General features: G+C 39.5%; 45 protein-coding genes and 3 tRNA genes (2 of these 48 running past the window's edge). 33 read left to right on the forward strand and 15 right to left on the reverse strand.

Annotation, left to right across the window (positions count from 1 at the left end; translation table 11 throughout):
• A protein-coding gene (locus FHK89_RS09320; protein WP_230659328.1) for an electron transfer flavoprotein subunit beta/FixA family protein crosses the window boundary here: on the forward strand, positions 1-114 show its 3' portion. It extends 636 nt beyond the left edge of the window; 114 of the gene's 750 nt are visible here — the last part of the coding sequence; its start codon lies off the left edge, out of view; the stop codon is at positions 112-114.
• A 239-nt stretch (positions 115-353) separates the two neighbouring features.
• On the forward strand, positions 354-1286 hold the full coding sequence (locus FHK89_RS09325) for an electron transfer flavoprotein subunit alpha/FixB family protein (protein ID WP_230659330.1): 933 nt from the start codon (positions 354-356) through the stop codon (positions 1284-1286).
• Positions 1287-1680: 394 nt separating this feature from the next.
• Here the strand turns inward: FHK89_RS09325 and FHK89_RS09330 are convergent, their stop codons facing one another.
• Positions 1681-2475, reverse strand: a complete 795-nt coding sequence (locus FHK89_RS09330; protein ID WP_230659332.1) for a TrmH family RNA methyltransferase — start codon at positions 2473-2475, stop codon at positions 1681-1683.
• A gap of 718 nt (positions 2476-3193) precedes the next feature.
• Between FHK89_RS09330 and tkt the strand changes: the two genes are divergently transcribed.
• Complete coding sequence (gene tkt / locus FHK89_RS09335) at positions 3194-5194, forward strand: transketolase (protein ID WP_230659334.1); 2001 nt, start codon at positions 3194-3196, stop codon at positions 5192-5194.
• A 303-nt stretch (positions 5195-5497) separates the two neighbouring features.
• Positions 5498-6658 carry a PIN domain-containing protein gene (locus tag FHK89_RS09340; RefSeq protein WP_230659336.1) on the forward strand — a complete coding sequence of 387 codons (1161 nt, stop codon included), beginning with the start codon at positions 5498-5500 and terminating at the stop codon, positions 6656-6658.
• Between the two features lie 113 nt (positions 6659-6771).
• Here the strand turns inward: FHK89_RS09340 and FHK89_RS09345 are convergent, their stop codons facing one another.
• From FHK89_RS09345 to carA, 6 genes are all read right to left on the reverse strand, one after another.
• A complete protein-coding gene (locus FHK89_RS09345; RefSeq protein WP_230659338.1) occupies positions 6772-7707 on the reverse strand; it encodes a DUF4424 family protein in 936 nt (311 codons plus the stop codon).
• A 176-nt stretch (positions 7708-7883) separates the two neighbouring features.
• Positions 7884-9137 (reverse strand): glycosyltransferase, encoded by a 1254-nt coding sequence (locus FHK89_RS09350; RefSeq protein WP_230659340.1) that lies wholly within the window; start codon positions 9135-9137, stop codon positions 7884-7886.
• 274 nt (positions 9138-9411) lie between these two features.
• Positions 9412-9888: a transcription elongation factor GreA gene (gene greA, locus FHK89_RS09355; RefSeq protein WP_230659342.1), complete on the reverse strand. Its 477-nt coding sequence runs from the start codon at positions 9886-9888 to the stop codon at positions 9412-9414.
• Positions 9889-10067: 179 nt separating this feature from the next.
• Positions 10068-13343, reverse strand: coding sequence for a carbamoyl-phosphate synthase large subunit (carB, locus tag FHK89_RS09360; RefSeq protein WP_230659350.1), 3276 nt, complete (start codon positions 13341-13343; stop codon positions 10068-10070).
• A gap of 102 nt (positions 13344-13445) precedes the next feature.
• On the reverse strand, positions 13446-14408 hold the full coding sequence (locus tag FHK89_RS09365) for a hypothetical protein (protein WP_230659353.1): 963 nt from the start codon (positions 14406-14408) through the stop codon (positions 13446-13448).
• Between the two features lie 3 nt (positions 14409-14411).
• Positions 14412-15635: a glutamine-hydrolyzing carbamoyl-phosphate synthase small subunit gene (carA, locus tag FHK89_RS09370; protein WP_230659516.1), complete on the reverse strand. Its 1224-nt coding sequence runs from the start codon at positions 15633-15635 to the stop codon at positions 14412-14414.
• A gap of 347 nt (positions 15636-15982) precedes the next feature.
• Between carA and FHK89_RS09375 the strand changes: the two genes are divergently transcribed.
• The 6 genes from FHK89_RS09375 (at position 15983) to FHK89_RS09400 (ending at position 22529) form a co-directional block, all read left to right on the forward strand.
• Positions 15983-16516 carry a gamma carbonic anhydrase family protein gene (locus FHK89_RS09375; RefSeq protein ID WP_230659354.1) on the forward strand — a complete coding sequence of 178 codons (534 nt, stop codon included), beginning with the start codon at positions 15983-15985 and terminating at the stop codon, positions 16514-16516.
• 61 nt (positions 16517-16577) lie between these two features.
• Complete coding sequence (locus FHK89_RS09380) at positions 16578-16958, forward strand: Spx/MgsR family RNA polymerase-binding regulatory protein (RefSeq protein ID WP_230659356.1); 381 nt, start codon at positions 16578-16580, stop codon at positions 16956-16958.
• On the forward strand, positions 16958-17890 hold the full coding sequence (locus tag FHK89_RS09385; protein WP_268992953.1) for a TatD family hydrolase: 933 nt from the start codon (positions 16958-16960) through the stop codon (positions 17888-17890). The genes FHK89_RS09380 and FHK89_RS09385 overlap by 1 nt, the downstream gene beginning before the upstream one ends.
• A 582-nt stretch (positions 17891-18472) precedes the next feature.
• The gene (locus FHK89_RS09390; RefSeq protein WP_230659357.1) at positions 18473-19369 is read left to right on the forward strand and encodes a tRNA threonylcarbamoyladenosine dehydratase; all 897 of its coding nucleotides are present in this window, start codon (positions 18473-18475) and stop codon (positions 19367-19369) included.
• 446 nt (positions 19370-19815) lie between these two features.
• Complete coding sequence (locus FHK89_RS09395) at positions 19816-21708, forward strand: GAF domain-containing hybrid sensor histidine kinase/response regulator (protein WP_230659359.1); 1893 nt, start codon at positions 19816-19818, stop codon at positions 21706-21708.
• A 146-nt stretch (positions 21709-21854) separates the two neighbouring features.
• A complete protein-coding gene (locus FHK89_RS09400) occupies positions 21855-22529 on the forward strand; it encodes a TIGR00730 family Rossman fold protein (protein WP_230659361.1) in 675 nt (224 codons plus the stop codon).
• Positions 22530-22534: 5 nt separating this feature from the next.
• Here FHK89_RS09400 and FHK89_RS09405 read toward each other — a convergent pair whose 3' ends face one another.
• Positions 22535-24079, reverse strand: a complete 1545-nt coding sequence (locus FHK89_RS09405; protein ID WP_230659363.1) for an FAD-dependent oxidoreductase — start codon at positions 24077-24079, stop codon at positions 22535-22537.
• Between the two features lie 531 nt (positions 24080-24610).
• Between FHK89_RS09405 and FHK89_RS09410 the strand changes: the two genes are divergently transcribed.
• The gene (locus FHK89_RS09410; protein ID WP_230659365.1) at positions 24611-24886 is read left to right on the forward strand and encodes a type B 50S ribosomal protein L31; all 276 of its coding nucleotides are present in this window, start codon (positions 24611-24613) and stop codon (positions 24884-24886) included.
• 177 nt (positions 24887-25063) lie between these two features.
• On the opposite strand, the gene FHK89_RS09415 is transcribed toward FHK89_RS09410, so the two are convergent.
• Positions 25064-26452 carry a WS/DGAT/MGAT family O-acyltransferase gene (locus tag FHK89_RS09415; protein WP_230659367.1) on the reverse strand — a complete coding sequence of 463 codons (1389 nt, stop codon included), beginning with the start codon at positions 26450-26452 and terminating at the stop codon, positions 25064-25066.
• Between the two features lie 192 nt (positions 26453-26644).
• The gene (locus FHK89_RS09420) at positions 26645-27466 is read right to left on the reverse strand and encodes a thiazole synthase (RefSeq protein WP_230659368.1); all 822 of its coding nucleotides are present in this window, start codon (positions 27464-27466) and stop codon (positions 26645-26647) included.
• 282 nt (positions 27467-27748) lie between these two features.
• On the opposite strand from FHK89_RS09420, the gene gspE reads away from it, so the two are divergent.
• Both gspE and FHK89_RS09430 read left to right on the forward strand, forming a co-directional pair.
• Positions 27749-29269 (forward strand): type II secretion system ATPase GspE, encoded by a 1521-nt coding sequence (gene gspE / locus FHK89_RS09425; RefSeq protein ID WP_230659370.1) that lies wholly within the window; start codon positions 27749-27751, stop codon positions 29267-29269.
• Positions 29270-29524: 255 nt separating this feature from the next.
• Positions 29525-30163 (forward strand): carbonic anhydrase, encoded by a 639-nt coding sequence (locus FHK89_RS09430; RefSeq protein ID WP_230659520.1) that lies wholly within the window; start codon positions 29525-29527, stop codon positions 30161-30163.
• A gap of 112 nt (positions 30164-30275) precedes the next feature.
• Here the strand turns inward: FHK89_RS09430 and FHK89_RS09435 are convergent, their stop codons facing one another.
• The gene (locus tag FHK89_RS09435) at positions 30276-30773 is read right to left on the reverse strand and encodes a hypothetical protein (RefSeq protein WP_230659372.1); all 498 of its coding nucleotides are present in this window, start codon (positions 30771-30773) and stop codon (positions 30276-30278) included.
• A gap of 487 nt (positions 30774-31260) precedes the next feature.
• Here FHK89_RS09435 and gloA point away from each other — a divergent pair, with 487 nt between their 5' ends.
• Entirely contained in the window at positions 31261-31818 is a 558-nt protein-coding gene (gloA, locus tag FHK89_RS09440; RefSeq protein ID WP_230659374.1) for a lactoylglutathione lyase, read from the forward strand.
• Positions 31819-31936: 118 nt separating this feature from the next.
• Complete coding sequence (locus FHK89_RS09445) at positions 31937-32941, forward strand: mechanosensitive ion channel family protein (RefSeq protein ID WP_230659376.1); 1005 nt, start codon at positions 31937-31939, stop codon at positions 32939-32941.
• Positions 32942-33372: 431 nt separating this feature from the next.
• Here the strand turns inward: FHK89_RS09445 and FHK89_RS09450 are convergent, their stop codons facing one another.
• The 3 genes from FHK89_RS09450 to ribA form a co-directional block, all read right to left on the reverse strand.
• Complete coding sequence (locus FHK89_RS09450; protein WP_230659378.1) at positions 33373-33825, reverse strand: c-type cytochrome; 453 nt, start codon at positions 33823-33825, stop codon at positions 33373-33375.
• A 591-nt stretch (positions 33826-34416) separates the two neighbouring features.
• Positions 34417-35409: an oxygen-dependent coproporphyrinogen oxidase gene (gene hemF / locus FHK89_RS09455; RefSeq protein WP_230659380.1), complete on the reverse strand. Its 993-nt coding sequence runs from the start codon at positions 35407-35409 to the stop codon at positions 34417-34419.
• 57 nt (positions 35410-35466) lie between these two features.
• Positions 35467-36111, reverse strand: coding sequence for a GTP cyclohydrolase II (ribA, locus tag FHK89_RS09460; protein ID WP_230659381.1), 645 nt, complete (start codon positions 36109-36111; stop codon positions 35467-35469).
• Positions 36112-36903: 792 nt separating this feature from the next.
• Between ribA and dxs the strand changes: the two genes are divergently transcribed.
• Together dxs and FHK89_RS09470 are read left to right on the forward strand one after the other, a co-directional pair.
• Positions 36904-39015, forward strand: a complete 2112-nt coding sequence (dxs, locus tag FHK89_RS09465) for a 1-deoxy-D-xylulose-5-phosphate synthase (protein WP_230659383.1) — start codon at positions 36904-36906, stop codon at positions 39013-39015.
• 144 nt (positions 39016-39159) lie between these two features.
• A complete protein-coding gene (locus FHK89_RS09470) occupies positions 39160-39993 on the forward strand; it encodes an inositol monophosphatase family protein (protein ID WP_230659385.1) in 834 nt (277 codons plus the stop codon).
• Between the two features lie 207 nt (positions 39994-40200).
• On the opposite strand, the gene FHK89_RS09475 is transcribed toward FHK89_RS09470, so the two are convergent.
• The gene (locus FHK89_RS09475; protein WP_230659387.1) at positions 40201-41022 is read right to left on the reverse strand and encodes a DUF4442 domain-containing protein; all 822 of its coding nucleotides are present in this window, start codon (positions 41020-41022) and stop codon (positions 40201-40203) included.
• Positions 41023-41209: 187 nt separating this feature from the next.
• Between FHK89_RS09475 and FHK89_RS09480 the strand changes: the two genes are divergently transcribed.
• The 16 genes from FHK89_RS09480 to FHK89_RS09555 all read left to right on the forward strand — a co-directional run.
• Entirely contained in the window at positions 41210-42730 is a 1521-nt protein-coding gene (locus FHK89_RS09480; RefSeq protein WP_230659389.1) for an McrB family protein, read from the forward strand.
• Positions 42731-42766: 36 nt separating this feature from the next.
• Positions 42767-44278: an McrC family protein gene (locus FHK89_RS09485; RefSeq protein ID WP_230659391.1), complete on the forward strand. Its 1512-nt coding sequence runs from the start codon at positions 42767-42769 to the stop codon at positions 44276-44278.
• Positions 44279-44462: 184 nt separating this feature from the next.
• Positions 44463-44539, forward strand: a tRNA-Pro gene (locus FHK89_RS09490).
• Positions 44540-44628: 89 nt separating this feature from the next.
• A tRNA-Arg gene (locus FHK89_RS09495) sits at positions 44629-44705 on the forward strand.
• Positions 44706-44766: 61 nt separating this feature from the next.
• Positions 44767-44842: transfer RNA gene (locus FHK89_RS09500), tRNA-His, on the forward strand.
• 736 nt (positions 44843-45578) lie between these two features.
• Positions 45579-46556 (forward strand): AraC family transcriptional regulator, encoded by a 978-nt coding sequence (locus tag FHK89_RS09505; RefSeq protein WP_230659393.1) that lies wholly within the window; start codon positions 45579-45581, stop codon positions 46554-46556.
• A gap of 255 nt (positions 46557-46811) precedes the next feature.
• Complete coding sequence (locus tag FHK89_RS09510; protein WP_230659395.1) at positions 46812-47732, forward strand: hypothetical protein; 921 nt, start codon at positions 46812-46814, stop codon at positions 47730-47732.
• A gap of 81 nt (positions 47733-47813) precedes the next feature.
• Positions 47814-49025, forward strand: coding sequence for a type II secretion system inner membrane protein GspF (gspF, locus tag FHK89_RS09515; RefSeq protein WP_230659397.1), 1212 nt, complete (start codon positions 47814-47816; stop codon positions 49023-49025).
• A gap of 530 nt (positions 49026-49555) precedes the next feature.
• Positions 49556-50002, forward strand: coding sequence for a type II secretion system major pseudopilin GspG (gene gspG / locus FHK89_RS09520; protein ID WP_329958706.1), 447 nt, complete (start codon positions 49556-49558; stop codon positions 50000-50002).
• A gap of 305 nt (positions 50003-50307) precedes the next feature.
• Positions 50308-52662: a cytochrome c biogenesis protein CcdA gene (locus FHK89_RS09525; RefSeq protein ID WP_230659399.1), complete on the forward strand. Its 2355-nt coding sequence runs from the start codon at positions 50308-50310 to the stop codon at positions 52660-52662.
• Between the two features lie 306 nt (positions 52663-52968).
• Positions 52969-53466, forward strand: a complete 498-nt coding sequence (locus FHK89_RS09530; protein WP_230659401.1) for a DUF3465 domain-containing protein — start codon at positions 52969-52971, stop codon at positions 53464-53466.
• 225 nt (positions 53467-53691) lie between these two features.
• Complete coding sequence (locus FHK89_RS09535) at positions 53692-55056, forward strand: phospholipase A (protein ID WP_230659403.1); 1365 nt, start codon at positions 53692-53694, stop codon at positions 55054-55056.
• Between the two features lie 33 nt (positions 55057-55089).
• Positions 55090-55806: a ComF family protein gene (locus FHK89_RS09540; protein ID WP_230659404.1), complete on the forward strand. Its 717-nt coding sequence runs from the start codon at positions 55090-55092 to the stop codon at positions 55804-55806.
• Between the two features lie 259 nt (positions 55807-56065).
• Positions 56066-56542 (forward strand): pilus assembly FimT family protein, encoded by a 477-nt coding sequence (locus tag FHK89_RS09545; RefSeq protein WP_230659406.1) that lies wholly within the window; start codon positions 56066-56068, stop codon positions 56540-56542.
• A complete protein-coding gene (gene pilV / locus FHK89_RS09550) occupies positions 56542-57048 on the forward strand; it encodes a type IV pilus modification protein PilV (RefSeq protein WP_268992954.1) in 507 nt (168 codons plus the stop codon). The genes FHK89_RS09545 and pilV overlap by 1 nt, the downstream gene beginning before the upstream one ends.
• Positions 57048-57671, forward strand: the 5' portion of a protein-coding gene (locus FHK89_RS09555; RefSeq protein ID WP_230659410.1) for a prepilin-type N-terminal cleavage/methylation domain-containing protein. Its footprint extends 276 nt past the window's final position; only the first 624 of its 900 coding nucleotides appear in the window; its start codon is at positions 57048-57050; its stop codon lies beyond the right edge, outside the window. The genes pilV and FHK89_RS09555 overlap by 1 nt, the downstream gene beginning before the upstream one ends.

A 57671-nucleotide genomic window follows, 5' to 3' on the forward strand; every position in this document is an offset into this window, starting at 1 on the left:
TCAAAACAAGAAATCTTGAAAGTTGAGCCACCTGCACAGCGTTCTGCTGGTGTGAAGGTTGCCTCAGTTGATGAACTGATTGACAAACTAAAAAATGAAGCCAAAGTTATTTAATTTTTTAGTTATTTAATTTTAGCTATTTAGTTTTAGCGATTTGAGTTTCTGTGATTTAGTTGAGAGTAATTTTGTAGCTTAAAGATTTTATAGTTTAAGGTCAGCAAACTTATGACTCATATTAAATCATTAAATCGGTTTATATATTAATTTGGATAGGTTGGGTGTGTTGATATCCATGTTAAGGGCGTTGATGACATCAATTTATCCAGTGATAACAAAATATTAAGGATATAAAAATGGCAATTTTAGTATATGCAGAACATGATAATAACAGCTTGAAAAGTGCTACTTTAAATACGGTTGCTGCTGCTGCACAAATGGGTGGTGACATACATGTATTGGTAGCTGGTTTTAGCTGCCAAGCTGCCGCAGATGCTGCCGCTAAAGTAGAAGGTGTTAGCAAAGTATTACTCGCTGATAATGCTGCTTATGAAAACCAGTTGGCAGAAAATATCGCTTTGTTGGTCAAAGATTTGGCAGCAAATTATGATCATATCGTTGCACCTGCAACCACCAATGGTAAAAACTTTATGCCTCGTGTGGCAGCATTGCTTGATGTCAGCATGGTGTCGGATATTACCAAAGTCATTGATGCCAATACGTTTGAGCGTCCCATTTATGCAGGTAATGCCACTGCGACAGTAAAAACTTCTGAAGATAAAGTACTGGTTACTGTGCGTACTACAGCTTTTGATGCGGTGGCAGCAGAAGGTGGCAGTGCTACAGTTGAAGCCATAGATAATGTACAAGATGCTGGTAAGTCTAGTTTTGTAAGTGAAGAGTTGGCTGCTTCAGACCGTCCAGAGTTGACTTCTGCAAATATCGTTGTCTCTGGTGGTCGTGCCTTGGCAAATGGTGAAAATTTTACCAAATATATTGAGCCATTGGCGGACAAACTAGGTGCTGCTGTTGGTGCATCACGTGCTGCTGTTGATGCAGGTTATGTCGCCAATGATTTACAGGTTGGTCAGACAGGTAAAATCGTTGCGCCTCAGTTATATATCGCGGCAGGTATCTCAGGTGCTATTCAGCATTTGGCAGGTATGAAAGACTCTAAAGTCATCGTTGCCATTAACAACGACCCTGATGCACCGATTGCAAGTGTTGCAGATTATTTCTTAGAAGCTGATTTGTTTGATGCATTGCCAGAGCTTACCAGCAAACTGTAATTGCTAGTTAATTGGCTAACTCATCGTTAATTGACCAATAGTTTGTAGCGCAGACAGCATAGAAAAAGCCCTCAATAAAGATATTGGGGGCTTTTTTATGGGTGAGCTTATATAGGGGTTTTAAGAACCTGTATTCATAATCCAAAATCAGGGGAGTTTTAAACTAAAATTGCGTAATACAAGGCAAATTTTGGGGCGAATAGTCACTCTATTTAACCCAAAATTTAACGCCGTAGTACGTCTATTTTAGGCAAAAAGCCACCATTATGGGTTGTGAATACAGGTTCTAAGATATAGTCAGCGAAATTATAAAATGGTACAAGGCAGGCGAGTGCAGATAGTATGGTTGTACAGCAAAAGAGCTTAACACCGTAACAGTTATCAAGTTCGTTGACTATAAATGTGCATATTGGCGTTGACGCAGTGTTTCATAAAGGCATAATGCTCCTGCAATGGCAACATTTAGGCTTTCTTGTCCATTGGGTTGTGGTAGGGCAATGGGGGTGGCAGTTTGCATTAACTCATCACATACGCCTTGTCCTTCATGCCCTAATACCCAAGCCACAGGTGTGGTCAAATCTTGTTGATAAATCAAAGTATCCGTATGTGAGCTGGTGGCTAATAGCGGTACACGCACGTTAGCAAGGATATCGTCTACACTAAGTCCCTCAAAAATCTGTAAGCTAAACTGTGCGCCCATACCTGCACGTAGCGTTTTGGGTGACCATACTTGCGCTGTTGCTGTGGTACACAAGACGGTAGAGATACCAACGGCAGCCGCGGTGCGTAGTAATGTGCCTACATTGCCACTATCTTGTATATCATTGAGAATTAAGCAGTCACTATCTATGCCTTTTATATCATCTAGCACGGGGCAAGGGATATCCATGATTGCCATGATATCAATGCCATTACCTAAGTTGCTAATGCTACGATACAGCTTATCACTCAGCATGGTTATCGGCATTGCTGCTGGCATCAGTGATAAAAGCTGTGCTACCTCAGGGTGGCTGTAAGCAGACTGGGCTACCAGAACTTGTGCTAAGGGGGTATTGCTACGCAGAGCAGCATCAATTAAATGTGTCCCTTCTAGCACTGTTTGTGCCTGTTTTTTACGTTGACGAGATTGGGTTAATAAAGCGTTGGCAAGTTTAACGGTTGGGTTTTTGTCAGAAGTGATTCGTTCCATAAACATTGGTTCTCAGGATGTTGCTTATAAAGTTAAGAAGCGAAGATAAAAGAAGAAGTTAGACAACAAATTAAATTAAAATAAGATAGAAAGCTAAATTAACCTAGCCATAAAAATATAAATAAAATGACTGGGCAAATATACAGCTAGACACTTAAACGACGCTGTCAGGGTTTGGCAATTATGATACTATTAGCGATAAATTTTTAGCGTCTAATTTTAGAACCTGTATTCACAACCCATAATGGTGGCTTTTTGCCTAAAATAGATGTACTACGGCGTTAAATTTTGGGTTAAATAGAGTGACTATTCGCCCCAAAATTTGCCTTGTATTACGCAATTTTAGTTTAAAACTCCCCTGATTTTGGATTATGAATACAGGTTCTTATAAGGATAGAGTTTAGCATATTTGCCGTATTTGAGGGTTGTGACTAAAATTTGTGTCTATAACTTGAGGATAGGCTTGCTTAAGTTTTAGCTAACCCTAATATAATTCATGTTTTTTAACTATTTAAATTTAACTATTAATTACGCCACTCTCAACTTATAAGACCCCCTCCTAACCTCCCCCTTAGAAAGGGAGAGGAACTGGTTTTTAAGTCCTCCCCTTACTTCAAGGGGAGGGTATGGGAGGGGTCATATATGATTTTATAAAATAAAGTTGAGAGTGGGGTATTAATTATTTTTATACTTTTAACCAGCCATTATAGGATATGTCATGTCAACGCCAATCCATGAACGTAAGCTAGCCAACGCCATCCGTGTTTTATCGTTTGATGCGGTTCAAAAAGCCAACTCAGGTCACCCTGGTGCACCTATGGGTATGGCAGATATTGCCGAAGTTTTATGGCGTAAATTTTTAAAACACAACCCTGCTGACCCCAACTGGCATAACCGAGACCGCTTTGTATTATCTAATGGTCATGGCTCAATGCTTATTTATGCGTTGCTACATTTGTCAGGTTATGATGTCAGTGTTGATGACCTTAAAAACTTCCGTCAACTGCATTCAAAAACTCCTGGTCACCCAGAGTATGGCTATACATCAGGTATTGAAACCACCACAGGGCCTCTAGGGCAGGGTATTGCCAATGCGGTGGGTTTTGCCATTGCTGAGAAGACTTTAGCGGCACAATTTAACCGTGAAGGTCATAATATCATTGATCATCATACCTATGCATTTTTGGGTGATGGCTGCTTGATGGAAGGCATCAGTCATGAAGTTTGTTCATTGGCAGGTACGCTTGGGCTAGGTAAATTGGTTTTCTTTTATGATGACAATGGTATTTCAATTGATGGTGAAGTTGAAGGTTGGTTTACCGATGATACTCAAGCCCGTTTTGAAAGCTACGGCTGGCATGTACAAAAAGTTGATGGACATGATACTGATGCCATCACTGAAGCGACGCAAAATGCCATTGATGAGAAAGCCAAACCAAGCTTAATTATCTGTAAAACCATCATTGGTGTGGGTAGCCCCAACAAACAAGGCAAATCATCAAGCCATGGTGCGCCACTTGGCGATGATGAAATCGCTTTGACCCGTACGGAGCTTGCTTGGAAACATGCCCCCTTTGAATTAGATGAGGAGATATATCAAGCATGGGACGGGAAAACCAAAGGTGAGGTATTACAAAAAAATTGGCAGGCCGATTTTGCTGCGTACAAAAAAGCCTACCCTGAGCTTGCCGAAGAGCTATTACGTCGCCTAAATGGTGAGCTTCCCAGTGACTTTGCTAGTAAAGCCCAAGCCTATATTGAGCAGTGTCAAGCAGAAGGTGCTGATGTGGCTAGTCGTAAAGCCAGTCAAAATGCGATTAATACGTTGCAGCCTTTATTGCCAGAGCTTATCGGGGGCTCAGCAGATTTGGCAGGCTCAAATTTGACCTTGTTTAAAGATGCCAAAGGTATCCAAGATGATGCTTCAGGTAATTATATATTTTATGGAGTGCGTGAGTTTGGTATGACTGCCATTGCCAATGGTATCGCATTGCATGGTGGTTTTATCCCTTATGTCGCCACCTTCCTGATGTTTATGGAATATGCTCGCAATGCGGTACGTATGGGGGCATTGATGAAGCAACGTGTGATTCATGTTTATACTCATGATTCTATTGGATTGGGTGAAGATGGTCCTACGCATCAGCCAGTAGAGCAGTTATCTAGTCTACGTAGCACGCCAAACTTACACACATGGCGTCCATGTGATACAGTCGAATCGGCAACAGCTTGGGTTGAGTCGATTAAATCAGCTCATACGCCATCAGCATTGATATTTAGCCGTCAAGGTTTGCCACATCAAGCTCGTGATAATGAGCAAGTGGCTAATATCGCCAAAGGTGGCTATGTGTTAGCAAAAGAGCAGGGTGAGCTACAAGCGATAATTATTGCCACAGGCTCAGAAGTTGGTCTAGCCATGCAAGCGTATGAGACGTTAAGCGAGCAAGGCGTTGGCGTACGTGTGGTCTCAATGCCATGTTGTGAAGTATTTGCGGCTCAAGACAGCAGTTATCGTGAATCGGTATTACCAAGTAATATAAGAGCTCGTGTCGCTGTAGAAGCGGCTCATGTTGATTACTGGTATAAATTTGTTGGCTTAGATGGCAAAGTCATCGGTATGACCACTTATGGTGAGTCTGCCCCTGCCAGTGAGCTGTTTAAGCATTTTGGTATTACTAGCGATGCTGTGGTTGAGGCGGTAAAGGAGTTGGTTAAATAAAACTAACTGAGTCAACTTTTAGCAAATACGAAAAGAGTTGCTAACTAGTCTAGCAGCTCTTTTTTTGTTGAGAGTAGTATTATTTTGATACCCTCTATAATTAATGATCTACAAAACAGCTACAGTATTGCCATCGTTTGCTGCCTAACTATATAGTATTTGCTCTCAGTCACCTTGTGTCTGTTTTACTATATATTTGAATATATTGCATAGTTTAATGAGTCGAGAAGAGTAGTTGTTATAATCATGATTTAAGCTAACTTATAAGGCTACTAGCTACTAATAGTTATTAAGGTTGTTCTTATGGAAAGAGAGTCACGGTGCCTGCTGGTTCTGGATGCTAATATTTTAATTAAAGACTTTTGGTGGAAAAGTGAAACTTTAGAATATTTGCAAAACAGAATGTTTTTATTTCACAGTATAGCCATTCCAAAGCTATCCTTGGATGAAGCAACAGCACATTTGATTAGGCGAGCTGAAAACCTGAAAGAAAGGATGGATGAAAATTCATCTTCTGAAAGGCTTATAGGGCAATATCAGCAGCTTTATAATAAAAGTTCTAAGGATGCAGAAACACCACAAGAACTTGGAAAGCGATATAAGCAGTTTATTACTGTAATGGTACAAAAGTTTGATGGTCTTATTGTAGAAAATTCAAAAGTAGATATTGATACTATCTTAGATAGGTCTATTAACAGAATAAAGCCCTTTAATAAAGGTGATAAAGGATTTAGAGATACTATTCTTTGGTTAAGCATTTTAGATATGATAAAGGATTATCAAAGGGTTTCTTTTATCTCTGCAAATGTTAATGACTTTGCTAATGGATCAAATGATACATTACATAAAGATTTACTAGAAGAGGTTAAAGAAGTTTTACCAAGTCATTTGAATTTCTATTTTTTTAGAAATTTAGAAGCATTCATAGCTAGAATGGATCCTGATCGCAAAGTAGGTGCTCAAGCTTTTTTAAAAGCAGTAATGAGCGGTGGGTATACAAAATTTAAAATAGATGACTGGTTAGAGAAAAACTTAATACAAAAGTTATCCGATAGTATTCTAGAGGATTTTGACGGTGTAAAATGGGCAGGACTACCATATTGGGTAGAAGCCCCAAAACTAATTGAAATTGAAGATTTAGTAGGTATAGAAATATACCGTGAAAACTTTATTGAAAAAAATATTATTGAGTTTTATGTTGATATTGCCTTGATAGGAATATTTATTTGTTGTATTCCATCTAATGAATGGGAAGGTGTTGCATTCCATCGACAGATTAGGGATGTGTATTGTTCTAACTTTTGGACAAATATTAAGTTAAGATCAATTGGTACGTTTGTTATACGATTAACTTTTGATATTCAAAGTCAGCAGGTTTTGAGCTTTGATGGTGTGCCTTTAGAGCATGATTTTGATCAAGCATATGAGAAAATTGAAGATATATTGTTATATAAATATGATTAGTTCGTAGGGTGCATTCCATGCACCGTTTATCTGTGCGTAAAACGCATGCTACTACTACACAACACGCCAATTTTATATTATCAGGTGAGCCACTCTAACTATTTGGTGGATGCCTACCTACTAATAAACGCCACATCAAAATCATGCGTCGGTACAAAGTTTGTCTCTTTGATCTCAAATGTTGTTGGCGATACCTTTTTCACATCCCCTTTGCCTTTCCAGCAAAATGACACCAACTCATCAGGGTCTCGTTCGACTGTTAGTTTGAAGTTGGTGATAGGTTTTGCCCAGTTTGCACCTGTGGTGAGGATATAACTTAATGCACTATAAGAACGCCAGCCATTTTTCTTAATACTACGCTGCAAAGCATTATCGACACAAAATTCAGGATATTGACTCTCATCTAAATACACACCACCACCAACTAAAGGTTGGTAGGTGTGAGTAATTTGTGTCATAGAATTGGCTTTAAAGGTTTGTTGCCAACTATAGATAATTTGTGATTCCCAGTAGATGTCATGATAGTCATCATCATCACTAATAAACTTATCTAAGCGAGTATCATGACAGTTTTTTAGCTTTTGGTTAACATCATAGGCTTGCTCACGCTTGACCCATGGTGTCATCATTTCTTTATCACTGATAGCGCAGGCTTTAAATATGGCAGTGGTATCAACTTTGGGTCTATTATCTCTGTTTTGCCAGTTATTTTTTTTTACTAATGGATACATAAAAGTACGGACGTGGACTTGCGGTGTCACTTGTTGATTATTACTCCATACTTTAAAAGTATCTACCAATCCGTATATATCAGCAAAATCACTATCTATTTGCGAAGGAGCAGCAGATAGAGGGAATAAAATGGTTTCAGTAATGTCTTTGTTACTTAAGTTTTTAAACTGATAGTGCACCCGTATTTTATCTTTAGATATGTATAAATCTTCGCTGTGCATACTGATGTTATTATTCTTAATATACTCAACCCCACCAGTGGCGATATAGCCAGCAGAATCATTGGCATCAGCAGTTGTTATGCAAAGCAGTAGCATACAAATGGTTTTGCAACCGAATATTATGGGAGTTGTAAAGATATGATTATTCATTGTATTTAAGCTTGTGTTTGTTGGCTTGAGTGTAAAGTATTAACTTATATTTTACATATAAATCACCTACTATGGAGTGTTGTTCGTGGTTTCATAATGGACTATCCTTGTAGATTGATGTCTTATTGGATTTGTTGTATTTGGTTTGGCTTGGTTTTTGACGTTGATTTTGATGTATCGTCACTGACGGCAAGATTTTTAGAGTTTTTTGACTTTGATTGTGTTGCTATAGGTTGCTCAAATTTTCGTAAAGGTTCAGGCTGACACAACTGTTGGTATAATTTAATGGTTTCATCAATCATATTACGCATGGTGAATTGGTCGGTAATATTAGGACGACTGACATTCTCTAGCTGATTTTTAACGACTTTGCATAAGGCTTTGGCATCATAGGTTTTGACCAGACCTTGAGGATATAAGGGGCGAAGAATTTCACGATAAGCAGCTTTATCCCAACCGACGACAGGTGTACCTAAATGAATGGCTTGTAGGGCGTTAATACCAATGGATTCTGGTTCATTTGCCAGTGCTAAGACAATATTAGCCGCAGCCAGCCACTCACGCATGTCATTACGACGATTGCCAATAAAGGTGACATAATCAGTTAAATCAAGTGCCCATAAGCGTTGGCAAAATTCTTCATATATGATATCACCAGATCGGTGATCTTCATCCATAATAATGACATGGATATTGGGATATTGCTCGTGCAGATTTCCTAAAATATCTATTAACCACTCTTGTCCATATTCTGTGCCGATGATGGATGGAAACAATAACCACTTTTTATGCTCAAGTTCTGGATATTCAGCAAAGGTGCGTCTAAGCCAAAAAACCGAAGGGTTGTGGCGATAAGGAAACGAGCGTGTATCAACACCACGATAGATACGAGTAATGCACTTTGGTGCAATATCGGCACGTTTTAAAGCGGCTTGTAAATATTCAGAGACGCTGTCGGAAACGGTGATGATACAATCAACATCTAATAGGGCTTTTACATAGCTATTGAGTGGATAAAAGCCATACATGGTAGCGACAATCTTTGGAAAGGTCTGTAATCTTGCACCTTTAAGTGCCCAGTGTAGTATCCATGCTGGTGTACGTGAATGAATATGAATGATGTCAGGATTATACTTTTCAATCAGGCGGCGTAGCGGAATAACTTGCATTAATGATAGCCATGATTTTTTCTTCATCTCTAGTTGATGATAGATACTGCCTTCTCGCTCAAGACGCTTGACCAGATCATGATCAGAGTCAGCGCTGGCAACGATGATAGATTCATGCCCCTGTTTTACCAGTGCTCGACCAAGGTGAAAAATGCCCCGTTCGGATTCATCGTGTTTTAGGGAGGATAATAGACGCATGACTTTCATAATGGAATAGGTCTTTTTAAGTCTGCAAAGGCTTTATTGTCAGCTAAAATACCACAAAACTCAACCTTAGTAATGAATATTAGTGACTAACAAATATTTGTATCCAGTAAAAATGAATACTAAATTGTTGCGTATTTTTGAGTGAGCTATAAAAAATGCAGACTACTGTTATTGATAGTCTGCATTGAGCATTATTGGGTTATTAAAAATCAGTTGCTCTCTTTAAAACTATCAAATATGGAACTGATAATTTTAAAGATAGATTGGACAGCCGTTAATCGTAAACCACTTCCATAATCTCATATTCCACCACGCCACTTGGTGTTTCAATACGTGCTTCATCGCCTTCTGATTTACCAATCAAACCTCGAGCGATGGGAGAATTGACTGAGATTTTGCCTGCTTTAAAGTCCGCTTCATCATCACCAACAATTTTATAGCGTTTTTCTTCTTCGGTGTCCATGTTTTCGATGACCACAGTGACGCCAAAGACCACCCGACCTTCTTGTGGTAGCGTTGTTGGATCAATCACTTGCGCACCAGCAAGTTTTGCTTCAATATCACGGATACGCGCTTCACAAAAGCCTTGTTGTTCGCGAGCAGCATGATATTCAGCATTTTCTTTTAGATCGCCATGTTCACGAGCTTCAGCAATTGAAGCGGTGATACGTGGACGATCAACAGTTTTTAGTTCCTTTAACTCAGCTTCTAAAGCAGCGTGTCCTTGAGGTGTCATGGGATAGCGTTGCATGGCAATTTTCCTTAAACGGTAATGAAAAAACAGTAATGAACAAACAATATATAGCACAACACCCCAAGCTATTGTTGGGGTGTGTGATAATGTGGACAGAGCTGTAAGATAAATATTATCTATACTCACAAAGTAGAAGTCAAAATAAACCCACTTTGAGAGAGCTATTTAGTTATGGCTTATAAGCAAGCAGCAGTTTTTGCTTGCTCATGTAAATCTTGTAGTTTATAAACTGCAAATGGCAGCTTAATCTCATAAGACTTACAAACAGCATCTGCTGCACCCAAGGTAGTGACATAAAATACTTTACCTTGTAGTGCGTTACGGCGAATTGAGAATGAGTCTTCTTGGGCTTGTTTGCCTTCAGTAGTATTGATAATAAGGTCAATTTGCCGATTTTTCAAGGCATCTACGATGTGTGGTCGTCCCTCAGTCACTTTATTGATACGTTTACAGTCAATGCCAGACTCGCTAAGCACTTTTTGGGTACCTGTGGTGGCGACTAGTTTGAAACCATAATCGGTAAGTTGCTTAGCAATCGGTACGATATTGGCTTTATCACTGTCACGCACCGAGATAAATACTGTTTTGGTCTCACCCTCAACAGGTAATCCTGGCAGACGCTCACCACTACCGATAATGGCTTTATAGTAGGCTTCGCCAAAAGTTTTACCTACACCCATTACTTCACCTGTTGATTTCATCTCTGGGCTTAAAATGGGGTCAACACCGGGGAATTTAGCAAATGGGAATACCGCTTCTTTGACCGCATAAAATGTCGGCTTAATCTCTTGGGTAAAGTTTTGCTCCACCAAGCTCTTGCCAGCCATACAACGAGCGGCCACCTGTGCCAATGAGGTACCAATACACTTAGACACATAAGGAATGGTGCGTGAGGCTCTCGGATTCACCTCTAAGATATAAACGGTGTTGTCTTTGACCGCAAATTGCACGTTCATTAAGCCAACCACCCCCAGCTCTTTTGCCATGGCGATGGTTTGCTCACGCATTACATCACAAATCTCATCAGATAACGAGTAGGGGGGTAATGAACACGCTGAGTCACCAGAGTGAACCCCTGCTTGCTCAATGTGCTGCATGATACCGCCAATCACCACCTCATTGCCATCACTAACACAATCCACATCGACCTCAATAGCATCATCTAAAAAGCGGTCAAGTAGCACTGGGGCTTCATTTGATGCTTGTACCGCGGTGCGTAGGTAGTGTTTTAGCTCATCTTCGTTATAGACGATTTCCATCGCCCGACCGCCCAATACATAAGAGGGACGTACCACCAATGGATAGCCAACATCTTTGGCTTTGACTAAGCCATCTTCCATACTGGTTGCCAGCTCATTGGGTGGCTGTTTTAGCTTAAGCTGATGAATCATGTGCTGAAAACGTTCACGGTCTTCGGCACGGTCAATCGCATCTGGGCTTGTACCAATAATATTGACCCCTGCGGATTCTAATGCACGTGCCAGTTTCAGTGGCGTTTGTCCGCCATACTGCACAATCACCCCATCAGGCTGTTCGATACGTACAATCTCTAATACATCTTCTAAAGTGATTGGCTCAAAATACAAACGGTCTGAGGTGTCATAATCGGTAGAAACAGTTTCTGGGTTACAGTTAACCATGATGGTTTCATAGCCATCGGCACGCATGGCAAGGGCAGCGTGAACACAGCAATAATCAAACTCAATACCTTGTCCGATACGGTTAGGACCACCACCGATAACCATGATTTTCTTTTTATCGCTTGGGTTTGCCTCACACTCTTCGTCATAGCTTGAATACATATAAGCAGTCGAAGTGGCAAACTCAGCAGCACAGGTATCCACTCGTTTGTAAATTGGATAAACGCCTAAGTCCCAACGCTTTTTGCGTAATTGTTTTTGCGAAATGCCTAATAAGGTTGCCAAACGTAAATCAGATAAACCTTTGCGTTTAAATTTGCGTAGGTTTTCTGCGGTCAAGCCACCAAAGCCTAAAGATTTAACCTGAGCTTCGGTATTGACAATGTCTTGAATCTGTACCAAAAACCATGGGTCAATTTTGGTAAACTCAAACACTTCCTCCATGCTCATACCCAAACGAAACGCATCAGCAAGGTAAAAAATACGCTCAGGCGTAGGGACGGTTAAGCGGTTTTTAATTTCGGCACGGGCTTTATCGCTAGAGAGTTTGCCTTCTTTAATGGCAGCAAAGTCGATTTGCTCATCAAAGCCATTTGCTCCAGTTTCCATACCACGTAAGGCTTTTTGCATTGACTCTTGGAAGTTACGCCCAATTGCCATCACCTCACCGACCGATTTCATCTGTGTGGATAAAATATTTTCGGCTTGTGGGAATTTTTCAAAGTTAAAGCGTGGGATTTTGGTGACCACATAATCAATGGAAGGCTCAAAGCTGGCAGGTGTTTTGCCACCCGTGATGTCATTTTGCAACTCATCTAAGGTATAGCCAACCGCCAATTTGGCAGCGATTTTAGCAATGGGGAAGCCAGTGGCTTTGGAGGCTAAGGCAGATGAACGGCTTACCCGTGGGTTCATCTCAATCACTACCATACGACCTGTTTCAGGATTAACCCCAAACTGCACGTTTGAACCACCTGTTTCAACGCCAATTTCACGCAGTACTGCCAATGAGGCGTTACGCATGATTTGGTATTCTTTATCGGTCAGCGTTTGAGCAGGGGCAACGGTAATAGAATCACCTGTATGCACACCCATTGGGTCAACGTTTTCTATTGAGCAGATGATGATACAGTTATCATTTTTGTCCCGTACCACCTCCATTTCGTACTCTTTCCAGCCAATCAATGACTCATCAATCAATAGCTGATGGGTGGGTGATAAATCAAAACCACGCTCACAAATCTCGATAAATTCGTCACGATTATAAGCGATACCACCGCCAGAGCCACCCATGGTAAATGACGGACGAATGATACAGGGGAAACCTAGCGTTTCTTGAATGGCAAAGGCTTCGTCCATCGTTTCGGCAACTTCAGCACGCGGACATTCTAGTCCGATGCGTTTCATCGCTTGGTCAAATAAATCACGGTCTTCTGCCATCTCGATGGCATCTTTGGTCGCACCGATTAGCTCACAGCCATATTTTTCTAAGATACCATGTTTATCCAAATCTAAGGCACAGTTAAGTGCGGTCTGTCCACCCATGGTTGGCAAAATAGCATCAGGTTTTTCTTTGGCGATGATTTGCTCGACGGTTTGCCAAGTGATTGGCTCAATATAAGTGGCGTCTGCCATCACAGGGTCGGTCATGATGGTGGCAGGGTTTGAGTTGACGAGGATAACTCGGTAGCCTTCTTCTTTTAGGGCTTTACAGGCTTGTGCACCTGAATAGTCAAACTCACAGGCTTGTCCGATAACGATAGGACCTGCACCAATGATTAAAATACTTTGAATGTCGGTACGTTTTGGCATAATTAACTCTTAATTTTGGATTTCAATATTTAGCTAAAGTCTATTAGTTCATTTAGTAATTACAAGCTAGATTACTGTTATATACAAGTATGAATAAGTGCATTATTGAGTTATATTTCTGCACTGCTTGATATTACGTTTGACAAAATCATTAAAGATTCCATCTATAGAATACATCATCAAATAAGGCAGTTGGTTTGTATCATCATCAATAGTGATAGCAGTAAACCCCACCTTTAATTTGGGGTCTTGTAGCATGTGGAGCTTTAATACTAAATCAGTATCTTCTAGTCCTGCTAATAAGTCTGTTGTTAACTGATTAGATTCTTTGCTAAATCCAGAGTCGTTGATAAGTATTAAAGTTTGGTACATATCCTCATCACTATGCTGAGCGATATATTCTTTGGATTGTTGATAAACAAATCTTAAAAAATTTGGGTATAGAAGTTTTTTTTCTAAACAGTTAGTAATTTTAACAGGTGCGTTTTCTCTAAAAGACTCTAATGGAAGCTCAATCATTTTATTAATATTATCTTTACCACCATGAGCAAAAATAACTGCCTCAGTAAGTGCTTTGGCTTGCTCGTCTTTATTGAGCTCTGCAGAGGTTTGTATGATTTCGTCAGTAGAGATTTTACCTTTAGAAAGGAGTTGATAATTGATACCTTTGACAATAGCTGCTGCTTTTTGTTGCTCTAAGCGAAGCTCTGCAGAAGCTGGTACAAACTGTGGTGATGATTGTAGTTTAGGTAAATTTGAAGCACCAAGACTTTCTAGTTGAGTATATATATTTTCTTTATCTGCTAAGCGTTGTTGAACGTTCTCTTTTGCTTGTGTGCTACTTTGTGCTCGTCGTTGTGTTTCAGCTTGGACTCTTTCCCTTTCTGCTTGAGCCTGTGCTGCTTCATCACGTTCTGCAATCATTCTTGCTTGTATAGCAGCAGCCTCAGCCTCTTGCTGTGCAGACAATCTAGCAGAAGTGTTTTCTGTTGCCTGTACAGACGTTGCTAATAGCAACGCACTGATGGTAGATACTTGTAATATGGCTAATGTTAATTTCTTCATTGTTTAACCCTTAGCCTTTGCCATTAACGCCACAAACTTATCAAACAATGGTGCACAATCATGTGGACCGGGGCTTGCTTCTGGGTGTCCTTGAAAGCTAAATACTGGCTTATTGGTTAGCTCAATACCTTGATTTGAGCCATCAAACAATGAGCGATGAGTAACTTTGACATTCTCAGGCAGAGTGTCTTCATCAACAGCAAAGCCATGGTTTTGACTGGTAATCATCACTGTACCTGCGTCCACATCTTGTACAGGGTGGTTAGCTCCATGATGACCAAACTTCATTTTAATGGTGTTTGCACCACTGGCAAGTCCAACCAACTGATGTCCTAAACAGATACCAAAGGTTGGAATGTCGGTTTGCTCAATGATATGACGCACATTTTTAATGGCATAATCACAGGCGGCTGGGTCACCGGGACCATTGGATAAGAAAATTCCGTCAGGATTCATCGCCAATACATCGGCAATCGGCGTTTGTGCAGGAACAACAGTCACTTTACAGCCTCTATCAACGAGCATACGCAAGATATTGGTCTTTGTTCCAAAATCATAAGCGACGACATTGTATTTTTCTTCGATATGCTCACCTAACACTTTAAAATAGCCACCCGTTTCGCTTTCGGTCACACCATGCACACCACGGTCGGCAAGCTCCCAAGTGCCTGCTGTCCACTCAAAGCCTTTAGTGTGGCAACATTCTTTTGCTAAGTCCATGCCCGTAAGCCCTGCAAAACCTTGTGCTAACTCGATGGCTTTTTGCTCGTCTTCTGCTGTCAGGGTTTGCCCTTCTTTTGCAGTGTAGATACAGCCGTGTTGAGCCCCTTTTTCACGCAAGATTCGGGTCAATTTACGCGTATCAATGTCAGCAATGGCAACGGTATTATGATGTTTTAGATAGTCGGTGAGTGATTCGCTATGACGAAAATTTGAAGTGGCTAAGGTGGCATCACGTATAATCAGCCCCTCTGCCCAGACTTGATGTTTTTCGATGATATTGCCTGATTCGCTGTCTTCGGTATTTGTGCCTGTGTTGCCGATGTGTGGATAGGTAAGGGTAACAAGTTGCTTGGCGTAGCTTGGGTCAGTGAGGATTTCTTGATATCCAGTCATGGCAGTGTTAAACACCACTTCACCGACACGATGACCGCTTGCCCCAATACTGATACCTCGAAAAATAGTACCATCTGCCAATGCTAAAATTGCTGCTGTTTCTTCTGCCATTGATGCCACTGTATTCAAGGTTTGCCTCCGCTATTGTGAATGGTAATTTAGTGAGCTTAAATAATTTTTATATTAGCCACTTACCAAAAATTTGCCATAAAAAAGCGAGAAGACATTCAATGATGGATTGCCCATGACTTGTCAATAAATAGTCAAAGAGGTAAATCGCATCATGTCCACTCGCTTAGGTACAGATTTTGCGTATTGTACAAAAAATTGCTCAAGATAGCTAGGTAATTTTAATCAGGGTTTTGGTTGACGACTGGCGTTTGTGGCTGCAATATAATATGTCTGGACAGCCATTAACAAAATAGCCATTGTTTGTAAGAAGTTTATAAGGAACTCCCATGCTCTACCAATATCTAAATAAAATGCCGCAATTTGCCACACCATTTCAAGGTTGGGTCGCCGATTCTGCCCAAGTAATTGGTGATGTCTATTTGGGTCATCAAGCCAGCGTGTGGTTTGGGGCGGTGATTCGTGGTGATAATGACCACATTCATATTGGTGATTATAGCAATGTGCAGGAAAACACCGTCATTCATACCGATGCAGGTATTCAGGTACATATTGGTGATTATGTAACCATTGGGCATTTGGCCATGTTACATGGTTGTGATGTTGGTGATAATAGTTTGATTGGTATCGGCGCGGTGGTATTAAATCGGGCAAAGATTGGTAAAAACTGCTTAATTGGTGCTAAGTCTTTGGTGACAGAAGGCAAAGTAATTCCGGATAACTCATTGGTGATGGGGTCGCCTGCCAAAGTGGTCAAAACCTTAAGCGATGAGCAAATTGCCAAATTAAAGCTTTCTGCCATTCATTATGCCGAGCGTTGCCAGAAGTTTCGTAGTGGGTTGACTGAGATACCGATGCCTTAAAAGATATGTTGTATATTGATAGTAATTATGATTAGTGAAAGTTTTTTTAATAGGAGATTCTATGAGCATAACCATTTATGGTATTAAATCGTGTAGTACGATAAAAAAAGCATTGACGAAACTTGATGAGTTAGACGTTGACTATGAGTTTTATGATTATAAAAAGCAGGCTATCACCATAGAAAAAGTACGCCATTGGTGTGAGCAACTGGGCATTGATAAGGTATTAAACAAACGTGGTACAACATGGCGTAAACTGAGCGATGAACAAAAACAGCAAGCAGATGATGATAAGGATTTTGCTATGCAACTTTTGGTAGAAAATAGCAGTATGATTAAGCGTCCGATTGTTGAGGGTGTTTTTCAGGGTAAAGAGTTATTGTTATGTGGCTATGATGAAGCAGAATGGACACAGATTTTTTCTAACCAGTCGAGCAGATAATGGTTGCTTCTACTAATTCAGCCTCTTCTTCAAGCCCTACTTTTATAGATTCATCTTCACATCTTCCTATAATAGATACGCATACCCATTTTGATATGCCTGTATTTGCCAACGATAGAGTGACTTTGGCAGCACAGGCATGGCAAAGTGGCGTACGACATCTTGTATTAGTAGGTTATGTGCAGCGTCATTTTATGCGTATGCAAAAGACAAAGGCAGCGTTATCCGTCGCTGCGGCAGATAATCTAAACTTGCCTATTCCACATGTCTATGTGGCGGCTGGGTTACATCCTGCCTATATTCATGAACATCAACAGACAGATTTATCATTATTAGCAGAGTTTGTGAAAACGCATCAGCCTATTGCCATCGGTGAGATAGGAATGGATACATATCGAGATGATTTAAAAACCGATGCCGCCGTGAAAAAGCAGCGTCAATTTTTTATTGCACAGCTAGATTTGGCTGTGCAATATGAGTTGCCTGTACTGTTACATATCCGTAAGGCACATGCACAGTGCCTTAAAATACTCAAACAACATCGCTATGATGCACATCAGCTTGGCGGAATTGCACACAGTTTTAGTGGTGGTGAACAAGAAGCAAAAGCATTTGTAGAGCTTGGCTTTAAGCTTGGCGTTACAGGACAAATTACCAATTCCAATGCCAAAAAACTGCATCGAGCCATCACCTGTGCCGTTGAGAAATATGGATTGGATTGTTTGGTGCTAGAAACTGATTGTCCAGATATGTTGCCATATCATTGTTATCAGTCAAATATGGATACACAGCCCCCAAATGTTCCTGCTAATTTGTGTTATGTTTTTGCGCAATTAAGTGAGATGTTTGCTGTGGATAGGCAAACTTTAGCACAGCAGCTATGGAAAAATAGCTGTGCAGCACTACAGGCACATTGGCAATATTCAAATTGAAAACATGTAGTAATCCAAAGCAGCGTTACCTTTATGTCGCTATATCTCTATCTTATACTCCACTCTCAACTTGTTTTTCTAATCTATTGATTTTACTAGCGTCAAATTTTATACCAAAATGCTTGAATAACTTTAACCCTAGAAAAATCGGTATAGTCACAGAAGTTGAGAGTGAGGTATCTTATACAAAGACATGTAGGACTGACGTAAAAGTATGATATTTATCTTAATAAAGCGGCTGGGAATTATATTGAGCCTTTGGACTTTGGAACGACATACAGCCAGACCAATTGATAAAAAACAATGATTACTAGCCGCTAATAATCTATGAAACGGTGTAAGTCTTAACATGATGAGGCTAGATTTATATACTGGTTTGTCTCATTATATTTTTGCCTTCCATAACAATTTTACCAACCATATTACTTACTTAACTCATATATTAGTATAAAAAAAATACGATATCTATATGATATCATTGATAATTAAATTAGGTTTGGCATGTATTGTGCATGTTTATATCCATAAAGTTAATTATTAATGATGTAAGTTACTTCTATATATAAATCTTATGAATAAACCATGACCATTATTAAACAATCCATCGCAAATATTCATCAATCTCAATCAGCCTTACCATCTGAGAGTGCGTCTAACCCACCTGATTCTGCTTCACAGTACCAGCGACGTTTTGCAGGTACACAGCGGTTATATGGACAAGTAGCATTTACTAAGTTTACGCAGGCACATGTTTATGTGATTGGTGTGGGTGGTGTGGGTACATGGGTTGCTGAAGGTCTGGCGCGTACAGGTGTGGGGCAAATTACCTTAATTGATTTGGATGTGTTGGTTGCCTCTAATGTCAATCGCCAACTGCCTGCTTTAGATAGCACATTTGGGCGTAGTAAGATTGAAGTGATGGCAGAGCGTATACAACAAATAAATCCTTGCGTTACTGTGCATTTGATCGATGATTTTCTAACCGAAAATAATGTGGATGTATTGTTGCCCAGTCGTGATCAAGCAAAGCAGGCAAAACAAACAAAGCAATCTATTGTCGTGCTTGATTGTACCGATGATATGGCTGCAAAACTGGCAATAGCAATGCATTGCCGCTTTAATAAGCTTAAACTCATCTGTGCTGGTGGGGCAGGGGGTAAAACAGATCCGCTGCAAGTGACGGTCAGTGATTTAAAGGACAGTTACCAAGACCCTTTATTAGCAAGGTTACGTAGTAAATTACGCCATGAAAAAAATATAAATACCCAAATGAAAGAAAAATTTGGTATTAAGTGTGTGTATTCCACTCAGCCACCGATTACGACTAAATCGGCAGCAATGGGAGCCACTTGTGAGCAGCCAAGTGGACAATCAAGTAAACAGCAAGGTGGACTTCATTGTGGTGGTTATGGGTCAGCCGTTGCTGTTACGGCAACTGTTGCTATGGTTATGGTGAGCGAAGCCTTAGCATTATTATAAATATTTAACTAGGGTCTGTTGAACATTCATCTTCATAGGAAAAATTGAGATAAATTTTCCTTAGTCAAGGCAATGAACGCCGGTAATATCGGGATATTAACCAGTTCATTAACGCAGAGTAAGGCAAATTTAGCCAATTTTTACATGAAAGTAAAAAATAGCTTTATTTCTTAAGGGTATTAGCCTGACGGGGTGAAAGTTCAACAGACCCTATAGTTAGTTATCTATGGTCGATTCAAAACCATACTGTTATCAGCAAGCCGAAGGCAGATATCACTGTTTTTATTATTAAAGTAAAAACAAGGACTGTAAAGGAAGGTTGCTTTGTGCCAGTTTTGTCTTGAATTGACTATGTCTATATGCAGTAAAAATCTTATGTTTGTTAGTAGTAGTCAAAAAAGGCTCAATTACCTGCATATTTATACTTCAGTCAAGGAGTCATCAGCGTGTCACAAGTGTCACAGGTTCTTACCTATCCAGTTGCAAAAGACGATGCCTATCGTATAAAAAAACTGCAAGAGTATCATGTGTTAAATCATGAAAAAGAGCCTGCATTTCGGCGGATTAATGAGTTGGTACAATTCTTTTTTGAAGTACCTATTGTGACGATTAATTTTTTAGATGCGCATAAGCAGTTTTTGAAATCTCCTGTTGGTGTGGGAGATTTATGTTCAGTACCACGTAGTAGTGCCATTTGTAATTATACCATTCTCTCGGATGATATATTGGTGGTCAAAGATTTGACTCAAGATGAGCGTTTTGCTGATTATCCGGTGGTTACTGAGCCACCTTATGTGCGCTTTTATGCCGGTGCACCGATTATTGTCAAAGAAAAAAATGGGCAAAGTTATCGCTTGGGTACTTTATGTTTGCTGGATATCGTGCCACATGACACATTCAATAAAAAGCAGCAGCAACAGTTAGCTCAATTTGCGAGTATGGCAGCAGATGCGCTGACGCTGAGAAAAAATCAGTTTATTGCACAGCGAGAGAATCACAAAAAATCAGAATTTCTTGCCAATATGAGTCATGAGATTCGTACACCGATGAATGGCATCATGGGTATGGTCGACTTGCTGCAAGAGACAAAACTAGATCATGAGCAAAAGCAGTATGTTGATAACATGCAGATAGCAACACAGCATCTTATGGCAATTGTGAATGATATTTTAGATTTGTCTAAGGTAGAGTCTGGACAAATTACCATGGATACCATCCCACTTAATTTGCATCAGTTAATTCAAGAAGTGGGTATATTATTTCGCTCACGTGCGCAGCAAAAAAATATCTCATTAAATATCGCTTATGATGATGGCTTATCTGATTATGCCATTGGTGATCCTGTTAGACTCAAGCAAATACTGTCTAACTTGGTGAGTAATGCAGTGAAATTTACTGCTGAAGGCGGTGAGGTAACATTACGTGTTTTGGCATGTAGCCATAAAAATTATAATTTGTTAGATAGCCATTATTATGGTGCGACTGATAAGTCAGGGATTAAAAATATCACTCATCTGGCAGACACCATCACAACCAAATCTATCCCTCAAGATATGACAGTATGTATTCAGGTGATAGACAATGGTATTGGTATTGAAACAGACAGCTTAGAAGATATTTTTGATGCTTATAATCAAGCCAAAAAATCAACCTATCGTATTTATGGTGGTACAGGGTTGGGTCTATCAGTATGTAAGAAGTTTATTGATTGCATGCATGGCATAATTAGAGCAGATAGTAAGATAGGAGAAGGCACCGTATTTAGTATCTTTTTGCCACTATCGTTTATTCAAGAAGAGGATCATAAAAAGATATATTTTAATGATTATCATGAAGATATGAGAGATGCAGATACACTAGCAAGTATGGCTACTTTAGCTCAGTTTGAGGAGTCATTAAATGCATCCTTAACCCAACCACCTGCTGATAATGATGATAATAAGGGCGTGCAATGTAGTGGTGAAGTATTGTTGGTTGAAGATGATACGGTCAGTGCTTTGGTGGCTAAAAAATCCTTAGAAAAAGGAGGCTACCATGTGACGTATGTTTCTAATGGACAAGATGCAGTCAATTTACTGAGTAATCCTGATTATGATTTTGATGTGGTGCTGATGGATCATCACATGCCGATTATGGATGGTATAGAGGCAACCAAAAAACTACAAGCAATGTCTATCGATTTGCCACCTATTATTGCGCTGACAGCCAATGCGATGCAAGGTGAGCGTGATAAATATCTTGAAGCAGGTATGCAAGATTATTGCACCAAACCTTTTGTGCGTAACCAACTGAATCAATTGGTGAAATATTGGGTTAAAAATAAACGTGCCAATAGTTAAGTTAACAGCTGTATCATAAAATACCTAGTCACATCCTGATACTGGCTGGATACGGGATATCTTATACATTCACTGTGAATTGAGCTTACAGGGTATGCTATGATGGTTCACTATTCATACAATTTAAGTAAACATGGGACATAAAAATGAGTAATGAGACAACAAGCAATCAATTAGATGATAATGTCATTATTAATAAAGACGTGGACAATGTGAGTGCGGCGGTAAAAAAAGATCAACTACATCAACCGTTGGTTGCTGTGTATTGTGGTTCAAGACTTGGTAAAGATGGCGTATATGAGCAAGCAGCAAAAGAGTTGGGAAGTGCGCTGGCAAAAAATGGACTGGGTTTGGTTTATGGAGGTGCTAGTATTGGGTTGATGGGTGCGGTTGCAGACAGTGTGATTGCAGGGGGTGCACAAGCGGTGGGAGTTATCCCAACATTTATGCTCGATCATGAAATTGCGCATAGTAATCTGACATTTTTACATTTGACCGATACCATGCATACACGCAAAGCCATTATGGCAGAATATGCCGATGCATTTATTACTTTGCCCGGTGGACTGGGTACATTAGAAGAGATTATGGAAATTGCCACTTGGCGGCAGTTATATCAACATGAAAAGCCGATGATTATCTTAAATATTAATGGCTATTATGACCGCTTAATTGAACATTTGAAGTTTACTGCTGAGCAAGGATTTATGAGAGCTGAGGATTTGACTCGCTTAATTGTATGTAATGACATTCAAGCAGCCATTGATGTCTTATCTGCGGTGGTCACTATAGAGCAAAGCGTTGATACGGATAAAATATAAATTAATTAAATTGTTTCATCAGTTAAGTGGACAGCATTATTGACTTTTGCCATGGCAGGTGGGAATTGCCGTTGTATACTCAGTGTTGTGGCAAGTTGCTCAATGTCTTGTATGCTGGCTTGCTGTAAATATTGCCATTGATGATGTTGCCGTAAGGTATCATCAAAGGTATCAGCACAAATGAATCCCATTGCCAATAGTTCCTGCACCACTTCATCAGCAGCAAACAGTGCTGATGAAGCTTTGACATTTTCAGCACGTGCATAGTGCTGCTCACGATATAGGCTCACATCGGCAACTCTCAAACTATCATCTTGCCCTGGAATTTGTTGTGCGCCATAGAGCGCATTTCTAGTTGGTATGGCATTGGCAAAAGCAGGGACAAACTGACTGACATAGTCGATGGCTTTTTGACTGCGTTGCTGCAATATTTTTGTATGCCAGCCATCGTTAATATATTTTAGATAGACAGGGTTTAGTTGAGGCTGCGCGCTGCTACTTTCTGTTTTTACCAGTCCATCAGCAAATAAAGTAATGTCTTTGCTCATGGCATGTATTTGATAGTAGCCGTTAGGATAGGGTGTTAACTGCGCCATAGCTTGCGCTGTACCGCGAACGCCATGAATGATAATTTCTGGCAATACGCCATTGTATTCACTAGCATTTTGTTGCCAATGTGCCACATAAGAGGCTTTAAACTCTAGCATACGTTCAGCACTGATACCGACCATATCATCTATCTGTCCCGTACGAAAGCCACACGCATTAATCAGATAATCGACCGTGATTGATTGTGTTTGTGGCTGCACTGCTGCTTGCTTAGTATTGGGCGGAGGAGAATCTATGTGCGTTGTAGTGGTTAGATACTCTAGTGTCCATTGAAGCGTATCGCCATAGCATGGTGTGACCTGCGTTACCTGCGTATTGGTGAGTATCTGGGCATTTGGATACTGTGCCAATGCCAACTGCGTACAAGCCGCGAGTCGAAAAATATTCCAACCATATTCTTGTACAGCAATCACTGGATATTTGAGTTGGTCTAAATCAAGCAATTTGGCGGCTGCAATCATCCATTGTTGCGTACAGCAAGGTTTATCTACTTTTGGTAGGCGGGCAAGTGCTTCAAGTTCCGTGCGCTCAAAGGTCTGAAAATAATTGTCTACCTCGCCCAGTACTTTGTTATTGTTATCTTGCTTGATGAGCTGAGCATAGGTGGCCGTTAATAACTGCAACCTTGGCAGTAAATCAAGTGGGCTGCCATGATCATGTTTGGGTATGGCGATCAGTGTCGGGCGTACATCGATGCTGCTAGGATATAAACGTATCATCTCAATGGCTTGTTTGAGCAGTGACACACAATCGCTATCAGGAATTTCTCGGTATAAGTTACCACCTGCATGTAGATGGCACATAGGAGGGCCATTTACCAGTGACTCTGTACGTTCAAATACGGTAGTTTGAATGCCTAAAGCGGCTAAGCGTATGGCAATGGTAGCTCCAGCAATGCCGCCACCGATAATGCCAACATGAAGTTTTGTTTGCCTAGTCATTAATGCTTACTCAGGTGGATTAAGATGCTATAGACAAAGAGCTATCAAACAGCTACGATGTTGTCCTCGTTTACTGTACAACCATACTAACAGCACTATTTGTTGTTTAGATTGGGTCGCCTTAATATCTGTTTTACTACTCTTTGACTATGGTGGGTATTATTATCGGATAGTTCACCGCTGATAGTCAGTAAAATTTGTAACCATTGCTTACCATTATTATCTATATTCAATTATTAACTACAATGTTAATATTCATGTTGACTGTTAGCTATGCATCGAGCAGGATATTTATGGTGCTGTCTTAAATCTGGTGGTACTGGCAATGACAAACTTGCATCTGGCATAAAAAGTCGTTAAAATCGCTGTTTAATTTTCCCGCTAGGGAAGGCTAAGCTCGCAGATTGTTGGTGTTATATGCTGGAATAAGCCAGTGATATGATGGCTGATGGTTGTCATGCCCTTAGTGCCCTAGTTACGTGCAATGGCTATCTAATAGTGGTTGCATATCGGACATAGAGAGTAGTAATTATGCGTAAAGATATCCACCCTGAGTACCAAGAAGTTTTATTCCATGACACCAATGCTGACGTGTATTTTTTGACTCGCTCGACTGTAGCGACCAAGGCCACTCGTGAGTATGAAGGTAAAGAATATCCTTACTATCCACTTGATATCTCAAGTGCTTCACATCCTTTTTATACTGGCGAGCAGCGTAAAACTTCTAACGAAGGTCGTGTTGCTAGCTTCAACAAACGTTTTGGTGCGTTTGCTGGTCGCAATAAGAAAAAAGGTGCTGACGAGTAAGCTGGTTGATGGTGCTATTGCTACCAGAGGTGATCAGCACAATATCATACAATCAAACACAGTTATGATATGAGTGAGCAACCTGTAAAATTAAAATCGCTGCCATTAAATGACAGCGATTTTTTTATGCAACTTTTTATACTGATACAATTCTGTATACAATATTTTTTATATAACTTATTGTTCTCGTGCCCCCATTTGTATTTCATCGGCAATTTTTTCTAAAATACTCAATTCATTTGCCAGTAGTTTGAGTATGTTTTGTACATCAGGCAACACTTTACTACAAGCTGTAATACCAAACTCGATTTTATTCAGATAGCTGGATAAAGTAATATTCATGGCTTGCCCGTTGAGGACGATAGAGGCTGGGTATAATGCTTTTAATGGTGCACCATTCCAGTACAATCGTTTTTTAGAGCCTGGAACATTAGAGATAATAAGGTTGAATGCTTGTTTTTTTGGTAGGGCTCGTGTGAGTAAATTAAGCCCTTCCCATGCGTAGACAATGCCACTGTAGTTAATTACCTGAGCTTGATTCATGCGACCAAAACGGCGTTTGCCATCATTCATACTACGATGAATGGTTTTTAGACGTGTGACAGGGTCACTCAGATGCGTTCCTAAGTTTGCTAAAATAAAAGAGACTTGGTTGCCATGAATGCTGTCATCTTGACGTAATGAGATGGGGACAAAAGCGATTAGGGGTTTTTTGGGTAGTGCATCTAAGGACAGCAGATATTGACGCAAAGCCCCTGCGCAAACGGCTAAAACAGCATCATTCATACTCACTTTAAGAATTTTGGCAATCCGAAAAAAGCGTTTTAACTCATAAGATTCAGCAGCGATACGTCTTGAGCTGGATATGCGCTGATTTAAAATACAACTGGGTGCTTGGGTGGTGGTAACAAAGTCTGGTTTATGACGCTCCACAAAACTACGCTTTAACTCTCGTGAGACAGGCGCAATTGTTCCTAACTGCTCTTTGATGATTTGAGTAACGGGTTTATTAATGGGCAGTAGGGCATCGACTTGATTACGATGTCGTGTCATCAGTGACCAAACGGGCAAGCTCATGACTTCATTGGGAGATTGTGATAAAGATTTTTGAATTAAGCGCATGGCAGCGATGCCATCTACCAAAGAGTGATGAATTTTAAAGTAGAGGGCAAATCGCTCAGGTTGTCCTTCAGCTTCAGGCTCGATGCCTTCAATAATATGACATTCCCATAAGGGTTTGGCTCGATCTAGCAGGCGGCCATGCTCTTGAGATAGATATACCAGTAACTCACGAATACGGGCAGGTTTGGGTAGGGCTAAATGGCGAAAATGATGATCCACATCAAAGTCACTGTCTGTTTTCCAAAAAGCTAACTTATCTAATACTTGATTAAAAGGAAAAGTGGGGTTGACCTGTGAGTGGCGCATTTGCTTGACCAGTTGATATACAAAGTCTTTGCTTGCATTTTCTGGCAGTTCAAATAAAAATAAGCCACCGACGTGCATTGGTTGGCTGCGAGTCTCTAAAATCAAAAATAACTGATCAACAGCACTAAGTAAGCGCATGGAGTATCCTTAAGATAAAACAGTACCTCCCTGTATCCCCTCAGTATGACATTGAGTCAAAATCTCAATCACAGCGTTTTGACTTGAAGCTTGAAGATAGTAACAAGGGCAGTAAAATAATGTTGATTAATAATAGCCCAGCGCTTTAGACAATACTTAAGTATTGTCTAAAGTGTTTAATGGACGCTAAACTTATTGGAAAAAGTAACCCGTTTGTGGCGAGCTGGCCGTTGCCATTTTACGCATTGGCATGCGTCCTGCCAAATACGCTTCTCGTCCTGCCCAAATGGCATGTTTCATCGCTGTTGCCATCATCACAGGATCACGTGCATAGGCGATGGCAGAGTTCATAAGTACACCGTCACAACCAAGCTCCATCGCAATCGCAGCATCTGAGGCAGTACCCACACCCGCATCGACCAATACAGGTACGTTGGCATTTTCAATAATTAAGCTTAGGGTATGGCGATTTAGTAACCCTAGTCCCGAGCCAATCAAACTACCGAGTGGCATAATGGCAACACAGCCCATGTCTTCTAGTTCTTTGGCAACAATAGGATCATCTGAGGTATATACCATGACCTCAAAACCATCAGCAATGAGCGTTTGTGCCGCTTGTAGGGTGGCAGTGACATTGGGATAAAGATTGTCTTTATTACCAAGCACTTCAAGTTTGACCAAGTTATGCCCATCTAACAGCTCACGTGCCAACTGACACGTACGTACAGCACTGTCAGCATCAAAGCAGCCAGCTGTATTGGGCAAAATGGTATAATGCTTGGGTGAGATGACATCTAATAGGTTAGGCTCATCCGCATTTTGACCGATATTAGTACGGCGAATGGCAACAGTGACAATTTGTGCAGCAGAGGCAACAATGGCTTGCTTGGTTTGTTGCAAATCTTTATATTTACCCGTACCCACAAGCAAACGGGATTCAAACGTGCGACTGCCTATGGTTAAACTGTCATTAAGACATAAATCAGGTGTGATGTTTTTATTTTCTTCTGGCATAGGGTGTGATCCGATTAACTTTATTTAGTATTTAGTTAGGAGGACAAACGTAGATTATAGCAAATCTGTACCTGCCACGGCAGTAAGTATTATGAATTGAGCACAACTATTTCTGTCAGTTTCACTTTGGGCCTTTAGATTAAAAAAAGATGGAACAAATTATGCGAATAAACAGCACAACCAAGCAGGGAGTATAGTATATTAAACCCAGTTCTCACTCAGCAGGATTTTGCTGAATAATTGATATCACTCACACTTAATACTTAATAATGCGTGCTCACCATGTCTTTTTTACCTTATAGCTTTGCAAAACGTCATCAAATTTTATTATTGCCATCTGTTGATAGCAGTATGCCGCCTAGTCTTATTTTGACTGAACAAACCCCACCTAGCGCAATTAATGAGGCCATTCGCTATGCGATGACTCAAGGACAGACACAAACCCCTGAGTATCAGCGTATTGATGCAGAGGAGTTTGAAAAACATCTGTCAGCCGCTTATGCAGGTAATACTGGAGAGTCGCAACACATTGCCGCAGGGCTTGAAGACCATCCTGACTTGGTGAGCTTAGCAGACAGTGTGCCCGAAACCGAAGACTTGATGGATCAACAAGATGATGCTCCGATTATTCGTCTTATCAATGCACTATTATCCGAAGCGATTCGATTAAATGCGTCTGATATTCATATTGAGACCTTTGAAAAACGTTTAGTAGTACGCTTTCGGGTGGATGGTGAGCTCAAAGAGATCGTCAGTCCAAAACGCCAACTCTCTCCCTTACTGGTTTCACGTATTAAAGTTATGGCAAAACTAGACATTGCCGAAAAACGTGTGCCGCAAGATGGTCGTATTAGCTTACGTTTGGCAGGGCGGGAAGTGGATGTGCGTGTTTCTACACTGCCATCAAACTTTGGTGAACGGGTGGTAATGCGTCTACTCGATAAACAGGCAGGCAGACTGAATATGACCTATCTGGGTTTATCGGATAAGGATTACCAACAACTAAAACATCTGATTCATCGCCCCCATGGCATTATCTTAGTAACAGGGCCAACGGGATCGGGTAAAACCACCACCTTGTATGCCGCCCTGACTGACTTAAACGATCAAACTCGTAATATCCTGACCGCAGAAGATCCGATTGAATTTCAGCTTGATGGTATTGGGCAAACTCAAGTCAATAATAAAGTTGATATGACCTTTGCACGTAGTTTACGTGCCATGCTACGTCAAGATCCAGATGTGGTGATGGTGGGGGAGATTCGAGACTTGGAAACAGCAGAAATAGCAGTACAAGCCTCATTAACGGGGCATTTGGTGTTATCCACTTTGCACACCAATACCGCCATTGGTGCTGTCACTCGTCTGCAAGACATGGGGGTTGAGCCATTTTTGTTATCATCTTCATTGATTGGCGTGGTAGCACAGCGTTTGGTACGTACTTTGTGTCCCCATTGCCATACTTGGCAAGGTGCAGATGCGGTGCAGGCGCAATTATTTTCTGAGGTGGGCATTGATGTCAATGCAACTGTTAAGCTGCCAAAACCTGTGGGCTGTGACAAATGTAATCAATCAGGATTTAAGGGCAGAACGGCAATCTATGAAGTCGTGCCTGTCGATGATCACCTGCGTCAGTTAATTCATGGTAATACTGCTGAGCATGAGATGGAAGCCTATGCAAGGCAAAAAACACCGTCAATCCGTGCTGATGGACTCAATAAAGTATTGGCAGGTAAGACCACATTAGAAGAAGTATTACGAGTTACCAAAGAGACAGTGGTTGAAAATACAATAGAGGTATAAATCGGCAAATCATAGTTTTGCCAGCATGCCATTTGTATATTTGATGATTACTAGTTGCTGGTTACTTTACAAAGCAAAGCTCTTTTGTTTTTAGCGACATATATTTATATTGCTATATTAATGTTATGACATATTTTGTTACAATATCTACAATGAAGATATAAAAAGGCAATTGGCATGACATTGGAAAGTAGACACAACTCGACGCTAAAATCTCGCAGTGATAAAAGCAGTGACCATATAAATACTTTGAGGATGACAGAGCGTCCTAAAACAGGGGCGCAAGCACTTGAATTATTAAAAGCAGGCAATGAGCGATACGTTAATAGTCTGGCAAACGCTAATGCCAGCCCAATGATGCAAAAACGTCCTGAGCTGGTGCACGAGCAATATCCATTTGCCATCATACTGGGATGTTCAGATGCTCGAGTACCCGTTGAGATTGTGTTTGATCAAGGTTTGGGTGATTTGTTTGTCATTCGAGTGGCGGGCAATGTGGTTGCGCCTTCTCAGATAGGCTCGGTTGAATTTGCTGCTGAAAAATTTGGTACTCAGTTGGTGGTGGTGCTTGGTCACTCTCATTGTGGTGCAGTGACTGCTTGTGTTGAGACTTTGCTCAGCCCTGAGCAAAATTACTCACCTAACTTACAGTCCATTGTTGATCGTATTAGACCCAGTGTGTATAACTTACATGAATTGGCTTCTGCCACCGGAGCAGAGGTAGATGAGGAGATTTTAATTGACCGTTCTATACGTGCGAATGTGCGCATGTCAGTGAGTCAGTTAAAACATGGCTCACGTACACTAGAAGATATGGTTGATGCAGGTAGGTTATTGATTGTTGGTGCAGAGTATGACTTAAAAACAGGAAAGGTATTATTTCTACCCACTTGATTGTTTTGTGGTAGTCCATCTTTTAAGGGTTTATAAATCAAATCCTGTTTTTATATTTTATAGATGACAACGTTGAAGAATAACAACGTTGAAATCGTTGATATTAATGAGATTAATTGTCTTTATCAAATAGTCCCATGACAACATGCAACATAGGATTATCAATAGTAGACTTAGACTTTTGAGTATCTAAGTCATTTGACTCATCAGCAAAGTTCATCGTTGACCCTGGAGCTGCCATTTCTAAACTGGCAGGAGAAGAGGTTATTTGAGCTGAGTTATTTGTTGTATTGCTGTCTACAGGATGATGACTTGGTATGTTAAATAATTCTAAATCATCTAATAGTGGTAGTGGCTGTGTAGATTGCGATGTTGGTTTATCCACATGATATTTAAGTAGATTCAATGCCACTAACCGTGTGAGATTAACATTTCCAGATAATTCATCGAATATATTTTCAATCTCTGATTTGTATTCAAGATTACTATCCTCATAAAAAGCAATTAAGTCCAGTACTTCTTTTTCTTCACTGGTTAAATTTAACTCTGCTGGCAATAGGTTTTGCTTTGCCAGAGGCGTACAAGTAAAGTGCTCAATGGTTATGATCATAGTTCTATCCTCATTTGATATTGTGAGTTACTGTGACCAAAATTATCTTTTCATCTTCAGTAAGTAAGGATGACTGTAACACACTTTTGATCAAAGTATCATATGATAATAAAAATCATTTAATATCATTTTTAGCTATTTAGTAACGAATATGGCTTATCAATAGAATCATAACTATCAAGTGAATGATTAGTTGTATGTTCTAAAAAATATATTTTCATATTAGTACACTTATATTACATGCAAAGAGTATTAGTTACAAACTAATACATTGTGTTACTTTTGTAAGAAAAGCCTATCTTTTATTCATTTGGGTATTGATGTAAAAGTAACATAACACCAATTATTTAAGGTTTTGAAGGATAAAGATAATTAGGATAGATATGTAGTATGTAAAGTGACCAAATGATTTGTTGTATCTAGATTAATTTCACTATTATTTATTTTATAACTAGGGTTTTATGTTTTATAACTAAGGAGTTTTTTTATGAGTGACAGTCAAAACAATCATTCTATAGTGCAGCCAAGCTCAAGCCTAAATATAGAAGGCGTACAGCCCATTGCTGTGCAGACAACAGGCTTTACCTTTAATCACACCATGCTAAGAGTCAAAGACCCAGTCAAGTCATTGCAGTTTTATACGGGTGTTTTAGGTATGACGTTATTGTGTGTCAAAAAATTCCCTGAGATGGCATTTGATTTGTATTTTCTAGCAAAACTTTCTGAACAAGAGCGTCAAAATCTACCAGATAGCGAAGATTTAGCCATTTATACGTTCCGTCAGCGTGGAATATTAGAGCTGACCCATAACTATGGCAGTGAGGATAAGGAAGGCTTTAGCTATCACGATGGCAATGATGAGCCACAAGGATTTGGTCATATTTGCTTTAATGTGCCCGATTTGCAAGCAGCGGTAGAGTGGTTTGATGCCAATGGTGTTACCTTTAAAAAACGTCCTGATGAAGGCAAAATGAAGGACATTGCCTTTATTAAAGATGTCGATGGATACTGGATTGAAATTGTACAAGCCGAAAAAATGGGCTGATTGCTGTGAATTTATGGCATCTATCTTGAACAGGTGCTATAAATTATTTATAGTTATATTTATTAATTTCCCCTATTCTCAAACAGCCTCATAATATAGATAAGGAATGCTTCATATTATGCCGACTCAAAATGTTGCTTCAAATGTGACCAATGCCACCCAAAATGTAACGAGGAATGTAGCAGATAAAGTCAATGAATATCAAACCATTGCTTCTGCCGCTCAAGGTATGTTTACCGATTTTGTTGAGCGAGTGCCTTATTTTATTGTGGCATTTTCTGTATTTTTAATATTTTGGGCAGCGTCCTATCTATTTAAGAAAGCCATCATTAAAATACTGAGTAAAAATCAGTCCTATCACAATCTGGTTAAGGTATTTCAACGGGTCGGTGGGGCATTGATTCTTTTTGTTGGCTTTATGGTTGCTATGGTAATTGCCATTCCAGGGTTTACCCCTGCAAAGTTAATTGGCGCTTTAGGGATTGGTTCGGTTGCCATTGGTTTTGCGTTTAAAGATATTTTTCAAAATCTTTTATCTGGGATTTTATTGTTGTTATCTGAGCCTTTTCGTATTGGCGATCAGATCATCTCAGGTGACTTTGAGGGCACAGTAGAAGATATTAAAGTACGTGCAACTACAATTAAAACCTATGATGGGCGTCAGGTGGTGATTCCTAATTCAGACTTATATACGTCTGCATTGACCGTCAATACTGCCTATCACCAGCGACGTTTACAGGTGGATGTTGGTATTGGTTATGATGATGATATTCGGCAGGCGAAAGCCGCTATTTTAGCGGCATTAGATAAAGCAGAAACGGTCTCACGTAAGGCTGAACCTTCGGTGATAGCAACTGGTTTTGGTGATTCAAGCATTGATTTGACTGTGCGTTGGTTTATTGATGAAGGGGTACAGGCAAATAAGGTAGCCTCTATCCATGAAGTGATTGTGATGATCAAAGATGCCCTTGATGAGGCGGATATTAATATTCCATTTCCTATTCGCACTTTGGATATGGGTGATGCTTCTGTGGATGCTTTGGTCGATAAGATAAATCAGCAAGCAGCAAAACAATCCTTAAAACAAGTAACAAAGCAAACAACAAACCAAGTAACAGAATAAATACATCATGAGTCATCGTTACTGATTTACAGAAACGTAAAGCGAAGTAGTTATAGGGTCTGTTGAACTTTCACCCCGTTAGGTTAATATTCATAAGGGATATCGCTATTTTTTACTTTCAGGTAAAAATTGGCTAAATTTGCATGATGAAGCGTTAATGAACTGGTTAATATCCTGCTGTTATTAACAAGAGCTACCTGCGTTCATTGCCTTGATTAAGTTACTGTTTATTAAAAGTCACTGTTTATTAAAATCAGTATCTCAATTTTTCCTATAAAGATGAATGTTCAACAGTCCCTAAAAGAAACACCCTAATTAGCCTCTATTTTCTCAATTATTTGTAAGATTGTAAGAGAAGATGAGTGCTAAATTAGGGTGTTTTTATTGATAAGTATGATGATATTTTTTAATTGACCAACAGTAGGTGTTGATTAGTTTGGTTGTTTATAGGTGGTATGGCAAGATTTACAACTTGCGCTAACATTTTCAAAAGCAGCTTGTACATCAGCCGTACTGGTGGCATTTTGAGCAGCAGTATTTAGCTCAGCGGTGGCTTGTTGGAATTTATCTGCTTCGGCTTTAAAACCTGCTGCATCAGTCCAAACTGCATCTGTTGCACCCCCTTTGCTATTTTCATCAGCAAAGTGTGTCCAAGGTTTAACAGCATCAGTGGCTAAAAATGCTGCTTCTTCTTGAAATTTTGCCGCATCAAATGTATCAGGGTTTTTCATCATACCACCCATCACTTTCATGGCATCTCCCCAGTTTGCCATCATATCTTGACGTTCTTTAACACCAGTATTGTCACTGGTGCTACTACAAGCGGTTATCAGTAATCCTATTGGTAAAATAATGCTGGCAAATAGGGCTGATTTGATATTCATAAATTCTCCTTAGGTAGCGGCGGCTGCCTTGTTAATGTATTGCTTTCTATTTAAATTAAAAATTAACCAAACTAAAAATGAATCAAACTACAAAATTTGCTTCTTATTTTTAGCTAGAGGTTATATCGGTCAGTATGGATAATATTTTACTGATAAACAGCATCTTATACTGCATCAACAAGTTAAATGTATGACAGCAATCTCAATATTGAGTTTATGACTTGTTACATGAATATTGTGGTTAAAGAGTGCGTATATATAAAGTACTCATTTGATGCTATAAACAAACTAAGCAGTTGGATTGTTTTATCTATACTCTATCATAACTATATGATATTGCTTGTTTTAATTTCAAGAATGTCATTATAAATTATGAAGGGGTTTGATGACAACTTCATGAAGTTTGTCTCAAGGAAAGCTATCTCAATGAAGGCGGTATGGCTAGATAGCGATGGTTTGATTTCTATAGTTTGCCTAACTCCCCTTGCCACAGCGAGGAACAAGGGAGGAGAGAAGAGGATAAGATAAGCATCACAATCTGCTTTAATATACTTTTTGTGATACTGTCTTTTTAAGAGGGTATCTAGTCTGCTAGTCTGTTGTAGAAAGGTTTAGCCAGTCTTGTGGTTTTAAATAAAATTCAGTCAGTTTGTGTTCATCTGTACCCACTTTGGGCTCATAACGATAGTGCCAACTGGTGAGTGGCGGTAAACTAACTAAAATAGACTCAATACGCCCATTGCTTTGTAAGCCAAACAAAGTACCACGGTCATAGACGAGATTATACTCAACATAGCGTCCACGACGATAAAGCTGGAACTCACGTTGCTGCTCGGTATAAGGTTTGCTGCGATTGTTTTCAAAGATTGGGATAATACCATCTAGATAGCCATTACCAACGGCTTGCATTAACTTAAAACAGGTGTCAAAGTCCCAGCCTCTGCTTTGGGTATTGACATCATCATAGAATAAACCACCGATGCCTCGATGTTCCTGACGATGGTGTAAATAAAAGTATTCATCACACCACTGTTTAAAGTCTGCATAGACATTGTCACCAAAAGGTGCACAGAGCTTATGACAGACTTGATGCCAATGCTGACAGTCTGCAAAGACAGGATAAAATGGAGTTAAATCAAAGCCACCACCAAACCACCAAATCGGTGCTTCGCCTTCTTTTTCTGCCACAAATAGGCGCACATTGGCATGGCTGGTGGGTACATGAGGATTTTTTGGGTGTACCACCAGTGATACCCCAAGGGCTTGTGCTTGTCGCCCAGCAATATCTGGGTGACGCGCAGTGGCAGAGGCGGGCAGGCTGTTGACTTGGATGTGGCTAAACATGACTCCTGCTTTTTCGATGACGTCTCCACCTGCCAGCACACAAGAGCGACCACCACCGCCTTCTTCTCGTGTCCAGTCATCAGCAATAAAAGTTGCCGTGCCACCTTCTGCTGCTTCTTGTTGCTCAAAAGCCGTACAAATACGCTGCTGCAAATCAAGCAGAAACTCTCGTACCTGAGTGATGTCTGTCTGGGTTGGCTGAGAAGTGGTCACGTTGGTTGAGTCATTATTTAGGGTCATAAATAACCTCTTTTTTGTGTATGTCTTTTAGGGGGTAAGGGAAATGTTGATAATCACTTATGGCTTGAAATCAACTGTCAAATCAGAGTCAATAATATGACCCATCTTGTCACGTTTGGTGCTCAGATACGCGCTATTTAGAGCATTGACACCAACGACTAACGGTACTCTATCGACCACTTCGATACCCAAGTTGGTCAAATAATCGACTTTAGCTGGGTTGTTGGTTAATAAGCGTACTTTATTGACACCGACATGTGCCAGCATCGGACGACACATATCATAAACACGTGCGTCAGCAGGCAGTCCCAGTAGTAAATTTGCTTCTAGGGTATCATGTCCTTGGTCTTGCAAGGCATAGGCACGTATTTTATTGGTAAGTCCAATACCCCGACCTTCTTGGCGTAGATATAACAATGCCCCACAGCCATATTCTTGGATACGTTGCATGGTAGTTTGTAGCTGCGGACCACAGTCACATTTAAGCGATGCAAAGGCATCACCTGTTAGACATTCGGAGTGAATACGTACCAGTGGAATGGGTGGCAGTTCTGGGTTATTTTTTATGTCTTGATGTTCTACAAGCGGCAGCCCTACGGTTAACATGACATGCTCTTGCCCTTGCTCATTTTCAAAGACATGAATATCAAAGTCTCCATATTGAGTGGGAAGGTCAGCTCGGGTAATAAACTGATAGGACAACTTTTGCTCCTAAATTATTTTGTGGTCTAAAATTATGTATATTATGTATATATAGAGGGAATGAACATTATCAATATGGTTGGCTGTATGATAAATTTACTCATTACCATTGTATTTGTCATTTGCTAATTACCATTAAGTACCATTTTATTGGGTGTTGGCTACTGTAAAAATCGCTCTATTGTCATTGCTTTGTGATTGTTTTGATACAAAAGGTAAGGTGATAAAAATCAACCATTATTTGCTAGCGTGATAAAAAATGCCTATTAATAAATCATGCAATATATTGATTCATAATACTGCCTGTTATAATCAGCAAGTTCTTAATTGGCATACACAGTCAAAATAATTTTACTTCTGTAAATGACAATAGATAGAAACCAATAAGGCGAGTGATAAAAAAAGATGCTATTATGCCACACTATTTTGAATTAATGATGCTCTAGGCAGTCTTATGATTGGTTAAAGTCTATTTTTATATGATTGTATATAGCAATTACTATGTATGGTTATGGTTAAATAAATATCAAAATGGGGTTTGAGTGTTATTGATTCATTATGATTCCTTGAATTTTCCATCATATTTTTTGTCATGCGAGTCATAATAGTGATATAGCAAACAGTCATATAGATTGGTTATGATGATAAACTTGGTTGTCATGACAATATTTTTTATGTTATCACTACATTGTTATTATTGTTAATAAATTATTCATAGTTAGATAATACAAGTAGAGTTTTAATTAAGATTTGGTCTGGTTTCTTTTAGTTTGGTTAGGTACATAACGCTTTATGCAGCAATCGCAACACGCTTCACAGTCATCACTCAAGAGTAGTGATTCTCAACAAGATAAAGCTGCTGCTTTGCCATCAGCTCAGGAAACTGGTGCATCATCGACAGCGGATATTCATTCTTTAAGTTTGCAAAAAGTATTTGATCAAATCCCCAGTCAGCGTCCGCAAACTCCTTTGCTTGATGCCATTAGTTCTCCAAAAGATCTGTCAGCATTGTCTACTGATAACCTTGTGGCATTAGTTGATGAGCTACGTGAGTATCTATTATATTGTGCAGGCGTTAGTGGTGGACATTTTGGTGCTAATCTGGGGGTGATTGAGTTAACCGTTGCATTGCATTATTTATTTGATACCCCACAAGATAAGTTGGTTTGGGATGTGGGTCATCAGGCTTATGCACATAAAGTATTAACAGGGCGACGTGAGCAATTATTGACCATTCGTGCCAAAGATGGCTTGACTGCATTTCCTGAGCGGCAAGAGTCTGAGTATGATACTTTTGGTGTTGGGCATTCTTCCACTGCCATCTCAGCAGGACTGGGTATGAGCTTGGCACTACGTCATCAAAACAAGGCTGATAAAGTCGTTTGTGTGGTTGGTGATGGTGCAATGACAGGTGGTATGTCATTTGAAGCGATGAATGATGCAGTACAGCAAAATGCCGACTTGTTGGTCATATTAAATGATAATGATATGTCTATCTCATGTGCGATAGGCGGGTTTTCTCGTCATTTGGCGATGCTATGGCAGGCAGGTTATCAGGTAGACATCACCGTATCTGGCAAACCTAAATTGCGTTTACGTCCTGACATGAACTTTGATGATCGTCGTCTAAGACATGATCAAAGCCGAAAAATTGCACAAGTAGCGGATAATCTGTTTCGTGCCATAGGCTTTCATTACTTTGGCCCTTTTGATGGCCATAATTTGTCTGAGCTTTTGCGTGTCATTGAGCGTGCAAAGCAGTTATCAGGTCCTGTACTTGTGCATATTTATACTACCAAAGGCAAAGGTTTTGCTCCTGCTGAGCAAGATCCCGTCGGCTATCATGCCATTGGTAAACAGCCTAATGTGGCAGCAGACACATCACTATCTGATATAAAGCAACAGCCTAAGTCTGTACCTCAAAAAAAATACTCCCAAGTATTTGGTGAATTTCTTTGTGATACAGCCCAAACAGACTCCAAGCTTATGGCAATCACGCCTGCCATGGAAGAAGGTTCGGGTATGACGGAGTTTGCGCGTCAGTATCCACAGCAGTTTTTTGATGTTGCCATTGCTGAACAGCACGCAGTGACATTAGCAGGTGGCATGGCAACGCAAGGGGTAAAGCCAATTGTGGCAATATACTCTACCTTTTTGCAGCGTGGCTATGATCAACTGATTCATGATATTGCCCTGCAAAACTTAGATGTGACCTTTGCCATAGATAGAGCAGGGTTGGTTGGTGAAGATGGCGCAACCCATGCCGGTGTGTTTGATCTTGCTTATATGCGCTGTGTACCCAATATGGTGATTGCCACCCCAAAAGATGAAAATGAGTGTTATCAATTATTAACTACTTGTTATCAGCATTGTGCCCCTGCTGCCGTACGTTATCCTCGTGGTGTGGGTACAGGTGCAGTTATTGAAAAGCCAACACAAATATTGCCGATTGGGCGTGGACAGATAGAAGCGATATATGGCAATCATGATGGTTCTGATGTGGATATTCAAGTTGCCTTACTGGCATTTGGTTCGATGGTGGCAACGGCAAAGGATGTCGCTGCTGAATTGGTACAACAGCAGCCAGTACAAGTAACTGTGGTAAATATGCGCTGGGTAAAACCATTGGATCAGGTATTGATAGAGACATTACTAGAGCAAGGTGTGACGCATATTGCAACGCTAGAAGAGCATGCAGTTATGGGGGGAGCGGGCAGTGCAGTAAATGAATATATCATTAATCACAACAGAGCCAGTTATGATAGTACAATGCCTCAGCTTATCAATATTGGAATTCCTGATCGCTTTATTGCGCATGGTAGCCATGAGCAGCAGCTTGCGGATTGCCAGTTAGATAAAGTGGGCGTGTTAGCGACTTTAAATAGTTGGCTAAAGAAAGAGTAAGCAAGCATTTGTTTTAGATTAATTGGGACAGTTAGGTTTGAGAACAGACTGATTTTTCTTTTAGTGCTCATTGTTGCTGATTTCTTTTTAATTTTGTTTTAGTGTAGACACATAATATATTTTTAATAGAGTAGTGGATAATTTATGGAACCTATGGTCGTGATTGCAGCCCGTGCTGCACAAAAAGTTGGTGCAGAAATTCTTAAAGCGCATCAAAACCGTCATAAAATCGAGCTTGATATTGAGTCGAAGGGTTTAGATGGCTTGGTTACCCGTATTGATCGTTTTAGTGAAGAGTTAACAATAGAGACACTAAAATTCAACTATCCCAATCACTCCTTTTTGGGTGAAGAGTTTGGCATGCAAGAGGGACAGGGAGAAGATGCAGACTGGTGCTGGGTAATTGATCCGTTAGATGGCACACATAACTTTGTTCATGGTGTGCCACACTTTTGTGTTTCGATTGCGGTGCAATATAAAGGAGTCACCGAACATGGTGTCATTTATGATCCAGTACGTGATGAGACATTTACCGCCAGTCGAGGTAAAGGTGCTAGACTCAATCAGCGTCGTTTGAATGTGAGTGATCGCAAAACCATCAGTGGTGGTTTATTTTCTACAGGACACCCATTAGAGCGTAAGGTAGGTAATGAAGTGGTATCGTATGCCAAAGCCCATTTTGAGAGTTTACAGCACATCTGTGAAGCGGGTGGACAGGTACGTCGTTTGGGTTCGGCAGCATTAGACTTGGCTTATGTAGCAGCAGGTCGATTTGATGGCTATTTTGAGATGGCTTTAAAGCCTTGGGACATCGCTGCTGGTGAGCTACTGGTTAATGAAGCTCGTGGTATTGTGGTGGATCATAAGGGGGCTAATAATGCCATGCAAACAGGATCAATCTTTGCGTGTAATGTTAAATTACTCAAACCATTAATGCAGACCGTTGTTCCTATTTGGGGCGATGCCATGCGTGGCTAGCTAGTAATAATTAATAATTCCCAAAGCCCCTTTTTGTTCTTAATCCAAAAAGGGGCTTTTTCAATCAGTGCTGTTATTTAAGGAAAATAAGGCGGGTTGTATCAAAGAAATCTAAACGGATACAAGCAGATTTAAGTACAGTGAAGTGCTGTTAGTATGGTGGTGCAGCAATCAAAATACAGTAAATGAGGACTCTACCGTAGCCAGTTAGTCGTTATTTGGCTTATCCTTAACAGGGTTATCAATAGGATTCTTTGTTTTTGAGGTCTCTACTGTTGCTTCTGTCGTCTCTGAGTGTGTCGCTACTTCTGTTTCAGCTTCAGCCTCAAGATTGGTGATATCCGTTGTCTTATGTTCAGTGGAGGTTTGATCTGTTGCCTCCTGTGTTAATTTTTGTTGTCCTGATTGGCGTTTTTTAAGTTCATCTTTGGGTATCCATGCCCAAGTCATTTCAACTGTGATGGGCTCACGTTGCTGTCCTTGTTGCTGTGCATTGCGATCTTCGATATAGCAAGGGATCACCATCTCACCTTTGGTTGTATTTAGAATATGTAGACGTTGTTCATCACTTAGGGTCGCAACAGCAGCAACTTGTCCTTTTTTTAGTGGGCGATAAAAATTTACATTATAAGATTTCACCAGTAGTACACGGTCAGAAGGTAAGTTTAACCCTAAAATAAAACCAGTCGCCGTTTCAGCCAATAAGGTTACCGCCACTGCATGTATAGAGCCGATATGATTTTGTACTTTTTTATCATTTTCTAAGCTCACCACAACCTTGTTTGGTGATACGATTTCGTAGTAGACCCCTGCTGTCCCTACAAAAGGGACAATTTTGCCAAACGCTGTACTAAGAATTTTTGCCCGTACATTGGCAGGCAAATATTTGGTTAGGGTAAGCAGTTTGCTAAATTGGTTATTGATAGGTCGTAAGCTGCTACTGGGTGTGGCAGAGCCATTAGATTCATCTGTACTCATGGGGGTATCATCTTGGTGATTGTTGGTTAATTTATCAAATAAAAAGCTCATGTTCATCTTCCTTATGATTCATAAGATACATGCTATCATAAGTCTACCGCATGATAGAGTATAACTGTTCACTCTATACTTTACTATCAGGTCAGCTTTTAATGATTTTTTAGGTGATTTGTATTGCATGATATCACTATCATCAATCTTATGATGATTTATTATATTTTTATTGTGGTTATTAGTTATGTCATCCTTTATTGTGTCGCAATTACCCAGTAAACCCACCAACTTAATTTTGACTGGAGTAGCAGGAACAGGTAAAACGCATCATTTACTGCATATCCAAAGATTATATGATGAAACAGTGACACTACCAACCCATAATGTTGCACAGCAGTTATTGGCAGATATTGGCTGGCGTGAGGTGGTGTGTGCGGTATTATTGCTTGAAAATAGATCAATGCGAGTAGCAGAAATTGTGCAACATGCGTTGTTTCAAGCAAAAGCTGCTGCCAATGGACGCAGTGATAATTTGCTACAAACAGCAAGTGCGATATTACAGCACCATACTGTGAATAATAACCAAGATAAGCAAAAAATATCCAATCTCCAAAAAAATAAACCGCAGTATGTAGCAGATGATGCTGTGAGTACAAAAGCAAGTGCGTCTTATTTTGTCCAAAGCTCAGATAAGTCATGGTATTTGTTAGATGCAGTGAAGCCCAGTCTTACTCAGTCTTTGTCTGAGCTGACCACCTTAGCACAGATGTTAGGGGTTAAGCATCATAACAATGACCTCAGTAACCCTCATGGCAATATTAGCAAACCAGATACACAAGCTACCAATTATCTACTTAAGTCGCATACCCTATCGAGAAGTACTCTGGTGAGTTTTCATCAAGCTTATGGCTATGATGAGTTTGTTGAAGGTATTCGCCCACAGCTTGATGAAAACAGTGGACAAATGCGCTATCGTATTGTTGCAGGGGCATTTTTAGAGCTGTGTCAACGGGCAAAAGCAGATCCCAACCATCGCTATGCCATGTTGATTGATGAGTTGAATCGAGCCAATGTTGCGCAAGTATTTGGAGAGTTGATGAGTGTGATAGAGTCTGATAAGCGGGCAGGGCAGCGCAATGCGTTGACGGTACGATTGGCTTACTCAGGACAGATGTTTAGTGTGCCAAGTAATGTCGATATTTATGCCACCATGAACACCCAAGATCGCTCCTTGGTCGCGCTAGACATGGCATTTCGTCGTCGTTTTGAATTTATCGAGATGTTGCCTGATGCCTCTATACTGCCTGTGCTGCAAGATAAATCTCAAAATGAAGTAGACTTAGCACAACTATTACAGACATTAAATACTCGTATTATGCAGCAATTAGGGACAGAAGCAGTATTGGGACACGCCTTTTTATGTGATGTGACAACGATGCGTGATTTGGCAAAAGTCATGGCAAGGCAAATCCTACCACAGCTTATAACCACAATTGAGGCTTTTGTAAGAATGGATCAGGTCGCTGGAGTGATGCAAAGTATTTTGTATGGTCATGATGTCCTAACCCATATTGATAGTGTTGATTATCCATTAGTACACTCTGTGTTATCACAAAATAGTACTCATATTCAAATAGCACCCGCTCTCCTCATCGCAGCCCAATCGCCTGATTTATCACTCACCAACACACAGCCTAATCATCAAGATAATGTCTGTGTTTATCTGAGTGCAGCACCTTATCAGCAAATTTATAAGTATTTATAAATGGAGTAGGGCAAATTTATACAAACAGGCTTTGTTATGATACAATTTGTTATGATACAAGGTATTATAAAATCAAGCAGTCAGTTACAGACGTTTACTTGTTTTGAGCATCAGCGGCTTGGACGTGATAGCTTTGTAGATACGACAGATTTTGATTATTTATTAAAGCAGCAGTTACCTTGCTTCGATATTCGTTTTTTTGCAGGTGAACCACAGTTAGTTGCCCGCCATTACTTAGCAACGATATGGCTGCCCAGTGGTCAGCGTTTAGAGATTCTACCTAAAATCACCCCTTATCATGCCATAGAAGCATCACCGCCAAATGATGTAACGATAGAGAAAATTGCCATCAATGAGACACGCCGCTGGGTGGCACAGATGTTAAGTCAGATTGCTGGTAAAGTGGCATTACAGCCATTAGTCGCCTCTGCTCAAGTGGGACACCCTCAAAATAAACCATGGCTTGATGTGCAGCAACCATGGTATTTACAGTTATATCAGCGTTTGCTTGAACATATTGATGCAGTTGCTCAGTTTTTGCCGCATCATTATCAGCAGCAGACACAAAATAGCCCACAAGCACGTGGTAAAATTAACTTTAAGCAGCAACTCAAACAAAACTTGCATCGTCCGCATTACTTTGTCACGCAAAAAGATCATTGGCAAACGCACACCTTGCTTTGGCAGTTTTTACTGACGGCAGAGCAGCAAGCGCAACAGATGCTTGGTTTATCCATCACTGATAAGCAGCAAATATACAGCCGAATGGGTGGAATGCGTCAGCCAAATAGTGGTGCTTATCATCAGCACATTCAGATGATAAGTCATCGGATAGACATATTGCCACAAACTCAGTGGCAGGCTACTTATGATAGTCTGTTACGCAATAAGCAGCACTGGTTAAGCCAATGTAGCCGCTATCAGCAACACCAGTTGCTTGAGGCGATTGAATGGGCATGGTGGTTTTTACAACCAATCGCGGTGCAACCACAACCCTCATTCAAAGAAACAGTTTTACCTTGTCAGGCATTTATGCTCAATATGCAACATGCGTTTGAGCAGTGGGTCAGTGTATGTCTTGCAGAGCAAATACATGTAGCGTCAGTATTTGTAGACAAGGATAGCAAACCAGAGCTATGTATACAGCCAAGCTATGATTGGCTGAGCATCAAAGATCCACAGACAGCACCAATATCACAATTATTGAATCGACGTATTCAGCCAGATATTTGTTTATTACAGCATCAAGACAAGCAAACGAACAGAGCTACATGTAGTTACATTAGTCATGTGATGGATATAAAATACAAGTATTTGCCGCGAATTTCTGCAATTGCTTCTAGTGACTTATATCAATTGCAAGTTTATCAAAGCCACCTACAGGCACGACATGCATGGTTAATATATCCTGCTCATAACCACTTTTATCAGCCAGTGACCTTAACCTCATCTGATAATCGTCATGCTGACATGCATAGTATGACTATAGTACCTTTTTGTACCACTAGTGCTCGTTTATTAATAGATGCTGCCACACTGTCATGTTGAGTGGTAAGTAAAGCCATATTAATTGCAAAAAAATAAAAAAAGGTGTTGACAGAGTTTAAGAAAGTCATTAATATATGCACCTCGATAGCGATGAAGCAAAACAAATTACTCAGTATGAGTTTTGAATTTTTGTTATCAGTATTACTATTAAAATTTACTATTTTATAGTAGTATAAAATATCATCGGAGTGTGGCGCAGTTTGGTAGCGCATCTGGTTTGGGACCAGAGGGTCGTAGGTTCGAATCCTATCACTCCGACCATTTTATTTAAGAGCCTTACAGGCTTTTTTTTATGCTTTTTCTAGTAATTTGTATAACAGTTACTTAATGATAAGCATTGTAAGTCATGAGCGCCTGTAGCTCAGTTGGATAGAGCATCTGCCTTCTAAGCAGGTGGTCGCAGGTTCGAATCCTGCCAGGCGCGCCATATCAAGCCTGCAATATTAAGTTTTATATCTACTAAAAGTCAATAATGACTTTTGTCTATGGCGGCTGTAGCTCAGTTGGTAGAGCCCCGGGTTGTGATCTCGGTTGTCGTGGGTTCAAGTCCCATCAGTCGCCCCAATTTTTATTTCTCCTCTCCTCTTTATTAAATTAATTATTCCTCTATAATTTTTCAATTTATATTAATTGTTATTACTTCAATTTTAAATCTTTATCTTCAATTATTTTATCTCATTATTTTTCTGTAGTATTTACTCCAATTCAAATAAACAAATTGTTGAATCGAAAGATTGAATAAATGTGGATGTTTGTCTTTAAAATCTAGTGCATCACTTGAGGTTATATGATTTGGATAATAAATTTAGTGGATATAAATTTTTAATCACTTTGGGTATAGCAATAATATAATATCGTAAGATATATAAAATAATGCTTATAAACTATCTATTGTAAATAGCTAAGCCCAAATTTTAGTAGCCATTCTTTTTCTTTATTTTTTAGTATCGATAGATTTTTTTGGCGTCTAAATAGATTGATATACATTATTATTGACAGTGTCTTGACATTGTTAGTTGTGATAACAAATACAAAAATTATTTAGCATTATACGATATATTAGCTTAATTTCGTGTCCATCGTCTTTATCTTTTTATGGTTAGTCCATAACGTCAGGTTTAACTTGTGTTCGCAGCAATGGTTGGTTATTTTTCAATGTCTTAATACACTCTAAAGTATATTAAGAGCGACACTTTATACTCCTTAGCAATAATTCTCTCACAGAGTATTGGGTAATCACTCTTAAATAATGTGATGGGTTTTATTAATAAGTATGCACACGTGATAGAGGAAGGTAATAATGGACGCATTAAGCATGCTATTAAAAAATGTACATTTGTATGAGACAAAATATTATTGTCTACAATGCGATGGAGATTGGTCATATTCTATAACACGGCAAGATACCATAGTGTTTTATTTGGTGTTACAGGGTAGCTTATGTATTGATATTGATGGTGTAATAAGAAATGCCCAAGCCGGCAATATCATTATGATACCCAATGCATCTAATCATACCATCTATGCGTCTAATTATAGCAGTAAGCAGGCAACACCCATTGAAATCCTACTCAATCAAAGTGATGGTAAACCAGTATTGCTTGGTGAGAGTAAAAAAAATGGCAGTACTGTTTTTGCATTGATTGAGTGTTTTTATGACAAAGAAGTGACTCGTCCACTACTTTCTGCGCTGCCATCGATATTGCCAGAGCATGAGGTACATTCACGCTATGGTGATAAAGTTTTGGATATTGGTATGGATTTTTTGTCAATTGAATCTCGGGGAGATCGCTTAGGTAAAGCGGCGATGATTAATAGGCTGGCAAGTATTATTATGATTGAGTGTGTGCGTGCATATATTGAAAGTCTACCTGAAGCTACGGATAGCTGGTTGCGCTCACTAAAAGACCCTTATCTTGCCAAAGCATTGGCAGTGATGCACAAGTCCCCTGAAAAAAACTGGACGATTGGACAGCTAGCAGAAGAGGTTGGCATGTCACGCTCTAGTTTTGCTGAGCGATTTAAACAAATTGTTGGTGAGCCGCCATTAACTTATCTGATTGATTATCGTATGCGTTTGGCAGCACGGTATTTACGCTTGCAACAAAATAGTATTAGCCGTATTAGTGAGCTTGTTGGTTATGCTTCAGATTCAACTTTTAGTCAAGCATTTAAGCGAGTGTATGGGGTATCACCACGCACCTATCGTCAGCAAAGTATTGAACAAGATAAAGTGTTAGAAAATACATTAAATTGTGATAAATCTAGATCTAAGTAATTTAATCTCAGTAGTTATAGATAGAAAGTTTTATTAGTAAAAAGTTTTATTAGTAAAATACATGGAGTGCTACTTTTGGGTAAGTATATTAAGCAAACAGAAGCGAAGGGGTGGTATTTATATTTGATTGACTATAGCAATCGCACCCATTAGCATTTATAGTAAGCTTGTATTAGTTTTGTTGGTTATAAGGTAAATACAATATTTTAGTTATTGTATGAATAAACAATAGCCTCTATAAGGATAAATGTGGTTATGGTGAATCGTCCTAGTACAATTGAACCCATATTATCTGATGCTGTTGAGCAAAACACAGCACATAATTTAGTCATGGATAAATCTTCCCTTATTGCACTTTATTGTGTTCCTGCGCTACCAATTATCAATACAACTGATCAACAGAGTCTACAACAAGTCCATGAACAGCGAGTCACTTTATACCAAGCACAGCAGCAGCGTACAAAAAATTTATATTTGGTTTCTGAAAGTGTGCGTCCCACCTATTTAGTGCCTTTATTAAAATCTCAGTTTATAGAGTATCAACGGTATAAAATGTCGGTGAAACTAGATCAGCGTGGCATCATTGATACCAGTGAGATAGAAACATTATGGCAGCAGTTGCATATTGCTGATGACTTAATTACTCAAATTGTGCAAAATATGCCAGCTCAGCGTCCTGTTGGTTGGCAAGTCAGTGCTGGCGGCTATAATCATTTGCGCTTACCGACGGTAGGTCGGCAACGCAGCTCTCAGGTCATTGCCGACCAAGAAAGTATCAATAGCTATGTGTTAGGGCATTTTGGGGTGATGAGTTATACTTACGATCGTGCTTATTTTATTGGTCATGTGGTGGGTTACTTATTTTGCTGTTATTATTTGGCACACTTATCGATTCCTTATATGGTGACTACTTTACCCAAAGGTCAGGTTGCCCATTATGAGTATGCCAGTTTGGATACCGCTAAGATGGTGCGGCTATTACAAACTTTAGATGACCGCTGCAAAAAACGTACTTATCAGTTAGCGGTATTATGCGCACGTCTTAGTGATTATCGTACAGATAAGCGCATCGAAAAGATGCTCATTGCTGAGGTTAACGAATTTGATAAACAGCAGCAGCAGCGTAGTTTAGATGCATTATTGCAGCATGGGTTGATGCCAGATGCATTGGACTAAATGAGAAAAATAACTAAAATTAATGATGAATTTATAAGCACTCTTTCACCCAACTGATTGTATTATATGTGGAAAAAGTAAATGCCTGCCTATAATTATAAAGCGTTAGACCCCTCTGGCAGCATGCAAAAAGGGGTATTACAGGGAGATTCTGCACGCCAGATTCGCCAACAATTGCGTGATAAATCTTTGTTGCCCGTTGAAGTACAGATAGTACAAGATAAATCAGCAAGCAAACACAAAGGACATTTTGGACAAAAAGGTATTTCTGCTTATGATTTAGCGTTATTAACGCGCCAATTATCAGTATTGTTAGCAGCCTCCATTCCTCTTGAAGAAGCCTTAGCATCAGTTGCCAAGCAATCGCAAAAACCCCATGTCAAATCGACTATGCAGTCGGTACGCTCCTTAGTATTAGAAGGCTATAGCTTTGCCAATGCGCTCAAAAAAGCCACCAATTTTCCGACACTTTATATAGCTACTATTGCAGCAGGTGAAAAATCAGGACATCTAGATTTAATTTTAAATCAGTTAGCTGATTACACCGAAAATCGTTTTGCTTTACAAAAGAAAATACAAGGGGCAATGATTTATCCCATTGTATTGATGGTCATGGCAGTGGCAGTAGTCATTGGTTTGATGAGTTTTGTTGTACCCAAAATTGTAAAAGTATTTGAGCAATCAGACCAAGCATTACCGTGGATTACGCAAGTTGTTTTGGGTCTATCGAATATCATTACCCAGTGGTGGTGGCTATTGCTTCTAATTATATTTACAGTTAGCTTTTTGCTGTATCGCTTTGCCAAAACAGACATCGGTACAAGTCGCATTGATGCGCTGGTGTTGCGTTTGCCTATTTTGGCACGATTATCCAAAAGCTTAAATGCCGCTCGTTTTGCCAGCACCTTATCTATTTTGGTACGTAGTGGTGTGCCATTAATTGAAGCATTACAAATTGGCGCAGCGGTGACCACCAATGTGCATATCAAACAAACGGTAATGAAAGCCGCCGATAAAGTTACTGAAGGTGCTAGTCTATCTAGTCAACTTGAGCAATCTACTTATTTCCCACCGATGATGGTACAAATGATTAAAAGTGGTGAAAATTCAGGCGAGTTAGATAACATGCTTAGCCGAGCTGCTGACATGCAAGAGGCAGAAGCGACCAACTTTATCAGTACCTTATTGGCCTTGCTTGAGCCATTGATGTTGGTACTTATGGGGGTGGTGGTGATGATAATCGTTATGGCAGTGATGTTACCGATTGTTAACATGAATGATTTGGCAGCATAATTGGCAAACGTAAGCATCAGTCTGGCAAACTTAGTTACACTCACTTTTCATCATCGTTGGCTTTTGTTGTTTCATTCTTGTTACCCATATCTTCACTCCCTCTATCTTAAAAACTATGATAAGATTTTGTCGCCAACTTCATTAACATAATTAATTAACATGATTAATTATTAGGGTTTATTGAATATTTATCTTCATAGGAAAAATTGAGATACTGATTTTAACAAACAGTGACTTAGTCCAGTGACTTAGTCAAGGCAATGAACGCAGCTAGCTGTTGTTAATAACAGTGAGATATTAATAAGTTTATTAATGCTTTCTTATGCAAAGTTAGCCAATTTTTACATCAAAGTAGAAAGTAGCTGTATCCCTTGAAGATATTAGTCTAACGAGGTAAAAGTTCAACAAATCCTAAGGTAATGAATATAAAACGGTTACTATTTTGTAGAAGCACCATCATTAATGTTAATTTGTACTTTCCTTTTTACCTGATAAATAGATGATATATGATGAATAAAAATAACAAGACTATGGATATGATGTCCTTACGCTCACATACCTCTTTGACTCAAAAAGGGTTTACCTTAATTGAGATTATGGTAGTTATTGTTATCCTTGCGATTTTAGCAGGATTGGTCGTGCCCCGAGTGGTGGGACAAAGTGACAAAGCTCGGGTCAAAACCACAGAAACTATTTTAGCAACTGTTTCCAATTCACTAGATGCTTATCGAGTCGATAATTCGCGTTATCCCACCACAGCTCAAGGTTTAGATGCTTTGGTTACCCCACCAGCAGATGCAAAAAATTATCCTGAAGGTGGTTATATTAAGGGTGGCTATCCAAAAGATGGTTGGGAGAATGAATTACAGTATGTCTCTCCAGGGACAGAAGGGCGACCATACGATTTGTTTTCTTTAGGAGCAGATGGCAAACAAGGTGGTGAAGGTTTGGATGCAGATTTATATGCCACCCCTTAACTCCTTAGTGAGCATTGGAGATGACAGGTAAAAATCACATAGCCATTGTTGTTATTATAGATAATAGATAAGTATAAAAAAGGTCTTCATTGGGTGATAGGCCTTTTTTTAATATTTAATGACAGTCATGATACTGTCCATTAAATGTATTATATTGATAATGTTTAAAATTGATTTTACTCAATATAACAATTGGTTATTTTTTAAGCTTATGTTTTATTTAGCATTATAATAGATAAAATGGCAACCCATTTGTTTATTAAAAACCTGTATTCATAAACGTTGAGTCCAATTATATGTGCAACATGCCTCTATTCTTTACAATCAAAAGATTACCTGCCTTTATATTATCAGCATTATTGGTGATAAGTTTGGCAGTATTACCATTTGCACATGCTGCAGGGCTGAGTGATTTATTTGATAGTCCTGCTGCTAGTAGCAGTAATCAAGGTAAAATCTTGCCAGTAGAGCAGGCATTTAATGTCACTACCAGTACCAAAGCAAATCAATTGACCATACAGATGGATATCACACCTGGGCACTATCTATATAAAGATAAGTTAAATTTGGTGTTGCCTAAAGGCGTGTCTGCCTCTGAATTGAATTTTAATAAAACTGCACATTTTGTTGATGACCCTGATTTTGGTAGAGTGGCAGTGTTTGACCAGCCACAAGTATTGGCGACTACTACCCTAACAAATAGCCAGCCACAAGCCATATCTAATGAAAGCATGACTCTTAAATGGCAAGGCTGTGCAAAGGCAGGACTGTGTTATCCACCACAAACGCAACAAGTTGCTTTGTCATTACCTGCTGCAACTCAAGCAAAGCCCAATACTGAAACAGCAAAAAGTAAAAGTGCTGCCAAAAATACAGTAACGCCCCCCAATAATACAAATGCGCCTGCATCATCAGCACCACAGCTACCCAGTAGCCGTTATGCCGTATCGCCACCAAATCTACCCAATGTGTCTCCTGCTATTCCGGCGATTAAGCCAGTATCACCACCAGATAGCCCATCATTGACTGTTGCTGAAGCCAATGATTCTCAAGCCAATCAAAATCATAGCATTGCTTTAACTGGAAATGAGGCATCTAGCATCACTGGCATTACAGGCATTAATCCACCTGCTGGAGAATTTAGTGAGTCTATTAGTGATGCGCAGATGGCAGCCATGGCAGATGGTGTTGAGTCAGGTAGTACATTTGATGATACCATGTTAAATAGCGATGCTTTGAATCAGCCTGATTTTGCCAGTACTCAAAACGATGCTTTGCCTGCCGATCAGCAAGTGAGCATACCAGCAGTTGTAGATGAGACGCAGACAGCAATATCATTAGAGACTACCCCTAGTGGCACACTGAATAATACAGATCCTTTTGGTTTGGCAGCACATCCATGGGCAGGATTGGGGCTATTATTTTTGGCAGGATTGGGGTTGGCTTTTACCGCTTGTGTCTATCCAATGATACCCATCGTTGCTAACATCGTTGCACATCAACATAATCCCACTGCACTAAAAGGCATATTGTTAACCGCAGGCTATGCTTTAGGAGTTGCTGTTGCTTATGGGATATTAGGTGCTGTTATTGGCTTTTTTGGAGAAGCATTAGGAATTACAGGATGGTTGCAAAATCCAGTGATATTATTGTCTTTTGCTGCCATATTTATTTTACTGGGACTCTATATGCTCGAAGCCTATAATGTCCGACTGCCCAGTAAAATCAGTCATAAATTACAAAACATCAGTCAATCTGCAGATAGTAAGCTAGGTAGTTTTGGTGGAAGTTTTATTGCAGGTTTGCTATCTGCATTGGTTGTTTCTCCCTGTGTTTCTGGTCCTTTAGTGGGTGCATTAACCGCTGTGGCAACCATAGGTAGTCCTGCTTATGGTTTTATAGCCTTATTTGTTATGGGGCTTGGATTGACCACACCCTTACTTATATTGGGTGCCACTCAAGGTAATTTTATGCCCAAAGCAGGTGCTTGGATGGTGTGGGTAAAACAAGGCTTTGCGCTACTCTTATTTGCCGTTGCCTTATTATTGATTGAGCGGGTCTTTGTGTCTGCCTTGATGTTGGTTGCATGGGGGACATGGCTTATGGTCGTAGCGATGTGGTTGTGGTCATGGCAGGGAAGAGCACAAATGTTTAGTCGAGCATTTAGTATTGTGGCTGCCACATGGGCGATTGCCTTAATAGCAGGTGCAGCGATGGGTAATCATGATAATTTACGTCCATTGTCATCACTCAATCAAACTGCAAACACAACGGGATTAAACAGCCCAGCCACAAATGATGGTGGCAATTTAGCAGCAACAAATCAAAAACTACAAGCAATCAAAGTCACTAACTTAGCAGCACTGAGTCCAATTATCAGTAGCCATAATAAAGTATTGGTTGATGTCACAGCAGATTGGTGTATTGAGTGTCGAATTATGGATCGTACCTTATTTACTAACCCACCCTCTGAACTAACGGATTGGCAAGTAGTCAAACTTGATATCACTGAGACCAATGCAAGCTCAAAAGAGATTTTGGCGTATTACCAATTATTTGGGCCCCCTGCATTATTATATTATATTAATGGTGAGCTAAAAGTGCAGCAAGTTGGCGAAACCAAGCGGGATATATTTGAACAAACGCTACAAACCCTATAGTATGATATAGAAAGTATAACAAACATTCATCACTGTGCTATTGCAATAGTCAATAGCATTTTTTATTTTTACAGTTAATAAAATAGTTGATGGGTTTGAGGTGATTTATAGATAGTTTATTGATAAATTAGTAAGTAGGTTACGTTAGGTGTATTTTTGGGGTTATGGGATGTAATCAATACAAAAATGACATAAGATTAGCTTGCTGTATGCACAGAGACAAATACTATGACAAATAGCAGCATCAACTTCCTTATTACATTATGTTCGCTTTTGTGCGGAATAACCGGATGTGATGAGCAGACTATGGCAAAAAAGTCTCTTGGTATGTCGATGGATAGCTTTACTGCTACCTCCATACAGACTGCAGAACCTCTAACCATACCTTCTTTGGTTAATGAACATAATATTCAATATGCAGCACAACATCGTTATCAAATTGAACCTGTCTCATGTCACAACGCTAATGTGTCCTCATTATTTGCACAAAAAATATCAAGTAGGCAGGTCAAAGTGTGTGGACGAGTTACTCAGTTATTAGCAGATCAGCATGATACACAAGGTTTTACTTATCAAACATTTATTATCCAACTAGATGGAGAGCGTCCGCAGCTTGATGTGATGGTTAAGCACAATATTGATATATCAGAGAAAATCAAAACGCTACAGCCACAAGATGCTGTTATGTTATATGGTGTATATGAATATGACCCTAATGGTGGTTATATTCATACAACCCACCATGATTTGACAGAACGCTATCACTGCGGATGGATAGAGCATAATAGCAGACGTTATTGGTAACAGTAATCATCTGACAATGCAAATATATTGTTTTTCTGACTTTATATTTTAAAGTATCTTTTAACACTCATAATTTATAGCTATCCTGCTGATTTATATTAATAATTTATTTTATTTTATAAATACTTAATTAAGATTTATTTTTTATAATTTAACTCAATTTGTATTACTATAATGGTTTAATAATGCCTAAACTGAAGGCATTTACTTATTTTGGAATAAGGTATGATTCTATTTCGTTTATACTCATTCACTGCTTTTCCGCTTAGTGTCACTGCCTATGCAGTGCTATTGAGCATCAGCAGTAGCTACGTTCATGCTGCCGAGATAACAACAGATCATAAGCGTACTGAGGCTGTAAATGCTGGTATCGAGGCAGAAAATACCAAACTACATCCACAAGCTACCAATGTTCAGTTGTCTACAAAATCTTTAGATAAGTTTGCTCAATGTGCTACCGTTCAGACAGATGCCGCAAGATTGGCATGCTATGATAAAGTCATACATACAGACACAGCAGCAGTCGTAGAGGTCAAAAAGCCACTAGACATTGCCAAGACATTACAAGTGAGTATTCAGACATTAAAACCACAAGTAGTTTTGGCTACAACAGATGAAACATTATCAGATGCTAACGACTCAATAGCAACCGTAGCATTACAAGATAATGCTAACTATGATACAACATTGACCAATACACAATTATTATCAAAAGAGGACATGCAAGTACTGACAAACGTAGGTGTCACAACAGATGAGATAGGGCGTTATACGCCACTTAGTTTGGCTTTTGATTTGGATAAAAACAGTGAGCTTGGCGTCTGGTCAGCCAGGCCTTATAATCCTGTGTATGTGTTGCCTGCTTATTATACTCTTAACCCCAATCGTCATCCAAGCACACCTACCCAAGAACAAGTGGATTACAATGATGATGAGCAGCGTAATCTAGAGCTCAAAGCACAAATATCATTAAAAAGTAAAGTAATGGAAGATTTATTTAATACCAATGCTGATTTATGGTTTGGGTATACACAGCAGATGCACTGGCAGGTCTATAACGAAAACAATTCACGTCCTTTTCGAGCGACAGACTATGAGCCAGAGATATTCTTAACCCAGCCAGTAAAAGCAGAACTACCATATAATGGACGTTTGCGTATGCTTGGTGTTGGTGCGATTCACCATTCTAATGGTCAGTCTGACCCTTTATCCCGCTCATGGAATCGTCTCTATCTGATGGGTGGCATGGAGTGGGGTAATATTTCTGTTATCCCACGTATTTGGGCTCATATTAAAGGCAGTGATAGTAATAAACCGAGCGATAACCCAGATATTACCGACTATTATGGACATGGTGATATCAAAGTGCTTTATGATTTTGGACAAGGACGGGCACTTAGTGGGACTGGACGCTATAATTTTGAACATAATAATGGTGCATTACAGCTTGATTATACCCATCCCTTATCTAAAGATGTGCAAGGGTTTGTACAGTTATTTCATGGGTATGGTGAGTCCATTATTGATTATAATCAATCCACAACTGCCATTGGACTGGGTATTAGTCTGAATGGTTGGAAAGGACTGTAAGCCATTAACATTGATAATAAACGACATTTTTTATTGCCACCCTATCAATTAGGACTTTGGTTCAATCAATATGTTAGGCAAACTTGTATTTTATGTCAAACACCGTATGGCTATGCCAACCTAGAAGTCGCCAGCAAGCAAAATTTTGTTCGTGTGTGGATAAAACAACGACAGATGTTAATTTGTATGCACTGTCATCAGGACATTCATTGGCGACCCCAACCATTTACTATTAATATCACCCCACACCTACAATTAGACATCATTTCAGCCGCTGCTTATAAAAATTGTATACGCAGAGCAATCATCGCTTTTAAGTATCGTGAAGATTTATCTTCATTACCACTATTGATACATGCCATTCGGCAACTTCCAAGACCTCATGGTTGTCACACCCAAAATAGTTGCATATTACCTATGCCAACCACAACTGCTCGTCTAAGATACCGGGGTTTTGATCCAGTATTCATACTCGCCAAATATTTAGCACAGCACTGGCAAATTCCATTGTGGCAAGGTGCAGTACGTATTCATGATACAGGTCGGCAGCAAGGATTGAGTAAAGAAGCACGTTTGCTAAATGTGCAAGGTGCATTTGCTTTAACTCAGTCTCCAAAAGTCAGACATATTATCTTATTTGATGATGTAGCAACAACAGGTGCAAGCTTAAAAGCATTGGCACAACCTTTTGAGGGGCTAAATCGGCAGGTTAAGCTATTAGCATATACATTGGCACATGGAAGCAGTTAATATAAGCTGTACTATAATTTTTTTGTAATTGATATAGAATATCTATTAAGATAATTACTAAATTATTGTTATTCGTGTTTACTAAAAATCTAGAGTATAATTATAGTAAGTTTAATGTTGTTTTTTATAAAAAATAGTTGAAAAAATTCAATATTGGAATATTTATTGCATAATTTATCCTATATATTCTTAAAAATAACAAAAAAATTAACAGTTTTATCTTAATCCAGTTAATTTAATTGATAGGATTTTAGCTCCCATGCCAAATCGACCTTTAACAGTCTTAAAGAAAAATAATGTGAAACAACAAGGATTCACATTAGTAGAGATGTTGGTAACCATTGCTGTGATGGCGATTATTGTTGCTATAGCTGCACCGAGTATGAGTAGACAGTTGGCAGATCAAAGAATACGAACTACAGCAGCAACATTGGATAATGCTTTAAGTACTGCAAAAGCTGAAAGTCTAATACGTAAACAAAAAGTCAAAGTAAGTATTACAGGAACTACGATACAAGTTGTACCACTAAAAGCGGATGGTAGTGATGACACAGCTAATAAAATTGCTGAATACAAAGTGAATAGTCAAATTTCACCAACTACAACAATAACTTTTAACCCATACCGCCAAGTTACAGCTACTTGTTATAATATTACTGATGATAATGGCTCAGCAAGACAAGTACAAGTAGATGCGACAGTAAATATTAGTATCAAATCTGCGGGGTCATGCTAATGAATAATAGATATCAACAAGGACTCGGCTTAGTTGAAGTTATGGTATCTTTGCTTTTGCTGGCTATTGCGGTATTAGGGTTTGCTGCATTGCAGATGCGGGCAGTGAGTGCTACCGATGAAGGTTTAGTTCGTTCAAGGGCAGCTTCTATCGTTGCTAGCTTATCAGAAGCGATGCGAGATAATATGGATCATTTAGATGAGATGAAAAGTGTCTTTGATAGCTCTTCTGCTTCTGTAGTTAACTGTCTGGATAATGATACTGTGTGTAATCCAGAAACGATGGCGAAATATGCGGCAAAAGAAGTGAAAAATAGAGCAACAGCAGAAGACTTTAAAGTTAATATGGTGATATGCCCAGGTACAGCAAGTGCACAAAAACTTTATTGTGCGGTAGTTGCATGGGGAGATACAGAAGCAGCTTTGGGTTCAAGCAGTAGTGCTTGCGCGGATAGCCATGGTATTTACAATAAAGGTTCTTCTTGTTTAATTATGGAGACATACTAATGCGGATATCTTACCAAACAGTAAAAGCGCACCATGCTTCAGAAGTCTCTAGATATATGCAGCAACAGCAAGGATTTACTTTAATTGAGTTAATGATATCTTTAATTTTAGGGTTATTAATAGCTGCTGCTGCCTTTCAGGTATTTTATATTAGTCAACGTACTTCTACTACACAAAGTAGTGCTTCTGAAGTTCAGGATAGTGCCGTATTTGGAATACAAGCTGTAGAGTATGATATTAGATTAGCTAATCTAAAAGCAGCCAGTCATGAGTTAAATAAGAAAACTGGAAATGGTGGTATTATTTTAACAGTAGATAATGCTCCAACAGCACTACAAGCAGCCAGTTATGCTAGCTCATATACCAAACAAGGTGTTGATGAAGGTTATTATTCTACTAATGCAGATCAATTAACTATCCAGTTCGTTGCTCCACAAAATATGTCAGATTGTGAAGGTGCAAATGTTACAGCAGGAGATCGAATAGTACAACGTTATTTTTTAAAAAGCACGGGAACAACGGAAAAGCCTAGTTATGCGTTAGCTTGCGATGCATATCACCCGAATGACCTTGCTTTTGGTACTGGTACATCTACACCAGATAGTGGTGAGGTGATTGTTCCA

Origin of the sequence: Psychrobacter sp. I-STPA10, assembly GCF_021012795.1 — a bacterium.
Taxonomy (GTDB): Bacteria; Pseudomonadota; Gammaproteobacteria; order Pseudomonadales; family Moraxellaceae; genus Psychrobacter.

Excerpts from the sequence above, each read along its gene's own strand:
- gspF (WP_230659397.1), top strand. The coding sequence starts at position 47,814 with ATGCCTGCCTATAATTATAAAGCGTTAGACCCCTCTGGCAGCATGCAA.
- FHK89_RS09480 (WP_230659389.1), top strand. The coding sequence starts at position 41,210 with ATGTCATCCTTTATTGTGTCGCAATTACCCAGTAAACCCACCAACTTA.
- FHK89_RS09380 (WP_230659356.1), top strand. The coding sequence starts at position 16,578 with ATGAGCATAACCATTTATGGTATTAAATCGTGTAGTACGATAAAAAAA.
- FHK89_RS09365 (WP_230659353.1), bottom strand. The coding sequence starts at position 14,408 with ATGAAGAAATTAACATTAGCCATATTACAAGTATCTACCATCAGTGCG.
- tkt (WP_230659334.1), top strand. The coding sequence starts at position 3,194 with ATGTCAACGCCAATCCATGAACGTAAGCTAGCCAACGCCATCCGTGTT.
- FHK89_RS09385 (WP_268992953.1), top strand. The coding sequence starts at position 16,958 with ATGGTTGCTTCTACTAATTCAGCCTCTTCTTCAAGCCCTACTTTTATA.
- FHK89_RS09390 (WP_230659357.1), top strand. The coding sequence starts at position 18,473 with ATGACCATTATTAAACAATCCATCGCAAATATTCATCAATCTCAATCA.
- FHK89_RS09505 (WP_230659393.1), top strand. The coding sequence starts at position 45,579 with ATGGACGCATTAAGCATGCTATTAAAAAATGTACATTTGTATGAGACA.
- FHK89_RS09475 (WP_230659387.1), bottom strand. The coding sequence starts at position 41,022 with ATGAGCTTTTTATTTGATAAATTAACCAACAATCACCAAGATGATACC.
- greA (WP_230659342.1), bottom strand. The coding sequence starts at position 9,888 with ATGCAACGCTATCCCATGACACCTCAAGGACACGCTGCTTTAGAAGCT.
- FHK89_RS09325 (WP_230659330.1), top strand. The coding sequence starts at position 354 with ATGGCAATTTTAGTATATGCAGAACATGATAATAACAGCTTGAAAAGT.
- gspE (WP_230659370.1), top strand. The coding sequence starts at position 27,749 with ATGTCTTTTTTACCTTATAGCTTTGCAAAACGTCATCAAATTTTATTA.
- FHK89_RS09340 (WP_230659336.1), top strand. The coding sequence starts at position 5,498 with ATGGAAAGAGAGTCACGGTGCCTGCTGGTTCTGGATGCTAATATTTTA.
- pilV (WP_268992954.1), top strand. The coding sequence starts at position 56,542 with ATGAATAATAGATATCAACAAGGACTCGGCTTAGTTGAAGTTATGGTA.
- FHK89_RS09485 (WP_230659391.1), top strand. The coding sequence starts at position 42,767 with ATGATACAATTTGTTATGATACAAGGTATTATAAAATCAAGCAGTCAG.
- FHK89_RS09420 (WP_230659368.1), bottom strand. The coding sequence starts at position 27,466 with ATGCCAGAAGAAAATAAAAACATCACACCTGATTTATGTCTTAATGAC.
- FHK89_RS09450 (WP_230659378.1), bottom strand. The coding sequence starts at position 33,825 with ATGAATATCAAATCAGCCCTATTTGCCAGCATTATTTTACCAATAGGA.
- FHK89_RS09470 (WP_230659385.1), top strand. The coding sequence starts at position 39,160 with ATGGAACCTATGGTCGTGATTGCAGCCCGTGCTGCACAAAAAGTTGGT.
- FHK89_RS09535 (WP_230659403.1), top strand. The coding sequence starts at position 53,692 with ATGATTCTATTTCGTTTATACTCATTCACTGCTTTTCCGCTTAGTGTC.
- FHK89_RS09430 (WP_230659520.1), top strand. The coding sequence starts at position 29,525 with ATGACAGAGCGTCCTAAAACAGGGGCGCAAGCACTTGAATTATTAAAA.
- FHK89_RS09435 (WP_230659372.1), bottom strand. The coding sequence starts at position 30,773 with ATGATCATAACCATTGAGCACTTTACTTGTACGCCTCTGGCAAAGCAA.
- FHK89_RS09375 (WP_230659354.1), top strand. The coding sequence starts at position 15,983 with ATGCTCTACCAATATCTAAATAAAATGCCGCAATTTGCCACACCATTT.
- FHK89_RS09345 (WP_230659338.1), bottom strand. The coding sequence starts at position 7,707 with ATGCTACTGCTTTGCATAACAACTGCTGATGCCAATGATTCTGCTGGC.
- FHK89_RS09545 (WP_230659406.1), top strand. The coding sequence starts at position 56,066 with ATGCCAAATCGACCTTTAACAGTCTTAAAGAAAAATAATGTGAAACAA.
- hemF (WP_230659380.1), bottom strand. The coding sequence starts at position 35,409 with ATGACCCTAAATAATGACTCAACCAACGTGACCACTTCTCAGCCAACC.
- FHK89_RS09415 (WP_230659367.1), bottom strand. The coding sequence starts at position 26,452 with ATGCGCTTACTTAGTGCTGTTGATCAGTTATTTTTGATTTTAGAGACT.
- FHK89_RS09350 (WP_230659340.1), bottom strand. The coding sequence starts at position 9,137 with ATGAAAGTCATGCGTCTATTATCCTCCCTAAAACACGATGAATCCGAA.
- gspG (WP_329958706.1), top strand. The coding sequence starts at position 49,556 with ATGGATATGATGTCCTTACGCTCACATACCTCTTTGACTCAAAAAGGG.
- FHK89_RS09530 (WP_230659401.1), top strand. The coding sequence starts at position 52,969 with ATGGCAAAAAAGTCTCTTGGTATGTCGATGGATAGCTTTACTGCTACC.
- FHK89_RS09410 (WP_230659365.1), top strand. The coding sequence starts at position 24,611 with ATGCGTAAAGATATCCACCCTGAGTACCAAGAAGTTTTATTCCATGAC.
- carA (WP_230659516.1), bottom strand. The coding sequence starts at position 15,635 with ATGGCAGAAGAAACAGCAGCAATTTTAGCATTGGCAGATGGTACTATT.
- FHK89_RS09525 (WP_230659399.1), top strand. The coding sequence starts at position 50,308 with ATGCCTCTATTCTTTACAATCAAAAGATTACCTGCCTTTATATTATCA.
- carB (WP_230659350.1), bottom strand. The coding sequence starts at position 13,343 with ATGCCAAAACGTACCGACATTCAAAGTATTTTAATCATTGGTGCAGGT.
- FHK89_RS09400 (WP_230659361.1), top strand. The coding sequence starts at position 21,855 with ATGAGTAATGAGACAACAAGCAATCAATTAGATGATAATGTCATTATT.
- FHK89_RS09405 (WP_230659363.1), bottom strand. The coding sequence starts at position 24,079 with ATGACTAGGCAAACAAAACTTCATGTTGGCATTATCGGTGGCGGCATT.
- FHK89_RS09330 (WP_230659332.1), bottom strand. The coding sequence starts at position 2,475 with ATGGAACGAATCACTTCTGACAAAAACCCAACCGTTAAACTTGCCAAC.
- FHK89_RS09445 (WP_230659376.1), top strand. The coding sequence starts at position 31,937 with ATGCCGACTCAAAATGTTGCTTCAAATGTGACCAATGCCACCCAAAAT.
- gloA (WP_230659374.1), top strand. The coding sequence starts at position 31,261 with ATGAGTGACAGTCAAAACAATCATTCTATAGTGCAGCCAAGCTCAAGC.
- FHK89_RS09510 (WP_230659395.1), top strand. The coding sequence starts at position 46,812 with ATGGTGAATCGTCCTAGTACAATTGAACCCATATTATCTGATGCTGTT.
- dxs (WP_230659383.1), top strand. The coding sequence starts at position 36,904 with ATGCAGCAATCGCAACACGCTTCACAGTCATCACTCAAGAGTAGTGAT.